This window comes from Arthrobacter sp. GW460-12-1-14-TSB2 (assembly GCF_059423525.1).
In genome coordinates this window covers 86048-142884 of record NZ_JBWKYC010000011.1, presented here as the reverse complement: position 1 = coordinate 142884, position 56837 = coordinate 86048, and the positions used below count along the sequence as shown (strand labels likewise).

At 67.2% G+C, this 56837-nt stretch carries 50 protein-coding genes (1 of these 50 cut by a window edge); 28 read left to right on the top strand and 22 right to left on the bottom strand.

The features are described 5' to 3' along the window. The 6 genes from AC07YR_RS14460 to AC07YR_RS14435 form a co-directional block, all read left to right on the top strand. A protein-coding gene (locus AC07YR_RS14460) for a glycosyltransferase family 2 protein (protein ID WP_436058685.1) crosses the window boundary here: on the top strand, positions 1–817 show its 3' portion. It extends 5 nt beyond the left edge of the window; the window shows 817 of its 822 coding nt (coding positions 6–822); its start codon lies beyond the left edge, outside the window; its stop codon occupies positions 815–817. A gap of 20 nt (positions 818–837) precedes the next feature. Then, a complete protein-coding gene (locus AC07YR_RS14455; protein ID WP_494734390.1) occupies positions 838–2097 on the top strand; it encodes a lipopolysaccharide biosynthesis protein in 1260 nt (419 codons plus the stop codon). Beyond that, positions 2094–3884 (top strand): glycosyltransferase, encoded by a 1791-nt coding sequence (locus AC07YR_RS14450; protein ID WP_494734389.1) that lies wholly within the window; start codon positions 2094–2096, stop codon positions 3882–3884. Before AC07YR_RS14455 ends, AC07YR_RS14450 begins: the two co-directional genes overlap by 4 nt. Continuing rightward, a complete protein-coding gene (locus tag AC07YR_RS14445) occupies positions 3881–4222 on the top strand; it encodes a hypothetical protein (RefSeq protein WP_436058682.1) in 342 nt (113 codons plus the stop codon). The genes AC07YR_RS14450 and AC07YR_RS14445 overlap by 4 nt, the downstream gene beginning before the upstream one ends. Further along, positions 4219–4422, top strand: coding sequence for a hypothetical protein (locus tag AC07YR_RS14440; RefSeq protein WP_436058681.1), 204 nt, complete (start codon positions 4219–4221; stop codon positions 4420–4422). The genes AC07YR_RS14445 and AC07YR_RS14440 overlap by 4 nt, the downstream gene beginning before the upstream one ends. Positions 4423–4499: 77 nt before the next feature. Next, positions 4500–5471 carry a metallophosphoesterase family protein gene (locus AC07YR_RS14435; RefSeq protein ID WP_494734388.1) on the top strand — a complete coding sequence of 324 codons (972 nt, stop codon included), beginning with the start codon at positions 4500–4502 and terminating at the stop codon, positions 5469–5471. A 134-nt stretch (positions 5472–5605) separates the two neighbouring features. Here AC07YR_RS14435 and AC07YR_RS14430 read toward each other — a convergent pair whose 3' ends face one another. The 9 genes from AC07YR_RS14430 to AC07YR_RS14390 form a co-directional block, all read right to left on the bottom strand. After that, positions 5606–7891, bottom strand: coding sequence for a CBM96 family carbohydrate-binding protein (locus AC07YR_RS14430; RefSeq protein ID WP_494734387.1), 2286 nt, complete (start codon positions 7889–7891; stop codon positions 5606–5608). A 228-nt stretch (positions 7892–8119) separates the two neighbouring features. Next, positions 8120–10294 carry a transglycosylase domain-containing protein gene (locus AC07YR_RS14425; protein WP_494734386.1) on the bottom strand — a complete coding sequence of 725 codons (2175 nt, stop codon included), beginning with the start codon at positions 10292–10294 and terminating at the stop codon, positions 8120–8122. A 153-nt stretch (positions 10295–10447) separates the two neighbouring features. Further along, positions 10448–11953: an NAD-dependent succinate-semialdehyde dehydrogenase gene (locus AC07YR_RS14420; protein WP_494734385.1), complete on the bottom strand. Its 1506-nt coding sequence runs from the start codon at positions 11951–11953 to the stop codon at positions 10448–10450. Positions 11954–11978: 25 nt separating this feature from the next. After that, positions 11979–12788 carry an aldolase/citrate lyase family protein gene (locus tag AC07YR_RS14415; RefSeq protein WP_494734384.1) on the bottom strand — a complete coding sequence of 270 codons (810 nt, stop codon included), beginning with the start codon at positions 12786–12788 and terminating at the stop codon, positions 11979–11981. After that, positions 12773–13558, bottom strand: a complete 786-nt coding sequence (gene hpaH / locus AC07YR_RS14410; protein ID WP_494734383.1) for a 2-oxo-hept-4-ene-1,7-dioate hydratase — start codon at positions 13556–13558, stop codon at positions 12773–12775. Before hpaH ends, AC07YR_RS14415 begins: the two co-directional genes overlap by 16 nt. Before the next feature lie 2 nt (positions 13559–13560). Beyond that, positions 13561–14646, bottom strand: coding sequence for a 3,4-dihydroxyphenylacetate 2,3-dioxygenase (gene hpaD, locus AC07YR_RS14405; RefSeq protein WP_436058674.1), 1086 nt, complete (start codon positions 14644–14646; stop codon positions 13561–13563). 50 nt (positions 14647–14696) lie between these two features. Beyond that, the gene (hpaE, locus tag AC07YR_RS14400) at positions 14697–16208 is read right to left on the bottom strand and encodes a 5-carboxymethyl-2-hydroxymuconate semialdehyde dehydrogenase (protein ID WP_494734382.1); all 1512 of its coding nucleotides are present in this window, start codon (positions 16206–16208) and stop codon (positions 14697–14699) included. A gap of 22 nt (positions 16209–16230) precedes the next feature. Next, positions 16231–16905 carry a GntR family transcriptional regulator gene (locus AC07YR_RS14395; protein ID WP_494734381.1) on the bottom strand — a complete coding sequence of 225 codons (675 nt, stop codon included), beginning with the start codon at positions 16903–16905 and terminating at the stop codon, positions 16231–16233. Then, positions 16898–18424, bottom strand: a complete 1527-nt coding sequence (locus AC07YR_RS14390) for a fumarylacetoacetate hydrolase family protein (RefSeq protein ID WP_494734380.1) — start codon at positions 18422–18424, stop codon at positions 16898–16900. Before AC07YR_RS14390 ends, AC07YR_RS14395 begins: the two co-directional genes overlap by 8 nt. Before the next feature lie 223 nt (positions 18425–18647). Between AC07YR_RS14390 and AC07YR_RS14385 the strand changes: the two genes are divergently transcribed. Beyond that, on the top strand, positions 18648–20549 hold the full coding sequence (locus AC07YR_RS14385; RefSeq protein ID WP_494734379.1) for an FAD-binding monooxygenase: 1902 nt from the start codon (positions 18648–18650) through the stop codon (positions 20547–20549). Between the two features lie 13 nt (positions 20550–20562). Here the strand turns inward: AC07YR_RS14385 and AC07YR_RS14380 are convergent, their stop codons facing one another. From AC07YR_RS14380 to AC07YR_RS14365, 4 genes are all read right to left on the bottom strand, one after another. Then, positions 20563–21420, bottom strand: coding sequence for a prephenate dehydratase (locus AC07YR_RS14380; RefSeq protein ID WP_494734378.1), 858 nt, complete (start codon positions 21418–21420; stop codon positions 20563–20565). Between the two features lie 117 nt (positions 21421–21537). Next, entirely contained in the window at positions 21538–22257 is a 720-nt protein-coding gene (locus AC07YR_RS14375; RefSeq protein WP_494734377.1) for a GntR family transcriptional regulator, read from the bottom strand. 4 nt (positions 22258–22261) lie between these two features. Next, the gene (locus AC07YR_RS14370; RefSeq protein WP_494734376.1) at positions 22262–22804 is read right to left on the bottom strand and encodes a PTS sugar transporter subunit IIA; all 543 of its coding nucleotides are present in this window, start codon (positions 22802–22804) and stop codon (positions 22262–22264) included. After that, positions 22801–23103, bottom strand: a complete 303-nt coding sequence (locus AC07YR_RS14365) for a PTS sugar transporter subunit IIB (protein WP_082507014.1) — start codon at positions 23101–23103, stop codon at positions 22801–22803. Before AC07YR_RS14365 ends, AC07YR_RS14370 begins: the two co-directional genes overlap by 4 nt. Positions 23104–23215: 112 nt before the next feature. Here AC07YR_RS14365 and AC07YR_RS14360 point away from each other — a divergent pair, with 112 nt between their 5' ends. Genes AC07YR_RS14360 through nagB form a run of 3 tightly spaced genes read left to right on the top strand, consistent with a single transcriptional unit; the run spans position 23216 to position 26577 of the window. Further along, a complete protein-coding gene (locus AC07YR_RS14360) occupies positions 23216–24490 on the top strand; it encodes a PTS transporter subunit EIIC (protein ID WP_200939445.1) in 1275 nt (424 codons plus the stop codon). Further along, positions 24480–25790 (top strand): N-acetylglucosamine-6-phosphate deacetylase, encoded by a 1311-nt coding sequence (locus AC07YR_RS14355; RefSeq protein WP_055807465.1) that lies wholly within the window; start codon positions 24480–24482, stop codon positions 25788–25790. The genes AC07YR_RS14360 and AC07YR_RS14355 overlap by 11 nt, the downstream gene beginning before the upstream one ends. After that, positions 25771–26577 carry a glucosamine-6-phosphate deaminase gene (nagB, locus tag AC07YR_RS14350; protein WP_055807462.1) on the top strand — a complete coding sequence of 269 codons (807 nt, stop codon included), beginning with the start codon at positions 25771–25773 and terminating at the stop codon, positions 26575–26577. The genes AC07YR_RS14355 and nagB overlap by 20 nt, the downstream gene beginning before the upstream one ends. Before the next feature lie 125 nt (positions 26578–26702). Here the strand turns inward: nagB and AC07YR_RS14345 are convergent, their stop codons facing one another. After that, the gene (locus tag AC07YR_RS14345) at positions 26703–27992 is read right to left on the bottom strand and encodes an ammonium transporter (RefSeq protein WP_494734375.1); all 1290 of its coding nucleotides are present in this window, start codon (positions 27990–27992) and stop codon (positions 26703–26705) included. Positions 27993–28241: 249 nt separating this feature from the next. Between AC07YR_RS14345 and glnT the strand changes: the two genes are divergently transcribed. The 7 genes from glnT to AC07YR_RS14310 all read left to right on the top strand — a co-directional run bounded on the left by glnT (position 28242) and on the right by AC07YR_RS14310 (position 35779). After that, positions 28242–29642, top strand: coding sequence for a type III glutamate--ammonia ligase (gene glnT, locus AC07YR_RS14340; protein ID WP_494734374.1), 1401 nt, complete (start codon positions 28242–28244; stop codon positions 29640–29642). Between the two features lie 29 nt (positions 29643–29671). Then, positions 29672–30580, top strand: a complete 909-nt coding sequence (locus tag AC07YR_RS14335) for a class II glutamine amidotransferase domain-containing protein (protein ID WP_494734373.1) — start codon at positions 29672–29674, stop codon at positions 30578–30580. Then, positions 30568–31314, top strand: coding sequence for a protein glxC (locus AC07YR_RS14330; RefSeq protein ID WP_494734372.1), 747 nt, complete (start codon positions 30568–30570; stop codon positions 31312–31314). The genes AC07YR_RS14335 and AC07YR_RS14330 overlap by 13 nt, the downstream gene beginning before the upstream one ends. A 10-nt stretch (positions 31315–31324) precedes the next feature. Beyond that, entirely contained in the window at positions 31325–32683 is a 1359-nt protein-coding gene (locus tag AC07YR_RS14325; RefSeq protein WP_055807448.1) for an FMN-binding glutamate synthase family protein, read from the top strand. Next, positions 32683–33843 (top strand): FAD-dependent oxidoreductase, encoded by a 1161-nt coding sequence (locus AC07YR_RS14320; protein ID WP_494734371.1) that lies wholly within the window; start codon positions 32683–32685, stop codon positions 33841–33843. The genes AC07YR_RS14325 and AC07YR_RS14320 overlap by 1 nt, the downstream gene beginning before the upstream one ends. Next, positions 33840–35096, top strand: a complete 1257-nt coding sequence (locus AC07YR_RS14315) for an allantoate amidohydrolase (RefSeq protein WP_494734370.1) — start codon at positions 33840–33842, stop codon at positions 35094–35096. The genes AC07YR_RS14320 and AC07YR_RS14315 overlap by 4 nt, the downstream gene beginning before the upstream one ends. A gap of 62 nt (positions 35097–35158) precedes the next feature. Continuing rightward, a complete protein-coding gene (locus AC07YR_RS14310; RefSeq protein ID WP_055807441.1) occupies positions 35159–35779 on the top strand; it encodes a helix-turn-helix domain-containing protein in 621 nt (206 codons plus the stop codon). 49 nt (positions 35780–35828) lie between these two features. Here the strand turns inward: AC07YR_RS14310 and AC07YR_RS14305 are convergent, their stop codons facing one another. Beyond that, positions 35829–37238 (bottom strand): aldehyde dehydrogenase family protein, encoded by a 1410-nt coding sequence (locus AC07YR_RS14305; RefSeq protein ID WP_494734369.1) that lies wholly within the window; start codon positions 37236–37238, stop codon positions 35829–35831. 336 nt (positions 37239–37574) lie between these two features. Here AC07YR_RS14305 and AC07YR_RS14300 point away from each other — a divergent pair, with 336 nt between their 5' ends. Further along, positions 37575–39050: an APC family permease gene (locus AC07YR_RS14300; protein WP_055807436.1), complete on the top strand. Its 1476-nt coding sequence runs from the start codon at positions 37575–37577 to the stop codon at positions 39048–39050. On the opposite strand, the gene AC07YR_RS14295 is transcribed toward AC07YR_RS14300, so the two are convergent. Beyond that, on the bottom strand, positions 39027–39752 hold the full coding sequence (locus tag AC07YR_RS14295; RefSeq protein ID WP_494734368.1) for an AmiS/UreI family transporter: 726 nt from the start codon (positions 39750–39752) through the stop codon (positions 39027–39029). The two genes, AC07YR_RS14300 and AC07YR_RS14295, sit on opposite strands and share 24 nt — an antisense overlap. Before the next feature lie 203 nt (positions 39753–39955). Between AC07YR_RS14295 and gdhA the strand changes: the two genes are divergently transcribed. After that, the gene (gene gdhA / locus AC07YR_RS14290) at positions 39956–41293 is read left to right on the top strand and encodes an NADP-specific glutamate dehydrogenase (RefSeq protein WP_436058654.1); all 1338 of its coding nucleotides are present in this window, start codon (positions 39956–39958) and stop codon (positions 41291–41293) included. 56 nt (positions 41294–41349) lie between these two features. Here the strand turns inward: gdhA and AC07YR_RS14285 are convergent, their stop codons facing one another. After that, complete coding sequence (locus AC07YR_RS14285) at positions 41350–42309, bottom strand: AraC-like ligand-binding domain-containing protein (protein ID WP_494734367.1); 960 nt, start codon at positions 42307–42309, stop codon at positions 41350–41352. Between the two features lie 128 nt (positions 42310–42437). Next, a complete protein-coding gene (locus tag AC07YR_RS14280; RefSeq protein ID WP_436058653.1) occupies positions 42438–43034 on the bottom strand; it encodes a TetR/AcrR family transcriptional regulator in 597 nt (198 codons plus the stop codon). A gap of 127 nt (positions 43035–43161) precedes the next feature. Here AC07YR_RS14280 and AC07YR_RS14275 point away from each other — a divergent pair, with 127 nt between their 5' ends. Both AC07YR_RS14275 and AC07YR_RS14270 read left to right on the top strand, forming a co-directional pair. Then, positions 43162–45087, top strand: coding sequence for a primary-amine oxidase (locus tag AC07YR_RS14275; protein WP_494734366.1), 1926 nt, complete (start codon positions 43162–43164; stop codon positions 45085–45087). A 9-nt stretch (positions 45088–45096) separates the two neighbouring features. Next, positions 45097–45546 carry a hypothetical protein gene (locus tag AC07YR_RS14270; protein ID WP_494734365.1) on the top strand — a complete coding sequence of 150 codons (450 nt, stop codon included), beginning with the start codon at positions 45097–45099 and terminating at the stop codon, positions 45544–45546. Between the two features lie 61 nt (positions 45547–45607). Here the strand turns inward: AC07YR_RS14270 and AC07YR_RS14265 are convergent, their stop codons facing one another. Continuing rightward, complete coding sequence (locus tag AC07YR_RS14265) at positions 45608–46936, bottom strand: MFS transporter (RefSeq protein ID WP_494734364.1); 1329 nt, start codon at positions 46934–46936, stop codon at positions 45608–45610. A 164-nt stretch (positions 46937–47100) separates the two neighbouring features. Between AC07YR_RS14265 and AC07YR_RS14260 the strand changes: the two genes are divergently transcribed. From AC07YR_RS14260 to AC07YR_RS14250, 3 genes are all read left to right on the top strand, one after another. Next, complete coding sequence (locus AC07YR_RS14260) at positions 47101–47937, top strand: shikimate dehydrogenase family protein (RefSeq protein ID WP_494734363.1); 837 nt, start codon at positions 47101–47103, stop codon at positions 47935–47937. A gap of 155 nt (positions 47938–48092) precedes the next feature. Next, the gene (locus AC07YR_RS14255) at positions 48093–48896 is read left to right on the top strand and encodes an IclR family transcriptional regulator domain-containing protein (RefSeq protein ID WP_055807411.1); all 804 of its coding nucleotides are present in this window, start codon (positions 48093–48095) and stop codon (positions 48894–48896) included. Further along, positions 48893–49825, top strand: coding sequence for a threonine/serine dehydratase (locus tag AC07YR_RS14250; RefSeq protein WP_494734362.1), 933 nt, complete (start codon positions 48893–48895; stop codon positions 49823–49825). Before AC07YR_RS14255 ends, AC07YR_RS14250 begins: the two co-directional genes overlap by 4 nt. Positions 49826–49836: 11 nt before the next feature. On the opposite strand, the gene AC07YR_RS14245 is transcribed toward AC07YR_RS14250, so the two are convergent. Next, entirely contained in the window at positions 49837–51153 is a 1317-nt protein-coding gene (locus tag AC07YR_RS14245) for an LssY C-terminal domain-containing protein (RefSeq protein ID WP_436058648.1), read from the bottom strand. Positions 51154–51243: 90 nt separating this feature from the next. Next, positions 51244–51717, bottom strand: coding sequence for a sensor histidine kinase (locus AC07YR_RS14240; RefSeq protein WP_055807403.1), 474 nt, complete (start codon positions 51715–51717; stop codon positions 51244–51246). A gap of 315 nt (positions 51718–52032) precedes the next feature. Between AC07YR_RS14240 and AC07YR_RS14235 the strand changes: the two genes are divergently transcribed. Genes AC07YR_RS14235 through AC07YR_RS14225 form a run of 3 tightly spaced genes read left to right on the top strand, consistent with a single transcriptional unit; the run spans position 52033 to position 55406 of the window. Next, positions 52033–52869: a response regulator transcription factor gene (locus AC07YR_RS14235; RefSeq protein WP_055807400.1), complete on the top strand. Its 837-nt coding sequence runs from the start codon at positions 52033–52035 to the stop codon at positions 52867–52869. A 42-nt stretch (positions 52870–52911) separates the two neighbouring features. Further along, positions 52912–54753 carry a sensor histidine kinase gene (locus AC07YR_RS14230; protein ID WP_494734361.1) on the top strand — a complete coding sequence of 614 codons (1842 nt, stop codon included), beginning with the start codon at positions 52912–52914 and terminating at the stop codon, positions 54751–54753. Next, positions 54750–55406 (top strand): response regulator transcription factor, encoded by a 657-nt coding sequence (locus tag AC07YR_RS14225; protein WP_055807394.1) that lies wholly within the window; start codon positions 54750–54752, stop codon positions 55404–55406. Before AC07YR_RS14230 ends, AC07YR_RS14225 begins: the two co-directional genes overlap by 4 nt. 74 nt (positions 55407–55480) lie before the next feature. On the opposite strand, the gene AC07YR_RS14220 is transcribed toward AC07YR_RS14225, so the two are convergent. Continuing rightward, complete coding sequence (locus AC07YR_RS14220; RefSeq protein ID WP_055807392.1) at positions 55481–55975, bottom strand: hypothetical protein; 495 nt, start codon at positions 55973–55975, stop codon at positions 55481–55483. A gap of 211 nt (positions 55976–56186) precedes the next feature. Between AC07YR_RS14220 and AC07YR_RS14215 the strand changes: the two genes are divergently transcribed. After that, positions 56187–56753, top strand: a complete 567-nt coding sequence (locus AC07YR_RS14215; protein ID WP_055807390.1) for a type 1 glutamine amidotransferase domain-containing protein — start codon at positions 56187–56189, stop codon at positions 56751–56753. Positions 56754–56837 lie beyond the last annotated feature (84 nt).

Below are 56837 nucleotides of genomic sequence, written 5' to 3'. Positions count from 1 at the left end.
CGCCGTGGACCACCGCCCTGCCGAAGTCACCGCCGTCGTTCCGGCCCGCAACGCGGAACACCTGCTCCCTCGCTGTTTGGAGGCCCTGCGTCAGTCCGGTGTGGCCGAGATCATCGTGGTGGACGGGTGCTCCACTGACCGCACCGTCGACCTCGCCCTCGCGGCCGGTGCCCGGGTCCTGAGTGACGAGGGGCGCGGCCTGCCCTGGGCTCGAACTCTCGGGGTGATGAGCAGCAGCACCCATTGGGTCCTGCTCGTCGACGCCGATGTCGTGTTCGGGCCCACGGGGGTCGCCGACCTGCTCACGGAGCTGGTCGCGGGCGGCTACGACGCCCTCCAAGCCGGTCTAGAGAGTGTCGCTGGACCAGGCTACTGGGGGCAGGCGCTGGCACATCACCATCGCACCGGCCGCAGCCGCAACTGGTTCGGGCTCGTGGCGACGATCGTCGACCGAGACCTGATGCTCAGCATGGGGTTCGACGACTCGTTCAAGTCGGGGGAGGACATCGAGCTGCGTTGGCGAATGCGGGAGTCAGGGCTGCGAACGGGTGTGTCACGCCGGGTCGTCGTCGAACATCGCTTCGCCGCAGACGACTTCGATTTCGCGCTCGACCAGTTCCTCATGGACGGAACGGGACTGGGACGGATGATCCGCAAGCACGGCTGGCGCGGTGCGAGGCTGGCGCTGCTGCCCGCCGCCGCGGCAGTCCGGGGCAGCGCCTTGAGCCTCGCTGCTGGCCAGCCTCGGTGGCTGCGGTACTACGTCGCCTTCTGCTGGTACAACTACGCGGGCCTGGTAAAGGGTTTCGCGTCGTGAGCGCTGAAGGGGGGACCGCTGTGACGGACGCATCGACCGTCCGGCACTCCCCGCTGCGCAGCTCGCTCGGCCTCGTCGTGGCCAAGGCCGCCCAAACGGGCACGGGTTTCGCCTTCTGGGTCGTGGCCGCGAATGCGACGTCCGACCGCGAGGTCGGGCTCACCACGGCCGCGGTCTCGGCGGTGATGATCTGCACTCAGCTCGCGGTGCTGGGCGCCGGTTCGGCCGTGATCGTCGCGGTGGGGCGAGGAGAGTCGCCCGCGCGGGTGCTGGACGCGGCGTTCGCCATCGTGGGGGTAGCCGGGACCGTGCTGGCCCTCGGCTACCTCGTGCTGCAGTCGGCCGCGACGCCGGACACGGCCTCGGTATCGGTTCTCTTCTGGCTGACGTTCCTCGTGGCTGCCGTCACCGGGACTCTGGGCATCGTGCTGGACCAGGCGCTTGTGGCGTTGGGACGCGGTGCCAGCGCGACCTCGAGGTACGCGTTGGGTGGCGGGATCTCACTCGGGGCCGCGGCGCTCGTGGCCTTGTGGGCGCACGGCGCCTCCGCCGACGTTCTGATGGCCTGCTGGACCCTAGGGACGGCCGTGACGTGCGTCGTCGGTGCCGTCCAGCTGCGAAGACTAATCGGCTACCGGCCGCGACCGTCCTTACGTCTGGCGCGCGGCCGTCCACTGCTGGCGCTGGGCATTCCGCACCAGCTCCTCACCCTCACGGAGCGCGCCCCCGGGCTGATGCTGCCACTCCTGCTCGCGCACATGGTAGCGCCAGAGGCCGCTGCCTACTGGTATCCCGCATGGATGATGGCCTGGGCCGCCTACACCGCTCCGATGCTGATGGGCATCGTCCAGTTCTCCGAGGGTGTCCGCGACCCGGACCGCCTAGTGTCGACCACCTTGGCTAGTCTCCGTTGGTCGCTCGCCGTAGGAGGCGTGGCTGCCGCCGTCCTTGTGCTCTTCGCTCACCCGCTGCTCAGTCTGCTGGGGGAGCGGTACGCCGACTCGTCCGCCGGCGCTCTACGGTTGTTGGCGGCCGGACTGGTGCCGTACGCGGTGCTGCAGGCCTACAACGCCGTGTGCCGGGCCCGCGGTCGCTACGCGGAGGCGATCGTGGTCGGCGTGGTGCTCGGAGTAGCCCTCTGCGCCTCAGCGCTGTTGGCCGCCTACAAGGGCCCCACCGCCATGGCCCTTGCATGGCTGGTGGTGCTGTCAATCGGGGCCGCGGCGGTCGGCCTCCGGCTGGTCGCCGTCCTTCGGCGTGTCACGCAGGACGCACGATGACCAGCGCGATGATCATCACGCCCGATACGACCAGCCCCACCCGGGGACGCTGGAAGCCCCGTGATGTGTGGTGCGCACTGGCGGGCGTCGTGTCGCTGGCGCTTGCCGCGGGGGCCGCCTCCACGGTGGCCGTGCCCGTGAACAGCGATTTGGGGTTCGTCGCAGTGCTGCCCTACCCGTTCTGGGCGGGGGTCCTGCTTCTGAACATCGCCTTCGTCGTGGCGCTGCGGGGGGATGCCGAGGGCCCGGCACGCCGCCCGGTCATGATCTGGCTCGTCGCGGTGCTCGTGCTCGTGCTCTTCGGGACCGCAGCCTTCGTGACGGACGTACCGCGGGGTGAGGTCGCGTTCCGTCATCTGGGCATCGCCGACGCCCTCTCGCGCACCCAGGGGATCGACCCGGACATCGACGCGTACTTCAACTGGCCTGGTTTCTTCGCCCTCCTGGCGACGGTGCTCCGGGCGACCGGTCTCGACCCTGTGGCCGTTGCCTTGTGGGCGCCGGTAGTCGACATGGGTCTGTGGCTCGCTGCCCTGGCCGTGCTGACGCGCTACCTGACGAGCGATCCGCGACGGCGCTGGCTCGTGCTCTGGGTCTTCTGCCTCGGCAACTGGCAGGACCAGGACTACTTGTCTCCCCAGGCCTTCGGCTTCTTCCTGTACCTCGTCGTCGTCGCGCTGGTCGTCGGCCCGTTGGCCGCGCGGCCCCCCGTGCTCCGCGGTTTCCGACGCGCCGACCTGGCGGCGTGGTGGCGAGGGCGGTCGGCCGCCGAGCCCCGGCCGGGGCACCGGGTGGGGGCCCTCGCGGTGACCCTCTTGCTCGTCGCGGTCATCTGCGCGAGCCATCAGCTGACGCCGTTTATGGTGCTCATCGCCATCACCGCTCTCACCCTGAGCGGACGTGTCTGGCCCAGCCGGCTGCCCCTGATCACCGGGGTCGTGCTGGCGCTCTGGCTCGTCTACCCCGCGAGTGCATACCTCATCGGGCATCCACCCTTGGCGGACGCAGGACTGCAGGCCGCGACCGCGGCGAACGTCGTCGACCGCATGAGCGGGACCGATGGGCACATGCTCGTGGTGCAGCTTCGGGTCGTTCTCACCCTCGTGCTGTGGGCGCTCGCCGCGGCGGGGGCGGTGCGCGACTGGCGCAGAGGGCGTCTCGACATCCGGGTGGTTCTCCTCGCCGTTACCCCACTGCTGCTCTTCCCCGCGCAGTCGTACGGCGGGGAGATGCTCATCCGCGTCTCGCTGTTCGCGCTGCCCTTCGTGGCCATGCAGGCGTGCTCGGTCCTGCTTCCCACGGATAGCAGCAGACGCCCCTCCTCCCGCGCCGCCGTATGCCTTGCGCTTACTTGCTTCCTGCTGGCCGTGCTGACCGTGACGGGCCGGTTCGGAAACGCCCGGTATGACGTCTTCACCGACGGTGAGATCGCCGCTGTCGCCGCCGTGCAGCGTCTCGCGCCCCCCGGCTCGGCGATCATCTCGGCTGCGCACCCGACACCGTGGCGCAGCGAGGCCTACCTCGAACACCGGTACCGGACCATCGACGAGCTGTGCCCGTCCGACTTGTCGGCGGCGACGTGCGGCCCACTCGTTTATGGCTACGCCCGGCACAATTCCGCCGGTGCCCTCGTGCTGCTCACGCGTTCGTCGGAGGCGAGTCTCATACTCCAGGGCGCCAGCAGCGCGCGCGGCTTCGCCGAACTGGAGGAGTGGCTGAGCGCTCAGGACGGCGTGGAGCTCGCGTTCAGCAACGTCGACGCACGCGTGTACCGGGTGGCGCCATGAGCGGCGGCGGCGTCAGCCGGCCCACCGTGGCGCTCGGTGTCGCGGCCGTCGCGCTGGCGCTGGTGACGCTCGTCGGGCTGCCGACACCGCTGCAGGCGGTCGCCGCGACAGCCGTCCTCGTGCTGCTCCCGGGGCAGGCACTGGCCCGACTCACGCAGGTGGATGACCTCGCGCTCGGCGCGCTGCTCGTCCTGGCGCTCGGCCTCGCCGCGCTCACGGCGGTGTCTACGGCGATGTTCTACCTCGCTGTGTGGTCGTGGCAGGCGTGCGTCGTCACGATGGGCATCATCACCGTCCTCGCGTGCATGGCACGCGCACGGCAGGAGTCGGCGTCATGATCGATCTGGCGGGACTACTCGCGACTGCCGCCCTGCTCGTCACCCTCGTCGCGCTCGAGGTCCGACGCGCCGGACCGGACACCGCCCGGCCCACACGCCCGAAGCTCCTCGGCCGAACGGTGAGCCCCAAGGTCGTCGCCGTCATGTGGACGATGTACCTGCTCCTCTTCCTTCCACGCGTGCTGGGACTGCTCACGTGAGCCGGACGGCGCGGTGGTGGCTCCTCAGCGACCTCCACCTGGGCGTGGCGGACGACGACCCCCGGTGCCCTGGCAGAATGCTGCCCGAGTTCCTGCGCCGAGACGTGCTCGCAGCCTCCGGTCCGCAGCAGCACGTCGTCTTCATCGGAGACACGTTCGAGCTGGTCGGGTACGCCGAGGACGAGAGCGTGGCACGGCTCGAGTCGATCCTCGCCCGCCACCCCGACACGTTCCGGGCGCTGGAGGCGTGTGCGGCGCGCGGCGTGCAGCTCCACTTCGTGTGCGGTAACCACGACGTGGAGCTGGCCCGGCCCGCCGTTGCCGCCCGCCTGTCGGCGCTGCTGTCACCCCTCGAGCCCGCGCGGGTCCGCGTTCACCCGTGGTTCCTGCACGTGCCCCGTGTGCTCGTGGCCGAGCACGGGCACCAGCACCACGCGCTGCACCGGATACCCGAGCTGCTCCGCACGGCGGTCAATGGCACCGACGAGCTGGACCTACCACCGCTCGCCGCCTGGAACGCCCATCCGTCGAGGTCGCGCCTGACCCGTGCGGGGGCGGTTGCCCGGGCCTGCCTGGCGTCCGAGCGGGCGGAACGCCGCGTCCGGGAGCGCGCGTATGACGAGCTGTTGCAGAACGAGTCGCTACGCCTCGCGCTCGACGAGGCGGCCGTTCGGGAACTGGCGCGCCTGTCCCGGTTTCGGACGGTGTCGGCGCTCCCGCGCACCGCGATCCGCATGGTGCTCGCGGCCGCCGGGCGCAGCATCGCCGGTGACGAGGCTCCTGCTGCAGCGGGCCGGTTCGCGCGTACCCTCGAGGTGCACCGTTCCGGAGTGGCCTGGTACATCTCTGGCCACACGCACAGGGCCCTCGAATCGGAGCTCGAGGCCTGCCCCACCCGGTACGTCAACACCGGCACATGGTGTTCGGACGTCCGCGGTCGCGGACCTGACCAGTCGGACCGTCGGGCGTTCCCGTACGCCGTGGTCGATGTCGCCCGCGACGGCGCCACCAGTGGCGGGCTAAGGTACTGGCGTCCGGACGGTGGCTGAGCCGGACCCGTGTCAGCGCACCGCCCGGCTGCCTCGCCGCCCGGGCTTGCCGACGGCAGGTGTAAAAAGGCAGTGCCGGGACCGCCTCCTCACGGATGACGTCCCGGCACTTGGCGTCTGATGCCAGCCGCGACCTAGTTCAGCGTTAGCACCAGCTTGGGTGCGAGCATGCTGCCGGCCTCCTTGGAGTTGATGTCCACGGCGTCGGTGCTGCTGGAGTCCAAACCAAGTGAGAGCTGTTGGCCGAGCCCACCGGTCAGGGCGCTGACCGTCAGCGGAACGCTGTAGCTGGTGTTGGTCGTTGTCGGGCCGAGCGTGCCGACGATGGTGCCGAGTGCCGGACGGTTGTTGTAAGTGATCCCGCCCTCCGTCCAGCTGTCATCAGCGACCAGCTTGACGTTCTGCTTACCCGTTGACCCGTTCCCGGCGATACGCAGCTCCAAAGTCGCACTCTCCAGGGTCCTGCCCGCATACGCCGACAGGTCGAACTTCACGTACGTGACCTCCACCGGGCTGTTGTCCACACCCAACGTGGTACTCGTCCCATAGTTCGTCCCCGTCGCCACGCTCAAGACATAACTGTCAGCGGTGGCCGTGAGCGTGACTGTCTCGGACGTGCCGCCGCCCCCGGAAGCCGTGGTGAAGTTCCACGTCTCGTCCGACGCCACCGCGTTACCGGCAACATCCTTGACCCCACCGGTGCCGCCCCGGATCGTGGCCGTGTACGTCGTACCCGGCGCCAGGTCCGCATCCGGGTTCAACGTCGCAACCTTGTCCGTGCTGTTGTACGTCACAGCGGCCGGCACCGTCGTCGCCCCAGCCTTCAACGTGAACGTGTCCGATGTGAGCGTCGACGCATCCATCGCCTCCGAGAACGAGCCGGCCGCATTTGCCGTCACCGCCACGCCAGTCGCGCTAGCAACTGGAGACATACCGGTCACGGTCGGAGCGGTCGTATCACTACCCCCACCACCGACGCTCGGGTCGTAAAAGTGCCAGTACCGGCTCGTGGCGTTCACATCGGCCAGCACGAGCACACCGCTATTGGCAGTGCCCCGCGACGCACTGTTGAGGTTCTGCTTCGTTGACGTCACGTTGTGGACATACTGGTCGGCGTCCACGATACGGGCCGTCTTCGCGGTGGTGAAGTTGATGTTGTCCAGCGGCGTGGACTTCTCGTAGGTCGCACCCCCCGAGCTAGTGCAGACACCAGCGTTCGTCGTGCCACCCGGCTTCGGATAGGAAGCGAAAGTACGCAGCATCTGCGTACTTTCATCAATCAAGACGATCACCCGGTTGGGGCACTCCGACACTGCCGCGATCGGGTAGGCCGACCACGTCGTGCCAGTCAATGACAGCAGCTGGATCAGCGGCTGAGGAGCCGACGTGAACGACGTCTTGACGGCGGCGAAAACCCGACCACCTGAGGAGTCCAGCCACTTCAGATTCATGTGGTCATCGCCGCTCTGCTGCCCCGACACCGCCGCCACAGGAGTGGTCCAGTTGGTGTTCGGCGTTCCATCGACGTGGTAGCTCCAGTACATGCCGTCGGTGGAGTCACCGACCTGCCGGCTCCACATCACACCCATATTGCCGGGTCCGAACGCGATCACAGCCGACGTGTCGTCCACAGACACGTTGCTCAACGACGCGGGATGCGGGAATGGCGTCCCCCAGGTCTTGCCATCCGTGCCAGTGACGTTCAGAAAGATTTTGTTCCCCTGCTGCCACGTGGCCCACACCCGACCAGTCGAGTCCTTATCGATGGTCAGGGTCTCAACGCGGTAGTTGTTGATGTTTGTGGAACTCAGCAGCGAGTACGTCTTGCTACTCGAGTCGTAGCTGAAACGCCGCATCGTCGTCGGAAAGTTCGCCTCAGCCGGCAGGCCGTCGTTGATGAACCGATAACTCGCCACATACAGCGTCGTCCCGTCCCACAACACGTCATGATGAGTGTCCGCCCGCGGCTCCGTCGCCACACCCGTATCGACCCACGCGCTCGTCGCGGCATTGAACCGGAAGATATGAAAATCCGAGCTGGCAGTGTCCCACAGGTTCCCCCACCAGACCCCGTCGTTGAACCACAGGGAACTCGTCGCCCGCTTCGTACCCGTCGGTGTCCCCGTCCCCGAATGCGACGGACCTTGAACTCCCACATCACCCTCAGCAGCCGACGCCGCAATCGGCACCACCATGAGACCCACCGCAAGAAGCAGTGCTGTCAGCAGTGCATGGAGTCGCAGATTCCTCGACCCGCCTGGGCGAAGACCAGTCGAGCGGCCACGTCCCCGCCGCATGCTGAGCCGCCGCATGCTGAGCCGGGAAGTCGGAGACGGTTCGAGGACATCAATCGGACGGTGCAAGTGCAGTGGATCCTTATGCGCGGGGATCACACTAGCTAGTCCCGATGCCTCATTCATGATTCGATCCTTCGTTCAGGTGGAGGAGAATCCGCCGCAGGATGCGATGAGGAGCCAGTCTATCGGCGCCGAGAGTTCGAGCTCTACAGGGGTGACTACCTGTTATTAGCGACTTGACTACTTGCTAAACGCCTCCGCGGTGGCGGCTCGCGTCCAGCCGCCGCGCCGGGCTGCACCAGATCCTCGATGAGGTGCGCATCGCGATGCGGCTGCCCCGGCGGCTGCGGGCTAGCGGGAAGGGGCCGGCGTCGGTTGCTGCGGGACATACATGGACGGCGGCGGGGCCGGGAAGGGCTCTGCCGGGTACAGCCCGGCAACCTCCATCATGTAGTTGGCCCACTGCGGCCCGGCAAGCATGTAGCCGTCGATTGACTTGTAGAAGTTGCCGTTGATGGTGACGTTCTGGCCTGCCCGCTGTTGGCCCTCCAGTGTGTCTCCAAAGAACGACGCCGTGGCCAGGCCGGAGGTGTAGCCCGTCACCCAGGTGGCGCCGTTGTTGTTCGACGTCCCCGTCTTGGCCGCCACCGGCACCTTGCTCTGGACCTTCGGGTTGATGTACACGCCGGAACCCATCTTCAGGACGTCCTGGAGCACCGCGTTGACGCCGCGGGCCACCTCGGGCTTGACGGCGGCGCGGCACTGGGAAGACTCGGCCGGATGATGCCGCCCTGCAGGGTCACTGACGTCCGCGATGGCGATGGGGGTGCAGTACCGGCCGTCATTGGCGAACGTGGCAAAGGCGTTGGCCAGGTGCAGGGGAGCCACGCCGATGGCGCCCAGCAGGTTGCCGAGCTGGTGCATGTTGACCTGGGCTCCGTCCAGGCCGCTGTGGAGGCCCACGGTATCCACCATCTTCTGGATGCCGCAGAAGTCCAGCTGTGCGGCTTCAGCGAAGGTCGCCGTGTTGATGGAGTTATACAGGCCGTAGTTGACGGGCATCGGCCGGTAGTAGCCCGGATCGTTGTTCTGGAGATCGTCAGCTGCGCCCTCATTCCGCTGGGCGGTGTTGTAGGCGCCCAGCACCTTTCCGCAACTGGAGCGCCACGGAAAGTCGAGCGGATAGGTCCGCCGGGAAGCGTCGATCACGGCGTTGATGGGTTTGCCCTCGTTCAGCCATTCCGCGAACGTGAAGGGCTTCATGGTGGAGCCTGGCTGGAATCCGCCCGCGCCGTTGAGGTCGTTGCCGTTGGCGTCCTTGGAATCAACGTTGAAGTTCAGCTGGGTGTCGAACTTCCCTTCCGCCGGAAGGAATACCGTGTTCTGCGCCATGGCCAGGATCCTGCCGGAACCGGGCTGGATGGTTACCAGCGAGGCACCCCATTTGTCCGGATTCGCTCCTGCGGTGGCGTCCACCTGGGCCTGGGCGGCGGCCTGCAGCCTGCTGTCCAGCGTGGTGACAATTGTCAGGCCGCCGCGGTACAGCAGCCTCTCCCGGTCGTTGAGGTCCGCTCCGTAGGCCGGATTGTTGAGGATCAGGTGGGACACGTAGTCGCAGAAGTACGGTGCGATGACGGCGGCTGCGCAGCCCTGCCGCCCGGGGGTGATCTTCAGCTCCACCCCCGTGGCCGCGGCGGCGTCGTGCTCGGCCCGGGTGATTTTCCGCTGCTCCAGCATGTTGCCCAGGACCTGGTTGCGGCGTTGCAGGGAGTTCTCCGGGTGCACGGCAGGGTCGTAGAAGGTGGGGCTGTTGACCAGCCCGGCCAGCAGCGCCGCCTGGGGCAGGGTGAGGTCCTTGGCGGAAGAGCTGAAGAAGTGCCGTGCGGCGGCCTCGATCCCGTAGGCGTCCCGGTTGAAGAACACGATGTTCAGGTAGCCTTCGAGGATCTGGTCCTTGGTGAATTTCTTCTCCAGCTCGATGGCGAGCTTCATCTCCCGAACCTTGTCGCCGACGCTCTTCTGGCCGCTGAGAACGACCTGCTGGCCTTGATCCGCGGAAAGATACGACTCATTGATGATGTTCGTGACGTACTGCTGGGTCAGCGTGGACGCGCCCTGGCGGCCGCCCTGGGTGAAGTTGAACGTCAGCGCCCGGAGGATGCCCTGCGGGTCAACCCCGCCATGTTCGTAGAAGCGGCTGTCCTCGATCGCGACTATCGCGTCCTTGATGAACGGCGACATCTGGTCGAGGGTGACGCGCACCCGGTTTTCCGCGTAGAAGGTGGCGATGGGCTGGCCGTCTGCGGTCACCATTTTGGTGGCCTGCGACGGGGGATCGACCGTGAGGTCACCGGGCAGGCTGTTGAAGAACGTGATCGAAGTGCTGACCGTCATGCCGGCCGCAGCGACGCTGGGTGCCACCAGGCTGGCGGCCAGGACCCCGCAGATGGCGCTCACGGCAACAAATCCGACCAGCCTCCACAAGGCTGCGGCCAGACGAGAACCCCATCGCTTCTTCGGCGCCATTATGTCCAGCTATCACGCGTGCCAGTGCCTCAAGGCTACGCCCGGCGGCCGCCCGCCGACCAGAGTCCTAATGCCCACACGCCGGGGGCACGCCGGTGGTCGAGCCTGTCGAGATCGGTTTCGACGAGCTCAACCACCGGCGGGGGCGGTCCGTCAGCTCGCGTAGGGGTCGGCGATGCCTATGTACTGCGTGGTGGTGTATTCGGCGATGCCTTCGGAGCCCCCTTCGCGGCCCAGGCCGGAGTGCTTGACGCCGCCGAAGGGGGCGGCGGCGTTGGAGATGACGCCGGCGTTGAACCCCACCATGCCGAATTCGATCTGTTCGGCCACGCGCAGCAGCCGGTTGAAGTCGCGGCTGTAGAGGTAGGAGGCCAGGCCGTACTCGCTGGCGTTGGCGAGCCGGATGGCGTCCTCCTCCGTGCTGAACGTGGTCACCGGGGCGACGGGGCCGAAGATTTCCTGGCGCAGGATCGCGGCGTCGTTCGGGACGTTCCCCAGCACGGTGGGCAGGTAGAAGTGCCCGGCGCCTTCTGCCGGGGACCCGCCGGTGAGTGCTGTTGCTCCGGCGTCGACGGCGGCGCTCACCAGGGCGTGCACGTCATCGCGGGCGCCGGCATCGATGAGCGGGCCCACCTGGGTGGCCGGTTCGGTGCCGCGGCCGGTGGTGAGGGCGCCCATGGCGGCGGCGAACTTGTCCGTGAATTCGGCGGCCACGGATTCCTGGACCAGGAACCGGTTGGCGGCTGTGCAGGCCTCGCCCATGTTCCGCATCTTGGCGGCCATGGCACCTTCGACGGCTTTGTCCACGTCGGCGTCCCCGAACACGATGAACGGGGCGTTGCCGCCCAGCTCCATGGACGTGCGGAGGACATTGCCGGCGGCGTCGGCCATGAGCCGCTTGCCCACCGGAGTGGAGCCGGTGAAGGAGACCTTGCGCAGCCGCGGATCGGCCAGCAGCGGGCCGGAAATCCCGGACGCGCTGGCGGAGGCCACCACGTTCAGGACCCCCGCGGGCAGGCCGGCGTCGAGCATGGTCTGGGCGAAGTACTGGGCGGTCAGCGGGGTGAGCTTGGCGGGCTTGAGCACCATGGTGCAGCCGGCGGCGACGGCGGGGCCAACCTTGCGGGTGGCCATCGCCAGCGGGAAGTTCCACGGCGTAATCAGCAGGCACGGGCCTACCGGCTTCTTCTGGACCAGGATCTTGTTTTTGCCCTCCGGGGTGGTGAGATAGCGGCCGTAATCCCGGACCGTCTCTTCGGAGAACCAACGGAGGAACTCGGCACCGTACGTGACTTCCCCGCGGGCTTCGGCCAGTGGCTTGCCCATCTCCAGGGTCATCAGCAGGGCAAAGTCATCGGCCCGTTCGGTCACCAGGTCGAAGGCGCGGCGCAGGATTTCGGCGCGCTCACGGGGTGCCGTCCTGGCCCAGGAAGCCTGCACCTTCTCGGCCGCGTCAAGGGCGGCCAGAGCGTCCGCGCTGGTGGCGGACGCCAGGGTGGCGAGTACCTCCCCGGTGGCGGGATCGTGCACGTCGAACGTGCCGCCGTCGGACGCCTCCGACCACTGCCCGCCGATCAGCAGGCCGGTGGGGACGGAAGCGAGGAGTGCGGCTTCCCGCTCAGGGGTGACGGCAGGGGAAAGTGCAGGGGAAAGAGTCACGGAAAGTCCTTAAGCTTGGTGGCTGTTAGTAGCTGGCGGGGGTTTCGCCGGCACCAGCCGGGACGAATTCGGCAGCGAGTGCCTCGGAGCCGCGGGCCAGGAGCGCCACGTCGGCGCCCACCAGCACAAACGTGGCGCCGGCTGCCAGGTAGCTGCGGGCTACGTCCTTGTTGAAGGCGTTGACACCCGCTGGCTTCCCCGCCGCTGTGGCGGCGGCGAGGCAGCGTTCGACGGCGGCGCGCACCTCCCGGTGTTCCTGCTGTCCCAGTACGCCCATGGAGGCGGCGAGGTCGGACGGTCCAAGGAAGATGCCGTCCACGCCGTCCACCGCAAGGATCTCCTGCACCGCTGCGACGGCGGCTTCGGACTCGATCTGGACGGTGAGGCTGACGGTGTCGGAAGCGCGGGCGAGGTAGTCCGGGATGCGGTTCCACCTCGACGCCCGGGCAAGGGCGGAGCCCACGCCGCGGACACCGCGGGGAGGGTACCGGGTGGCGGCCACCGCGGCTTCGGCCTCGGCGGCGGAGTTCACCATGGGCACCAGCAGGTTCTGGACGCCGAGGTCCAGGTACTGCTTGATCACCACGGTGTCGTTGACCGGCGGCCGGACCAGGGTGTGGACCGGGTAGCCGCGGACGGCCTGCAGCTGGGACAGGATGGATTCCAGGCCGTTGGGGCTGTGCTCGGCGTCAATCAGCAGCCAGTCCAGCCCGGCCCCGGCGCACAACTCGGCCACCAGCGGGCTGCCGGAACAGACCCACATCCCGGCCAGGGGGCGGTCCGCAGCGGCTAGGGCGTCCCGGAACGTGGCGTCCGGGTCTACTCGAAGCGGCATGTGACAACTCCCAGGGGGCCGTAGTCGGCGTGCACGGTGTCGCCCTGGTAGACCCAGAGCGGGCGGGTGAAGGAACCGGCCAGGATGATGTCCCCGGCCTTCATCCCGTCACCGTGGGCGGCGATCTTGTTGGCCAGCCAGTGCACACCGTTGGCGGGGTGGTCCAGGACCCCCGCCGCCACGCCGGTCTCCTCCACGGTCTGGTTCTTGTAGAGGATGGCCGAGACCCAGCGGAGGTCGACGGCGTCGGGCTTGACCGGACGGCCGCCCACCACCATGGCCCCCATCGCGGCGTTGTCCGCGATGGTGTCCACGATGGTCCGGCCCTCCATCTCGATCCTGGAGTCCAGGATCTCGAGGGCCGGGACCACGTAGTCGGTGGCGTTCAGGACGTCGAAGATGGTGCAGCCCGGGCCCTTGAGTGCGTCTTTCAGCACAAACGCCAGTTCCACCTCCACCCGCGGATGCGTGTAGCGGTCCCATTGCACGGAACAGCCGGTTTCGAGGACCATGTCATCGAAGATGGCGCCGTAGTCCGGTTCGGTGATGCCCGTGGCGGCCTGCATGGCCTTGGACGTGAGGCCGATCTTGCGGCCCACGAGCTTCCGGCCGGCATCCTCGTTCCGGTTCCGCCACAGCTGCTGCACGGCGTAGGAATCCTCCACCGTCATGTCCGGGTAGCGGGACGTCAGCCGGGGCACCGGCTTGCGGTTCCGGCCGGCCTCGAGCAGCTCGTCCGCGATGGCCTGGATCGTCTTGGCATCCAGCATGGCTACAGCTGCGCCCCGAGCTTGAAGCCCGTCCGGTCACCGTCGGGGGATCCGTCCTTGCGGGTGTAGGAAAAGCCGTCGGCGCCCACGGTCACTGCCATCTCAGAGGCGTCGGTGCGCTGGATGACGGGCTGCGGGTTGCCGTCGAGGTCCAGGACCAGGGAGGCCTCGGTGTACCAGGACGGGACCACGGGGTTGCCCCACCAGTCGCGGCGCTGGTTGTCGTGGACGTCCCAGGTGATGGTGGGGTTGTCCGGGTCGCCGGTGTAGTAGTCCTGGGTGTAGATCTCGATGCGGTGGCCGTCCGGGTCCAGGATGTAGAGGTAGAACGCGTTGGACACGCCGTGCCGGCCGGGGCCGCGTTCGATCCGGTCGCTGATGCGCAGGGCGCCCATCTTGTCGCAGATCTGGATGATGTTGTGCTTCTCGTGCGTGGCGAAGGCGACGTGGTGCATGCGCGGGCCGTTGCCGCCGGTGAGCGCGGTGTCGTGGACGGTCTGCTTGCGGTGCATCCAGACGGCGTAGGAGACGCCGTCGGAATCCTGGATGTCTTCGGAAACGCGGAAGCCGAGGTCCTCGAGGTACTTGCGGCCGCGGGGCACATCCGGGGTGACCTGGTTGAAGTGGTCCAGCCGGACCAGTTCGCCGGCGGAGTAGAGGTCGTAGCGCTGGGTGAGGCGTTCCACGTGCTCCACGTCGTAGAAGAATTCGTACGGGAAGCCGAGCGGATCCTCCACGCGGACGGAGTCGCCGATGCCCTTGGTGAAGCCTTCCTTGCGGCGTTCGGTGCGGCAGCCCAGTTCCTTGTAGTAGGCCTCGGCGGCGTCCACTTCGGCGGGGGACTTCACCCGGTAGGCAAAAGCGGCGACGGCGGCGATGGGACCCTTGCGCAGCACCAGGTTGTGGTGGATGAACTCCTCGAGGGAGCGCAGGTAGATGTTGTTCTCGTCTTCTTCGGTGACGTGCAGGCCCAGGAGGTCAACATAGAACTCGCGGGACTTGGCGAGGTCCGTGACCACGATCTCCATGTAGGCGCAGCGGACGATGTCCGGAGCGGGGACGGAGGGCTTCGGGATGACGTTGTTCATGGTGTTCTCTCTTCTTTGAAAGGGGCCGTGTTGGTCTGTGGGTGCCGGTACTAGGCGCCGAATTTGGGGGTGTGGACGGAACCGAGCGTGATGTGCACGGCCTGCTGGTCGGTGTAGAAATCGATGGAGCGGTAGCCGCCCTCGTGGCCCAGGCCGGAGGCCTTGACGCCGCCGAACGGGGTGCGGAGGTCGCGGACGTTGTGGCTGTTGAGCCACACCATGCCGGCCTCCACATTCTGGGAGAAGTTGTGCGCCCGGGTGAGGTTCTGGGTCCAGATGTAGGCCGCCAGGCCGTACTTGGTGTTGTTGGCCAGGGCGAGGGCTTCGTCGTCGTTCTCGAAGGGGGTGATCGCGACCACCGGGCCGAAGATTTCCTCCTGGAAGATCCGTGCGTCGGGGGCGACGTCGGCGAACACGGTGGGGGCGATGTAGTTACCTTCCGGGAGGTGATCCGGGCGGCCGCCGCCGGCCAGCAGCCGGCCTTCGGACTTGCCGATCTCCACGTAGGAGGCCACCTTCGCGAAGTGCTCCGGGTGGACCAGGGCACCTACCTGCGTCTTGGGATCATGCGGATCGCCGACGACGATGTTCTTGGCGCGGGCGGCGTACTTTTCGCAGAACTCGTCGTAGACGGCCCGCTCCACCAGGATGCGCGAGCCGGCGGTGCAGCGCTCGCCGTTGAGCGAGAAGACGCCGAAGAGCGCGGAGTCGATCGCGGCGTCGAGGTCGGCGTCGGCGAACACCACGCACGGGGACTTGCCGCCGAGTTCCATGGAGAGGCCCTTGAGGTTGGCTGCCGCGTTCCGGAAAATGGTTTGGCCCGTGGTGGTCTCGCCGGTGAAGGAGATCAGCGGAACGTCCGGATGCTTGACCAGGGCGTCTCCCGCTTCCTCGCCGAGCCCGTTGACCAGGTTGAACACGCCGTTCGGCAGGCCTGCGTCCTTGAAGATGGTGGCCCAGAGCGAGGCGGAGAGCGGAGTGAACTCGGCCGGCTTGAGGACCACGGTGTTGCCGGTGGCCAGGGCCGGTGCGAGCTTCCAGGACTCCAGCATGAACGGGGTGTTCCAAGGAGTGATGAGGCCGGCGACGCCGATCGGCTTGCGGTTCACGTAGTTGATCTGCGATCCGGGGACCTTCATGGCATCGTCGAACTGGGCGACGATCAGGTCCGCGAAGAAGCGGAAGTTCTCTGCGGCCCGGAGTGCCTGGCCCTTGGCCTGGGTAATGGGCAGGCCGGTGTCGAAGGTCTCGAGTTCGGCCAGGCGCTCCTCCTGGGCTTCGACGGCGTCCGCGATCTTGTTCAGGATGCGGGCGCGTTCGCGCGGCTTCATCTTCGGCCAGGGCCCGTTCTTGAAGGCTTCGCGGGCCGCGGCGACGGCGAGGTCGATGTCCGCTTTCTGCCCGGCGGCGGCGGTGGCGTAGTTGGTGTTGGACACCGGATCCAGGACGTCGAAGGTCTTGCCGCCCACGGAGTCAACGAATTCACCGTTGATGTAGTGCTGGATGTGGGTGGGAAGGTCCTGCGGGACGTAGTGGGCTGTGGTTTCTGCGGCAGTCGTCATCATTGAGTCCTAACGGTGGTCATTACTGCTTGGTTTGTGCGAGGTAGGCGTCCAGGGTGGCGCTGCGGTGGAGCCGTGCTGCTTTTTCGATGGTGTCGGCGTCGGCGCCGGTTTCGATGAGCTTCAGGAGGGCCTCGTGCTCGTCAACCGAGTCGTGCGCCCTGCCGGGCACGAACCGGAACGTGGAGGACCGAAGGGACGCGAGCCGGTTCCAGCCGCGGTGGACGAGGTCCAGGATGTGCGGGTTGGGACAGTGCTCAAACAGGACACTGTGGAAGTCCTGGTTCAGCCGGGTGAAACGGACGGGGTCGAAGTGCTGCAGGCAGTCGCGCATTTCCTCGTTCACGGCCCGGGCCCGGGCCACGTCCGCCGCCCCGATCAGCGGCGCTGACAGGGCCGTGGCCGCACCCTCCACGATGCTCAGGGTCTGCATCGTATAGAGGTATTCGGTGGGGTCAATCCCGGAGACCGTGGCGCCGATGTTCCGCTCGAATTTCACCAGGCCTTCGGCTTCGAGGCGGCGGATGGCTTCGCGGACCGGCACGACGCTAACGCCCAGGTCCTCGGCGATCTTGGCCAGCACCAGCCGGTAGCCGGGGGAGTAGGTGCCGTCCACGATCCGTGCCTTGACTGCCTTGTAGGCCTGCTCGGACTTGCTGCCTGCCAGCCCGGTTCCGGCGGTGGCCGTCTCAGTCATTGGCTTTGCCTGCTTCCCACTGCTCGTACTTGCCGCGCCACTCAGCATTCAGCGGGTAGAGGCCGTCCACGCTGTGGCCCTGCTGCACCATTTCGGCGATGAAGACCTCCTCGCGTTCCTGCGCGATGGAATCGTCAGCAAGCTCTTCGGCGAGTGCCGGCGGGATCACCAGGATGCCGTCCGAATCGGCCACGATGATGTCCCCGGGCTGCACGGTGGTGCCGCCGCAGGCGATGGTGATGTCGGTGTCCCAGGGGATGTGCCGGCGGCCCAGCACCGCGGGGTGGGGGTTGGCGTAGTACGTGGGCATGTCCATGGCCGCCACCGCGGAGAAGTCCCGAACGCCGCCGTCGGTGATGATGGCGGCGGCGCCGCGGACCTGGGCGCGGAGGGCCAGGATGTCGCCGATGGTACCGGTGCCCTTTTCCCCGCGGGCCTCCATCACCAGGATCTCGCCCTCGTTGACCGAATCGATGGCCTTCTTCTGGGCGTTGAATCCGCCGCCGTGGGTCTTGAAGAGGTCCTCGCGGTTGGGTACGTAGCGCAGGGTCCGGGCCAGGCCCACGATCCGCTTCTCCGGCCGGGTGGAGGTCAGGCCGTCGATGCTTACATTGTTCAGTCCGCGTTTGCGCAGCTGGGAGGACAGGGTGGCGGTGCAGACACTTTCCAGCTTGGCCTTCAGCCCGGGGGAGAGGACGGGCCCGACGGCGGCAGCCGTCGCCTCTGCTGGCTGCGCTGAGAGGCCGGCCGCTTCGCGGGAACCGTACGCTTCCTCCCGCTGGAGATCATCGGTCCTGGGCCGCGCGCCGAAGTCCGCGAACGGCGTCGTGCCTTCCTCCACCCGGGTGACCAGGCGGCCGGTGGTGAGGCCGGTGGCAGCGCCGCCCGCCGTCGTCGTACTGGTGCTGACTTCAACCTCGACGACGTCGCCCGGCTTGGCCACGGAGGCGCCGGCCGGGGTGCCGGTGAGGATGATGTCGCCCTCTTCGAGGGTGAGCAGCTGGGAGAGGTCCGCGACGAGCCGCGCGAACGGGAAGAGCAGGTCTTCGGTGGTGTCGTCCTGGACCAGGCTGCCGTTGTGCCACGTGCGGACGCGGAGTTTGGCGGGGTCGACGGCGTCTGCCGCGATCAGGCCCGGGCCCACCGGCGTGAAGCCGTCGCCGCCCTTGGAGCGGAGGTTGGATCCCTTGTCCGCGTAGCGGAGGTCGTAGACGCCGAGGTCGTTGCTGGCGGTGACCCACTCGACGTGGCTCCAGGCGTCCGCAATACCCACGCGGCGGGCCGGCTTGCCGATGATCAGGGCGATCTCGCCTTCGAAACCGAGGAGTTCGCAGCCGGCGGGCCGTTCCACCGTTGAGGGGGCTTCCGCCGAGCCGATTGCCAGCGAGGACGACGGCTTCAGGAAGTAGGAGGGCTGCTCCGGGGTGCGGCCGCGCTGGGCTGCCCGGCTGGGGTAGTTGATGTGCACCGCGATGACCTTGCGGGCCGCGGCCAGGATGTGGTCGGTGACCTGTTCCAAGTGTTACTCCTCATCGAGTACGAAATCGTATACGATAACTATCACCTAGGAGCCCCCTGGCGTCAACCCCTGATTTCCGGGGGTCTTTACGGGCACTTGTAACGCAGGTCATATCTGCGTACAGTTTCGAATGAGCAGTAGATTTCTATTATCGAACTAGTAGTTCTGATATCGAACACATATGACGGCAAAAGACAGCCACACAACGAAGTGAGGAATCCCCGTGCATTTCCACCACCACGGCTACGTATCCGGTGACCCGCGAGTCCAGCCGGCCGCCGGCGTCGGCGTCAACCGGCCCGAGCAGCTTCCCGACGAAGTGGACGTTCTCATTGTGGGTACCGGGCCCGCGGGCATGCTTACCGCCGCGCAGCTGTCCCAGTTCCCCGGCATCACCACCCGCATCGTGGAGCGCCGCCCCGGACGCCTCGAGATCGGCCAGGCCGACGGCATCCAGGCGCGAAGCGTCGAAACCTTCCAGGCCTTCGGCTTTGCCGAGCGGATTATTGCCGAGGCCTACCGGATCACTGAAATGGCGTTCTGGAAGCCGGACCCGCAGAATCCGGCGAACATCGTCCGCGCGGCCCGCACCCTGGACGATCCGCACGGGATCAGTGAGTTCCCGCACCTGATCGTCAACCAGGCCCGTGTTCTCGACTACTTCGCCGAAGTCATGGCGAAAGCCCCCACCCGCATGACGCCGGACTACGGATACGAGTTCCGCGCACTCCAGGTCGGCGAGGGGGAGTACCCCGTTGCTGTGACGCTGGTCCACACCTCCGGCGCCGACGAAGGCCGGGAACGTGTCGTCCGGGCCAAATACGTGGTGGGCGCGGACGGCGCGCGGAGCAAGGTGCGGGACTCGATCGGCTGCACCATGGCCGGCGACCAGGCCAACCACGCCTGGGGCGTTATGGACGTACTCGCCAACACCGACTTCCCGGACATCCGCCTGAAGTGCGCCATCCAGTCCCACGACGGCGGCAGCATCCTGCTTATCCCGCGCGAGGGCGGCCATCTCTTCCGCATGTACGTGGACCTCGGCGAGGTGGCCGCGGACGACCGGGGGGCCGTCCGCAAGACCTCCATTGAACAGATCATCGCCAAGGCCAACGCGATCGTCCACCCGTACAAGGTCGACGTGCGCAACGTGGCATGGCACAGCGTCTACGAGGTGGGCCACCGTCTCACCGACAGGTTCGACGACGTCCGCCCGGAGGAACTCGGCACCCGGACGCCCCGGGTGTTCATCACTGGCGACGCCTGCCACACGCACAGTGCCAAGGCGGGCCAGGGCATGAACGTCTCCATGCAGGACGGCTTCAACATCGGCTGGAAGCTGGGCCACGTGTTGGAGGGCCGCAGTCCGGAAACCCTGCTGTCCACCTACTCCGCCGAACGCCAGGTCATCGCGAAGAACCTCATCGACTTCGACAAAGAGTGGTCCACGCTCATGGCGAAGAAGCCCGAAGAATTCGCGTCCCCCTCGGAGCTCGAGGATTTCTACGTGAGCACTGCCGAATTCCCGGCCGGCTTCATGACACAGTACGTTCCTTCGATGCTGATCGGCGAGCCCGCGCACCAGGAACTGGCCGCCGGATTCACCATCGGCAAACGCTTCAAGTCTGCGCCGGCGGTGCGGGTGTGCGACACGAACCCGCTGCAACTCGGCCACCAGGCCTCGGCGGACGGCCGCTGGCGAATCTACGTCTTCGCTGACGCGGCCGCGCCCGGGCAACAGTCGCCCACCGCCGACCTTGCCGAATGGTTGGCCAACGCGCCAGACTCCCCGCTGGCCGCAACCCCGTCGGGAGCCGACCCGGACGCCTGGTTCGATGTGAAGGTGATCTACCAGCAGGACCACACGAACATCGACATCAACACGGTGCCGGCCGTCTTCAAGCCCCAGGTGGGGCCGTTCAAGCTCACGTACCTGGAGAAGGTCTACGGCACCATTCCGGCGTCGGACATTTTCGAACTGCGCGGCATTGATCGCGGCGGCGTGATGGTGGTGGTCCGGCCGGACCAGTACGTGGCGAACGTCCTGCCGCTGACGGCAACAGCCGAGCTGGCCGCGTTCTTCGCGCCGATCCTGGCGGCAGGCAAGCCCGTCCCCGCCACATAGGCGTGGCCCGCTTTCAGGCGGCGGTGGCCTGAGTCGTCCGGTAGTCTGCGGCTGCGTAGACGCCCAGGATGCGCACCTCGGTGGTGAAGAAGTCCAGTTCCTCCAGGGCGAGCTTGAGCGGCAGGTCCTCCGGGTGGCCCTCGACGTCGGCCATGAACATGGTGGCGGCGAACTCGTTGCCCACCATGTAGCTTTCCAGCCGCGTCATGTTCACGCCGTTGGTGGCGAACCCGCCCAGCGCCTTGAAGAGGGCGGACGGAACATTGCGGACCCGGAACAGGAAGCTGGTCACAGCCGGTCCGGGCAGTTCCTCCCTGGTCGGCAGTTCCTTTTCAGGTGCCAGGACTACGAAGCGCGTGGTGTTGGAGGGGTCATCCTCAACCCGGGAGGCCAGCACCTCGAGGCCGTAAATGCTGGCTGCGAGCGGGGGAGCGAGGGACAGCTTGGCGGGGTCATTCCACTCCCGGACTTCCCGGGCGGAACCTGCGGTGTCTCCGGCAATCACGGGGCGCAGCCCGGCTTCGCGGATGAGCCGCCGGCACTGTCCCAGGGCATGGATGTGGCTGTGGACCTCGGTGGCCGCTTCGATAGTGCTGCCGGGGATGCCCAGCAGGTCGAAGTGAATGGGCAGGAAGAACTCGCCCACGATCTGCAGGCGGGACTGCGGCAGCAGGATGTGGATGTCCGCCACCCGGCCGGCGATCGAGTTCTCGATCGGGATCATGGCGAAATCGGCGGCTCCCGTGGACACCAGTTCGAAGGCATCTTCAAAGCTGGCGCACGGAACGCTTTCCACCTCGGGGAACATCTGCATGCACGCGATATTTGAGTTGGCGCCGGGCTCGCCCTGGTACGCAATTTTCTGGGTCACGATCCGTATGGTTTCACGACCTGCCCCCGCGCGCCCAAGTAACTCGCATTTAACGTCGCCATTCCGGGGTTTCACGACGTTAAATGCGAGTCAGTTGGGGACTGGGCCGGTCCTGGGTCAGCCGAGCGCCAGCCGCATCGAGACCTGGTACCGGTCCGAGCGGTACGTCGAGATGGAGTACTCGATGGGTGTGCCGGGGTCTTCCTGGCCGGTAAACGAACGGCGCCTGAAGAGGAGCACCGGTGCCCCGGGCTCGATGTCCAACAGGGCCGCCGTGTCCTCCGGGGCTGCGGCGGCCTCCACGGTCTGTTCCACATGCTGCACCGGATGGCCGGACGCGGCGAGGACGCGGTACAGCGACCCCGTCAGGTCCTCCGAGAGCAGGTCCGGCAGGAGCCGGGGCGGCAGCCAGGATTCGTCCACGCTGACGGGCGCCCCGTTTGCCAGCCGCAGCCTACGGACCTGGTAGGCCTCCTGCCCCGGCGGCAGTCCCAGGTGCTCGGCCGCCGCCGCCGGCGGCTCCGCGGTGGAGGCAGTAATGACGCGGGTGCTGGGTTCGAAGCCGGCCGCCCGCATGTCCTCATTGAAGGAGGCCAGGTGCAGGGTTGAGCGGACCAGTCCGTGCGAGACGAAGGTCCCCTTGCCCTTGATCCGGACCAGGGCTCCGTCCTGGACGAGGTCCGAGATGGCCCGGCGCACCGTGATGCGCGAGACCCCGAACTGCTCCTCCAGTTGGCGTTCGCCCAGCAGGGCGTCCCCGGGCCGCAACGTGGTGGCCACCAGATCCTGGAGCTGCCTGCGCACCCAGACGTGTTTGAGTTCCCCTGCCGTATCCATGTCCCTATTTTTCCGGAATTTTCCCGGGCAGACTGAACAGGTGCCCGCCGGCTTCCACCCGGCTGCCTGAAGCCGGAGGTTCAATGGCGTCCGGTGCGCTGTCCAGGATCACCACAGGACTGCACATGCTGAGGTTTTTCGAGCGGACAAGCGCGACGTCAACGCTGATCATGGGGTCGCCGGCGCGCACCTGGTCGCCCTTCTGCGCCAGCACGCTGAAGCCCTCGCCCTTCAGCCCGACCGTATCGATGCCCACGTGGACCAGCACTGCCGGCCCCGAGGCGTGCTGGACGATGTAGGCGTGCGGCATGACCTTGATGACCTTGCCGTCCAGGGGCGCGACGGCGGTGAGCACCCCGGCGTCGTCGTCCGGAATGACCGCGGCGCCTCCGCCGACAAGCCCCTTGGCGAACACCGGGTCCGGCACTTCGCTGAGCGGGATGAGCCGGCCGGGCAGGGGCGAGGCCACACTGATGGCCCCCTTCTGCGTGGCCCCGGCGGGTGCGGCCCCGCTTACCTCAGCTGTGCTTACCTCAGGCGTGCTCACATCAGGTCCTGGATGTCTTCTGCCAGGCTTTCCGCCTCGGGCCCCACCACAACCTGGACCACCGTGCCGGACATCATCACGCCGTGGGCGCCCGCGGCTTTGAGGGCTGCCTCGTCAACCTTTCCGGCATCCACCACTTCGGTGCGCAGGCGGGTGATGCACCCTTCGATCTCTTCAACGTTCTCTGCCCCGCCCAGGGCGGCGAGGATGATTTCTGCTTTGGACATGTCCACTCCTGTTGGTCGTTTCGCGGTGAGTCCGGCCGGCTCTGAAGCTTTTTTCCTGCCTGAGGTTGACAACTAAGCCCGGTGCACTTCACAGTGATGATTGTCACTGGTTATAACCAGTTAGCAAAACTCTACTGAATCCCGCATCCCCGCACAAGCACCGCCTTTTCGAAACGAGGAACCCATGTCCACGGAAAACCCGTCCGCTTCCGCCGGGGCAGGCCCGCTGGCCGCACCGGCCCCGGGCAAGGCCAAGGGCAGCGGCAAAGCGCTGCAGAACCTCCAGCGCTTCGGCCGCAGCCTCATGCTCCCCATCGCCGCCCTTCCCGCCGCAGCGCTCCTCCTGCGCCTGGGCCAGGACGACCTGCTGGGCAGGTTCGAAGGCCTGACCACCGTTGCCCAGGTGATCGGCGCCGCCGGCGGCGCCCTGTTTGAGAACCTTCCGCTGCTCTTCGCCGTCGGCATTTCCTTCGGCTTCGCCAAGAAGGGCGACGGATCAACGGCGCTGGCCGCCGTCGTCGGCTTCCTGGTCCTGACCAACGTCTTCAAAGTCATGGCGCCGCTGGTGCTGGGCGCCGCCCCGGAGGGCGGCAAGGATCCGGTCATCAACTACGGCGTGCTCGCCGGCATCGTGATGGGCCTGACCACGGCGTGGCTGTGGCAGAAGTTCCACCGGACCACCCTGCCGGACTGGCTTGGATTCTTCGCCGGCCGCCGCCTGGTGCCCATCCTGACCTCGTTTGCCGCCATCATCATCGGCGTGGTCATGGCCCTCATCTACCCCTTGTTCAACTCCGGACTGACAGCCGTGGGCAACACGGTGGCGGACAACACGGTGGTGGGCAGCGGCATTTACGGCACGCTCAACCGGTTGCTCATCCCGCTGGGACTGCACCACATCCTGAACTCGATCGTCTGGTTCATCATCGGCGACTACAACGGCGCCCACGGCGACCTGAACCGGTTCTTCGCCGGTGATCCCTCCGCTGGCGTCTTCATGACCGGGTTCTTCCCCATCATGATGTTCGCCCTGCCCGCGGCCGCGCTCGCCATCTGGCACGAAGCCAAGCCCTCCCAGAAGAAGATCGTGGGCGGCGTGATGCTCTCCACCGGCCTCACCGCCTTCCTCACCGGCATCACCGAACCGCTGGAATTCTCCTTCATGTTCGTGGCCTGGCCGCTCTACATCGTCCACGCCGTCCTGACCGGAACGTCCATGATGCTGGTCAACTTCCTGGGGATCCACCACGGGTTCGGCTTCTCCGCCGGTGCTATCGACTACGTCCTCAACTTCGGGATCGCGCAGAATCCGCTCTGGCTGGTGCCCATCGGCCTGGGCTACGCGGCCGTGTACTACGTGGTGTTCCGCTTCGTGATCAGGCGCTGGAACCTCCGCACCATGGGGCGCGAAGATGAAACCGACGAGAACGGTTCGATGGCCAAAGCCGATGCAAGCTGACCCCGCTGTGGGGCCGGATCAGCCCACGCAAGAGAGCGGCGGCGGGCTGGGGCTGCGTGGCCGCCTCGTCACCGGCCGGGCCGGGGACGGTGTGATCGAAGACGGCACCGTGGTGATCGCCGGGGGGAGCGTCGCGTGGTGCGGCCCGACGGCGGAGCTGCCCGCCGGCGTCGACGTCGAAACAACGCAGGTTCCGGTCATCCTGCCGGGGCTGGTGGACGTGCACTGCCACGGCGCCGTGGGCCACACCTTCTCCGCGGATGCCGACGGCGCCCGCCGGGCGGCGGGTTACCTCGCCGGGCAGGGTACGACGTCGGTGCTCGCCTCGCTCGTTTCGGCGCCGTCGGATGTGCTGCTCGAGCAGATCACGGCGCTGCGCGAGCTGGTGCAGGACGGCACCCTGGCCGGCCTGCACCTGGAAGGACCGTTCATCACCAAGAGCATGTGCGGAGCGCAGGACCCGGCGGCCATCATCGACGGCGACCCGGTGCTCCTGCAGGAGTGGCTCGAAGCGGGGCACGGTACGGTGCGGTCCATCACGCTGGCACCGGAAACACCGCACTTTGCCGAACTCGTGGCCCTGTGCCGGGACTACCGCGTGGTTCCGTCGCTCGGCCACACCGGTGCCACGGCGGCGCGGACCCGGGAAGCCCTGGGCGGCGCCCTAGACAACGACGGCGCCGGCCCGGTGACCCGAGACGACGGTCCCTGGTCCGCCACACACCTGTTCAACCGGATGCCCGCACTGGGCCACCGGACACCCGGACCCATTCCCGTCCTGCTGCAGGCCGCACGGCAGTCACCGGGCCGGATGGTCCTGGAACTGGTAGCCGACGGCGTGCACCTGGACCCGGAGATCGTCCGTATGGTCTTCGGCCTGGTGGGCCCGGGCTCGATCGCGCTGATTACGGATGCCATGGCAGCGGCGGGAATGTCCGACGGCCACTACACACTCGGCAGCCTGGACGTGCTGGTCCGGGACCGGGTGGCGCGCCTGGTCCCCGCGGAGGGTGATGCCCGGCCCGGTGCGATCGCCGGGGCAACGAGCCTGCTGCTGGAAAATGTGCGCCGCTGCGTCGAATGGGGCGTGCCCCTGGCCGACGCCGTGACGGCGGCCTCGGCCACACCTGCCCGCCTAATGGGCTTGGACCGGCCGGAATCCGCGCAGATTGGTTCCCTCACCACGGGGTACCGCGCCGACATCCTGGTGACCACCGAAAAACTCGAACTGCTGCAGGTCTACCGGGCCGGCACACCACTGACGCAGGAAAGGAAAACGCGTGCAGATTATTCTGTGTGAGTCCGCGGACCACGTAGGGGGCCGGGCCGCTGACATCATCGAAGCCCGGGTCCGCCAGGGCCCGGCCGTCCTCGGGCTCGCCACGGGCGGTTCGCCGAAGTCCACGTACCAGGAGCTGATCCGCCGGCACCGTGAAGAGCAGCTGGGCTTCAGCCAGGTCACAGCCTTCACACTGGACGAATACGCCGGGCTGCCGCCGGAGCACGAACAGAGCTACTACTCCACCATCCGGCGGGAATTCGTCGACCACGTGGACCTGCCGCTGGGGAAACTCATGACCCCGCACGGGGATGCTCCGGACCTCGTCGCGGAAGCCGACCGCTATGACGCAGCCATCACGGCCGCCGGCGGGGTGGACATCCAGATCCTGGGCATCGGCGCGAACGGCCATATCGGGTTCAACGAGCCCACCTCGTCACTGGTCTCGCGCACCAGGGTGAAGACGCTTGCCGGTGCCACCCGCGCCGACAACGCGCGGTTCTTCCCGGCCGGCGACGTTCCCCGGCTCTGCCTGACCCAGGGGCTGGGGACCATCCGCGAGGCCCGGCTGGCGGTGCTCGTGGCCATGGGGGAGAACAAGGCTGATGCCGTCCAGGCCATGGTGGAAGGACCGGTCAGCGCACACTGCCCGGCTTCGGTGCTGCAACTGCACCGCCGGGCAGTGGTCATCCTGGATCCGGCGGCCGCCTCCCGCCTGAGCCTGCTGGACTACTACCGCGAGGCCCAGGAGTTCAACGACCAGCTGGGCCAAACGCCCACCCGGCCCTGGCTGCGGCAGCCGGCCTAGGACAACACAAAGAATCCGAGGATTGTCCGCGGTCACCTACCTTGACGGAAGGGCGCGGCGGACAAGCCTCGGATTCTTGACGGGAGCAGCGGCTAACTTCTTTTCCCGCGCCCTGCCCGGGGACCTTAGGCGCGGTGGGGCGAACCGAGTTCCACGGGCTCTTCGTCGCTGAGGTAGGCGGCCTCGGAGTGCGCGGCGATGTCGATGCCGCGCAGTTCATCGGCCTCGTGGATGCGCAGGCCCATGGTCATGTTGAGGACCTTGGCGATGATCCACGTAACCACGAAGGAGTAGGCGAGTACGGCCAGCGTGGCGACCGTCTGGATCCCGAGGAGCTCAAAGCCGCCGCCGTAGAACAGGCCGTTCGCCTTGTTGGGGGCGGCCTCGGTGGCGAAGAAGCCGATCAGGAGGGTTCCCAGGATGCCGCCCACCAGGTGGACGCCCACCACGTCGAGTGAATCGTCGAAGCCGAGCCGGAACTTCAGCTCAATGGCCAGCGAGCAGACTGCGCCGGCGATGAGGCCGATGGCCAGGGCGCCCAGGGGGCTGACGGCGCCGCAGGCAGGAGTGATGGCGACGAGGGCCGAGATCAGGCCGGAGGCGGCGCCCATGCTGCTGGCGCTGCCCAGGCGGATGCGTTCCACGAGCGTCCAGGCGAGCAGGCCGGCACACGCGGCGACGGCGGTGTTGAGGAATACCACGGATGCGGACTGGCCAGCGGTGAGTGCAGACCCCGCGTTGAAGCCGAACCATCCAGCCCAGAGGAGCCCGGCGCCCACCAGCACGAGCGGGCGGCTGTGGGGTTTGGTGTGTTCGCTCTTGGGCCAGCCGGCGCTGCGTCCGAGGACCAGGGCGAGGGCGAGGGCGGCGACTCCGGCGTTCATGTGGACAGCGGTACCGCCGGCAAAGTCGATTGCCTTGAGGCTGTTGACGATCCAGCCGCCGGTCACCGAGCCGTCCGCCGAGCTGAAGGCGAAGACCCAGTGGGCGACGGGAAAGTAGACCAGGGTGGCCCAGAGGGCGGCGAAGGTCATCCATGCGCCGAACTTCATTCGTCCGGCGGCAGCTCCGGCGATGATTGCCGTGGTGATGCCGGCAAAGAACAGCTGGAAGGCTGCGAACAGGGCCGTGGGGATGGGCGCGTTCGGGTCCTCGGCCAGCAATTTCTCCATGCCGAAGTACTCGGTGACATCACCGAGGAGTCCGGCGCCACCAATGGAATTGCCGAAGACCATGGAGTAGCCGAACACGGCCCACAGGACGGCCACGATGCTCATTCCGCCGAAGCACATCATCATCATGTTCAGGATCCTGCGGGACCCGACCATACCTCCGTAGAACAGGGCAAGGCCGGGGATCATGATGCACAACAGTGCGCCCGCGGCGAGGATCCAGGCGACGTCTCCAGAATTCATGGAACTCCAATCAGAAAAGGGGTATCCGCCAGGGGGAACGGCGGCACAAAAAAGTAACCGTGGGATGAAACCATGATTCGTGACAGTGAACGATCGTGGGTTTCGCGGGCGTAAATTTCCGGTTGCGATCGCGATTGGGCACGTCACCCCGATTTAACAAGCGGGGCGCACGCCTGTAACATCCTTTTGACTACTGTGGTTCAACAACGTTTCCCAGCAGGTAACACCAAATTGAACAGGACAGTTCCGATGACCAGTGTCGCAACCCCTGAAGTACCAAGCGCCTCAGCCCTATCAACTGCCGCGTTGCCGGCCGAGACTGACCACATCTCCCTCGCGGACATCGCCAGGGCCCATGATGTGCGGTTCCTCCTGGCCACGTTCGTCGACATGACGGGCAAGCCGTGCGCCAAGCTCGTTCCGGTCGAAGCCGCAGAGCAGCTTGAGGCCGGCGCCATGGGCTTTGCCGGCTACGCAGCAGGGCTGATCGGGCAGAAGCCGCAGGATTCGGACCTCATCGCCATTCCTGATCTGGCGTCCTTCACACCCGTGCCGTTCATCAAGGAAGGGCTCGCGGTCATCCACTGCGACCCGCACGTGGACGGCAAGCCCTGGCCCTACGCCCCGCGCGTCATCCTCAAAAACACGCTCGCCCGCCTCGCCGGTCAGGGAATGCAGGCGAAGGTGGGTGCGGAAGTGGAGTACTTCCTCGTCAACAAGAACCCCGACGGTTCCCTGAGCACGGCCGACCCCCGCGATGACTCGCCCCGCCCCTGCTACGACGCGCGCGGCGTCACCCGCATGTATGAGCACCTCACCTCCATCTCGGAGGCAATGAACGGCCTGGGCTGGGGCAACTACGCCAACGACCATGAGGACGCCGCCGGGCAGTTCGAGCAGAACTTCAACTACGCCGACGCCCTCACCACGGCCGACCGCGTGGTCACCCTGCGCTACATCCTGAACGTCCTCGCCGAACAGCGCGGCATGACCGCCACCTTCATGCCCAAGCCCTTCACCGACCGCACGGGCACAGGCCTCCACTTCCATCTGTCGCTGTGGTCCGGCGCCGAGGCGCTGTTCCCGGTTGACAGCGGAGCGGACGACGGCGGCAGGGGACTTGGGCTTTCGGCCCTCGCCTACTCCTTCATCGGCGGCATTTTGGACCACGCGCCGGCACTGCAGGCATTCCTGGCCCCCACCGTCAATTCGTACAAGCGCTCGGGCGCCACCACCAGCTCGTCCGGTGCCACCTGGTCTCCCCGGAAGGCCTCGTTCGGGGGCAACGACCGCACGCACATGATCCGCGTCCCGGACAACAAACGGATCGAACTTCGCTCGGGTGACGGTTCAGCCAACCCCTACCTCGCCATTGCCACGGCCATCTCGGCAGGCCTGGACGGCGTGGAAAAGTCCGCGGATCCGGGGCACCCGTCGGGCCCGGGCGAGTCGAAACCCGACGCCCACCTGCTGCCGGCCACCCTGCTGCACGCCGTGGAGGCCCTGCGCCGGGACCCGGTGATCCTGGCCAGCCTCAGCGGCGACGCGGAGATCGGCAAGTACTACGCGGACGCCAAGGAAGAGGAGTTCCTCAGCTGGCACAACCAGGTCAGCGACTGGGAAGTCCGCACGTACCTCACCTCGATTTAGCAACCTCCACTAAGCAAAGGAATCCCACCATGTGCGGAATCGCCGCGCTGCAGCTGCGCAACCCCCTGCTGCACCCCCAGATGGGCAGCCTGCTGTCCTCCATGATGTGCCAGATCGTGGACCGCGGACCGGATTCAGCCGGCCTCGCCGTCTACAACACCCCCGGCCTGGTCTCGGCCGGAACCTCCACCCTCAGCCTGCTGGGCAAGGACCAGGGCATTGCCCTCCCGGAGGTCAAGGCCTCCCTTGACGCGATGCTTCCGGCCGATGCCGCCGCCGCAGTACGCGTGGTGGGTGACACCACCCTGGTGAGCGCCGCCGTCGGAACCGGTCTCCTGGTGAAAGCGGTCAGCGAAACCCTTCCGGGCTCCACCGTCATTGGCCGCGGCGAGCACGTGGCCGTGATGAAGAGCGTGGGCCACCCGATGGACATCGCCGCCGAGCACGGGCTCGAGGCCATGTCAGGCAGCCAGGGCCTGTCCCACACCCGGATGGCCACCGAGTCCGCCGTGACCGCCGGCGGCTCCCACCCGTTCTCCGTGGCCGACGACCTGTGCCTGGTCCACAACGGCTCCTTCTCCAACCACGCCACCGTCCGCCGCGACCTCAAACGCGAGGGCGTGGTGTTCGATTCCGAAAACGACACTGAGGTGGGCGCCCGCTACGTCGCCTCCCGCCTGCAGCAGGGTGACACCCTCGAAGAGGCGCTCGTGAACCTGGGCAAGGTCCTGGACGGTTTCTACACACTGGTGGTCACCACCGCGGACAGCATGGCCGTGGTCCGGGACCCCATCGCCTGCAAGCCGGCCATCATCGCCGAAACGGACGACTACGTGGCTATGGCCTCCGAATACCGTGCCCTGGCAGCCCTGCCCGGCATCGAAAACGCCCGCATCTTTGAACCGGAACCCGGAAAGGTCTACACATGGTCACTCTGACAGCCCCCGAAACCAGCACGATGAACGCCGAAGCAACCCGGCCCGCCGTCAGCACTGATTCCTTCAGCGTGGATCTGGCCGGCAGCCCCGTCCGCGAACTCAACCAGGCCCTCCACAACGCTGTGGACGGGCAGTCCTGGACCGTCGTCAACCCCGAAGGCAAGCACAGCCTGGCCGTGGGCATCAACACGGACGTCACGGTCACCATCAACGGCCACGCCGGCTACTACGCGGCCGGGATGCACCAAAAAGGCGACGTGACCATCAACGGCAATGCCGGCGTCGGACTGGCCGAGAACATCATGTCCGGCCGCGTCCATGTCAAGGGCGACGCCTCCCAGTCGGCCGCCGCCACCGGGCATGGCGGGCTCGTGGTCATCGACGGCAACGCCAGCGCCCGCTGCGGCATCTCGATGAAGGGCGTGGACATCGTGGTGGGCGGCAACATCGGCCACATGTCCGCGTTTATGGCGCAGGCCGGACGCCTGGTGGTCTGCGGTGACGCGGGCGAAGCGCTGGGCGACTCCATCTACGAAGCCCGGATCTACGTCAAGGGCACCGTGGCCTCGCTCGGCGCTGACTGCATCGAAAAGCCCCTGAAGGACGAGCACCTGGCTGAACTCGGCGAACTGCTGGCCGCGGCCGGCCGCACCGACAACCCTGCGGACTTCAGGCGTTACGGATCGGCACGGAACCTCTACCACTTCAGCGTCCACAACTCGACGTCGTACTAAGGACAACCCCATGACCATCACCTCACTGCCCGCCCCCGCACAGGCACCCGCCCAGGACATCGATGCGCTCGGCCTGCGCGAATCGGCAACGTTCGACCGCGCCACCATCGCGGACATCCAGCGCGCGGCCGCAACCGGCGTGTACGACATCCGCGGCTGGGGTGCCAAGCGCAAGGTCCCGCACTTCGATGACCTGCTGTTCCTCGGCGCCTCCATGTCCCGCTACCCGCTGGAGGGCTACCGCGAAAAGTGCGATACCGACGTCGTCCTCGGCGACCGGCACGCGAGCCGGCCGCTGCACCTGCAGACCCCGGTGACCATCGCCGGCATGAGCTTCGGTGCGCTCTCGGCCAACGCCAAGGAAGCGCTGGGACGCGGCGCCAGCGAGGTGGGCACCTCCACAACAACGGGCGACGGCGGCATGACGCCTGAGGAGCGAGGCCAGTCCAAGCACCTCGTGTACCAGTACCTGCCCTCCCGCTACGGCATGAACCCTGACGACCTGCGCAAGGCGGACGCCATCGAGATCGTGCTCGGCCAGGGCGCCAAGCCGGGCGGCGGCGGCATGCTGCTGGGCCAGAAAATCACCGAACGCGTCGCCGGCATGCGCACCCTGCCGGTCGGCATCGACCAGCGCTCCGCCAGCCGCCACCCGGACTGGACCGGCCCGGACGACCTGGAAATCAAGATCGGCGAACTGCGCGAAATCACCGACTGGAAGACCCCGATCTACGTCAAGATCGGCGCGTCCCGCCCGTACTACGACACCGCCCTGGCCGTGAAGGCCGGAGCCGACGTCGTCGTCGTCGACGGCATGCAGGGCGGCACCGCCGCCACGCAGCAGGTCTTCATCGAAAACGTGGGGATCCCCACCCTGGCCGCCATCCCGCAGGCAGTCCAGGCGCTCCAGGAGCTGGGTGTGCACCGGAAGGTCCAGCTCATCGTTTCCGGCGGCATCCGCACGGGAGCCGACGTCGCCAAGGCCATGGCCCTCGGTGCCGATGCGGTGGCCATTGGCACCGCGGCGCTGATCGCCCTGGGCGACAACGATCCCCGCTACGCCGCCGAATACGCCGCCCTGGGCTCGGCCGCCGGCTACTACGACGACTTCCAGGACGGCCGCGACCCCGCCGGCATCACCACCCAGGACCCGGAACTCTCCTCCCGCCTGGACCCGGTCGAGGGCGGCCGCCGGCTCGCCAACTACCTGCGCGTCCTGACCATGGAAGCCCAGACCATCGCCCGGGCATGCGGCAAGTCCCACTTGCACAACCTCGAACCCGAGGACCTCGTGGCACTGACCATCGAAGCGTCCGCCATGGCACGCGTTCCCCTCGCCGGAACCAGCTGGATCCCGGGAGCACAGTGATGACTGACGCTTTTCCTGACTCGTCAGACTTTGTGGTGGTGGGCGCTGGCCTGGCCGGCGCCGCCACCGCCTGGCAGCTCGCCCTGCAGGGCCACGACGTGACCATCGTGGAGCGCTCAGTCCCGGCAGCGCATGACGGCAGCTCCCACGGCTCGGCCCGGATCTTCCGCTACGCCTACCCGGACGAGTTCTACACGCGGGCGGTCCAGGAGTCCAAGGTTCTCTGGGACGACCTGGACCGGGCCAGCGGACTGCATCTGATCACCCCCTTCGGCGCCGTGGACTACGGCCCGGAGAGGCAGCCCGAGCATCTCGCCCGGGTCCTCGCCGGCGCCGGCGTGGAGCACGAACTCCTCAGCGCGGCTGAGGCTCGGGAGCGGTGGCCGCAGTTCTCCTTCGACACCCCGGTGCTCTGGCACCCGGGCGCCGGGGTGATCGACGCCGAGAGCTCGGTCAACGCCATGATCAACCAGGCGATGAAGCAGGGAGCCAGGCTGCTGACCGGCTGGAACGTCGCCCGCGTGGAACGGAGGGGCACCGGCTACCGTGTGCACTCGGCAGCAGGAGAAGCGATTGACGCCGGGAACGTCGTTGTGAGCGCCGGCGGCTGGCTGCCTTCACTGCTGGGACAGCTGGATCTCCCGGCAGGGTTCCTTGCCGGACTGCCGGAGATCACCGTCCGGCAGGAGCAGGCCTTCCACTTCCGCTACCGCGACCCGGACGGCGCCGCCTGGCCCACGTTCATCCACAAGAGTGCCGCCATCCAGACCTATGGACTGCCCGGCGGGCGGGATGCCGGCTTTGCCGGGCAGAAGGTGGCCGAGTACAACGGCGGCGGCCTGATCCCGTCTGCCGCCGAGCAAACCGGCCTGGTGGACCCGGACAACCGGCGACGGGTGGTGGACTACGTGCAGAAGTACCTCCCCGGTCTTGACCCGGAACCGTATGCCGAGACCACATGCCTGTTCACCAACACGCCTCATGAGGACTTCCTCGTCGACCGGGCGGACGGAATCACCATTCTGTCCCCGTGCTCGGGGCACGGTGCGAAGTTCGCGCCGCTGATCGGGCAGTGGGCGGCAGGCCTGGCCACCGGCGCCGCCGACGTTCCGGCCCGCTTCCGCCCGGCAACCACACTCCTAGAACGGACCAGCCCGTGACCTCTCCTGCGACCAAACCTGCAACTGACACCGTCGCCGGCCTGATGCGGGACATCTCCGGCGTCGGCACAGACTCGCGCCGCGGCGGATACTCCCGCCCGGTCTTCTCGAACGCCGAAACCGACCTGCGGAGCTGGTTCATCGAGCAGGCCGGGCGGCGCGGGCTGGACGTCACCACCGACAACAACGGGATCATCTGGGCCTGGTGGGACACTGCCACCGGCACGCGCAGGGACGCCGTCGTCACCGGAAGCCACCTCGATTCCGTCCCCGGCGGCGGCGAGTACGACGGCCCCCTGGGTGTGGCGTCGGCGCTGGTCGCCGTCGACATCCTGAAGAACCGGGGCCTCCGCCCCCGGAAGCCCCTGGCAATCGCCGTCTTCCCCGAAGAGGAAGGCTCCCGCTTCGGCGTCGCCTGCCTGGGCTCCCGGCTGCTCACCGGCGCCTTGGACCCGAACAAGGCGCGCAACCTCAAAGACGCGGACGGCAACACCTACGCCGACGTGGCCGCGGCCAACGGGCAGGACCCCCGGTTCATCGGCGCTGACCACAAAACCCTCCAGCAGCTGGGCATGTTCGTGGAACTCCACGTCGAACAGGGGAGGGGCCTCATCGACCTTCGCCAGCCGGTGGCCATCGGCTCCTCCATCCTGGGCCACGGCCGGTGGAAGCTCTCGGTGGCCGGCCAGGGCAACCACGCCGGAACTACGCTCATGAAGGACCGGAGGGATCCGATGATTGCCGCAGCCAAAATCATGATCGGCATCCGGGACACCGCCAGGAACTACAAGGACGCTCGGGCCACCGTCGGCCGGATGCAGCCTGTGCCCGGCGGAACCAATGTGATCGCCTCCCGGGTGGATATGTGGATCGACGTCCGGCACCCGCGGGACGAAGTGACAGCAGCCCTGGTGGAATCCATCCACCTCAACGCCCAGGTCATAGCCGCCGAGGAAGGGTGCACGGTGAGCTTCGGCGTCGAATCACTGAGCCCCACCGTGCACTTCGACACCGGCCTGCGGGACCAGCTCCGGACCCAGCTCCCGGATGCGCCGGTCCTGGACACCGGGGCAGGCCACGACGCCGGTGTGCTGGCCGGCCACATCCCCACCGCGATGCTGTTCGTCCGGAACCCCACCGGCATTTCACATTCGCCCGAGGAGCTGGTGGAGGATGCCGACGCGGAAGCAGGAGCCCGGGCCCTGGCCGACACCCTGGCAGGCCTGGTGGGTGAAGCCCGGAGGCTCGGGTAGGAACCGTGCTCGGGTAGGAACCGTGCTCGGGTAGGAACCGGACAGCCACCTAAGATGGCAGGATGACGAACCAGACTGGCGACGAAAGAGCCGCAGCCGACCGGTCCGCGGCTGACGAGGGGCCCGGCAAACTTGAGCGGGTCATCGCCGGGCAGGTCCGCCACTACCGGACCACGAACGGGCTCTCGTCCGCCGAACTCGCCGTCAGGACCGGACTGTCCAAGGCGATGATCTCCAAAATCGAATCCGCCAGCACGTCCTGTTCGCTGACCACTTTGCAGCGGCTGGCAGATGGGCTGAAGATACCCGTCACCGCGCTCTTCAGGGGCGCCGACACGGACCGTGATGCCACCTTCACCAAGAACGGCCAGGGCAGCCTGACCGTCCGGAGCGGTACACAGCACGGCCACGAGTACCGTGTGCTGGGCACCCTGAAAGGCCGCACCGACGCCCTCGAACCGACCCTGGTAACGCTGACGGACGCCTCCGACGTCTTCCCGCTGTTCCAACACCCCGGCACCGAATTCATCTACATGCTCTCCGGCAGGATGGTCTACGGCCACGGCGCGTACGAATACACCATGGAGGCCGGAGACTCCCTGCTTCTCGACGGCGAAGGCCCCCACGGCCCGCTGGAACTGCTGGACCTGCCCATCAGGTTCTTGGCCATCGCCGCGAAGTGAAAACGGTGCCCCGCCTCTGAAGGCGGGACACCGTTTCCAAGCACGCAACTCAGCCGTTGATCACCTGCGGCACGCCCAGGGCCTTGAGGCCTTCGACGCCGAATTCCAGGCCGTAGCCGGACTGCTTGGCGCCGCCGAACGGGATGCGCGGGTCCACGGCGCCGTGCTTGTTGATCCACACCGTGCCGGCCTCGAGGCGGACGGCCACCTCGCGTGCCCTGGCGGGGTCTGAGGACCAGACGGAGGCTCCCAGCCCGACGTCGAGCGCGTTCGCCATGGTGACAGCCTCGTCCACGGTGCCGTAGCGGATGATCGGCAGGGCCGGGCCGAACTGCTCCTCGGCCACCAGCGGGTTGCCGTTGTCGATGTCCGCCACGAGGGTGGCGGGGTAGAAGTGTCCGGGCTGGTCCGTGTCCGGGTTGCCGCCGAGCAGGATGCGGGCGCCGGAGTCGCGGGCGGCCTCGACGAGCCGGGCCACGATGTCGTACTGCTGCCGGTTCTGCAGCGGGCCCAGGACGTTGTTCTCGTCCAGGCCGTTGCCCATGGGCATCGCGGCGGCCACCTTGGTGAGCTCCTCGCACACGGCTTCATACAGAGAATCGTGGACGTAGAGGCGTTTGAGGGCGGCGCAGGTTTGGCCCGTGTTGATGAAGGCGCCCCAGAAGAGGCCTTCGGCGATGGCTTTGGGATCGGCGTCGGGCAGCACGATGCCGGCGTCATTCCCGCCGAGCTCCAGGGTGAGGCGCTTGACGGTGTCCGCGGAGGATTTGATGATCGCCCTGCCGGTGGCGGTGGAGCCGGTGAACATGACCTTGCCGATCGCGGGGTGTTCGGCCAGCCGGGCTCCGACGTCGCGCCCGCCGGAGACCACGGTCAGGAGGCCTTCCGGCAGTTCCTCGTTGAGGACCTTAGCCAGCGCCAGGACGGAGAGCGGCGTGTATTCGGAAGGCTTGACCACCACGGCGTTTCCCATCCGCAGGGCGGGGGCGATCTGCCAGACGGTGATCATCATGGGCCAGTTCCACGGGCCGATCGCGCCCACGACGCCGATGGGCCGGTAGTGCAGCTCGGCGCGCGTTTCGCCGTCGTCCACCACGGTTTCCGGGTCCAGTGGCGTGCCGGCGGCGACGCGCAGCCACGCGGCGCAGGCGCCCACTTCGAAGCGGGCGTTGGGACCGTTCAGCGGTTTGCCCTGCTCGCGGGAGAGCAACCGGGCGAGTTCTTCGGCGGAACGTTCGACGGCGTCGGCGGCTTTGAAGAGCGCGGCGCTCCGGGCGTCGTGGCCCAGGGCTGCCCACGCGGGCTGGGCGGCTGCCGCGGCGGCGATGGCCGCCTCGAGGTCCTGGACGCTGTGGACCGGCGCCTCGCCCACGGGTTCCCCGGTGGCAGGGTCCAGGATGGTACGGGTTTCGCCGGTATCCGGGGTGATCGAGGCCAGCAGGGCATCGTAGGTTTCCATGGGGTACTCCACTTCGAGTAGGTCAGAGAACGCGGCCGGAACGGCCTAACAGCGCTGCTTTAAGCGTGCTCCGCCAGGCGCCGCGGGTCTTGTGTATCCGCGTACGACACTTGACCGGTGGCGAACAGTACGTGCTGCTCGCAACCACACTGCCCTGAACCACACTGCGCTCAGGAACAACAACTGATCGCTGCACGACAAGCCGGGTCCGGCGGCGACTGCCATGCTGGATTTCACGGTGCAGCTCACGGGCACCTTTGCCCGGGCCCGGCAACCGGGCCACGAATTTCCCGCCAGCTCTTTTCCCCAGCACTCATGACCGTTAAGAAGGATCCAATGAGTATTTCGAATCCCGAACCCCGGACCGCAGAACCCGGTTCCCGCCAGGAACACTCCACCGCCCTGCGCGCAGGAAGCATCGGAGTCCTTGGCATCCTGTTCTTTGTCCTCTCCGCCCAGGCCCCGCTGACCGGCATCGTGGGAGCCGCGCCGCTCGCGGCCGCGCTCGGCAACGGCGCCGGCGCACCGGGTGCCTACCTTGTGGTCGGCATCGTCATTGTCATCTTCGCCGTCGGCTTCGTGGCCATGAGCCGGAAAGTGCAGACCAACGGCGCCTTTTACGCCTACGTGACCGCGGCGTTCGGACGCAAGACCGGTGCTGGAGCGGCCTGGCTTGCCCTGCTGGCCTACAGCACCGTGCAGGCGGCCATGTACGGGCTGTACGGAGCGGCGTTCTCCGGCCTGCTGGCATCCGCTGGAATGACTGTTCCGTGGTGGCTGCTCGCCGTAATCACCATGGCGGGCGTCCAGGTCCTGGGATCCAAGAACATCGAGCTCGGTGCCCGTGTCCTGGCTGTCCTGGTGGGCCTGGAAGTGGCGATCCTGCTGATGTTCGGATTCTCCGTGCTGTTCCACGGCGGCGGCCCCGAAGGGCTCGACTTCGCCGCGTCGTTCGCTCCCGAAGCCATCGCCAGCGGAGCCCCCGGCGTCGCCATCATGTTCGCGGTGGCCTCCATGTTCGGTTTCGAATCCACGGCCATCTACTCCGCGGAAGCCAAGGACCCGCACAGGACGGTTGCACGGGCCACCTATCTGTCCGTGGGCATCATCGCTGTCTTCTTCTCCTTCATCACCTGGATGCTGGTCAGTTTCTACGGGCCGTCCCACGTGGTGGATGCTGCGGGTGCAGCCTTGGAATCGGGTGACGCCACATCGTTCGTGATCGGCCCCATCGTTGAAATGTTCGGACCCTGGGCAGGGATCACCGCCGGAATCCTGCTGGTGACCTCGCTTCTGGCAGGCATCATTGCCTTCCACAACGGCATCAACCGCTACCTGCACTCGCTGGCCCTGCGCGGCTCCATGCCGGCAGTCATTGCCCGGACCAACAAGCACCGCGCCCCGGCTGCGGCGGCCTGGATCCAGACAGTGGTGGCTGTCCTGCTGGTGGCACCGTTCGCGCTGCTGGGGCTGGACCCGGTGCTGACCCTCTTCTCCTGGTTCAGCGGCCTCGCCGTCGCGGCGCTGCTGGTGCTGTACATGCTGTCCTCCCTTGCCGTCGTCGCCTATTTCCGCCGGGAAAAGGTGACAGGTCAGCAATGGCAGACGTTCATCGCCCCGGTGCTGGCTTCCGTGTTGCTGGCGTGGGTGCTGTACCTGGTGGTCAGCAACTTCACGTCCCTCATCGGAGGCAGCACGGAAACGGCCGTGGGCCTGCTGGCGGCCGTCCCCGCATTGTTCCTGGCCGGAGTCCTGGTGGAGATCCGGGTGGAGAAGCAGATCCGGGCGTCAGAGCTTGAGTTCGCCGGGTAGCAGTCTGTCTGGGACATCAGAACAGAGAACGGAAGAGCCGACGGCGGCGGGATCCGGAACGGCGCGGGCGGCGGTTTGCCGCCCGCGCCTGCGCGCGGAGGCCGGGCGGGCCCGCCACGCGAGGCAGCAGGCCAGCAGCAGGAGCACGGCCAGCGCGGCTGCGGCGCCCGCCGCCGTCGTCGCTGTCGTCTCGGGATCATTGGGCCAGCGCCCCGTGACGCCCAGGAGCGCCGGGACCGTGGCCGATGCCTGGCTCGTGAGGACCAGGGACCAGCCAATGAGCGGCGTGAGTCGCTGGAACCCCAGGGCCAGTTGCAGGAAGAACAGCAGCCACAGGTACGTCCAGCAGAGCCAGAGTACGGCCAGGAGCGGGTCCTCCCCGGACCAGGCAGCGGCGAGCAGGAGGCCGCACGCGCCCACCATCCCGCAGAACCAGCCAAGGCCCCGGGACCCGAGTTCCAGCAGGAAATCCAACCCGACGTAGACGTAGGTCAGCCCGAACAGGAACATCCCGGATGCCACGAGCAACAGGTGCTGGACCCCGTCGCCGGTAATCCTCAGGTACGCAACGGCGAGGACCAACTGGGTGCTGCCGATGACCAGGCTGAACACGGCCGCATCCCGGCGGGGGAGGAGATCCAACGCGGCGAGGCCGTTGAGCAGGAGCGCGGCCCCCGAGAGAAGCAGGCAGATGTGGGCCATCAGACGTCCCCCGCCGGACCCCGACCCAAGGCCATAATTTTCGTTTGATGGAAATTAAATGTCACAATACGGAGGTTAGTGGAAGGCCGATTGGCCATGCGCGGCCCGTGCAGTCACAATTGGCTAGTTGAAGTTTCAATAAAAGGGTGCCGGCGCGGCCTATGCCGGAGACTTCCGCGCCCGGTTCGAGGTTAGGAATCATCATGGATGCACGGCTCGAGGCCATCAGGGACACCGTCCTGGCCAGGAACCCGGGAGAAGCGGAGTTCCATCAGGCGGTGGTCGAGGTCTTCGAAAGCCTGGGCCCCGTCCACGACAGGCACCCCGAATTCCTCGAAGCGGCCATCCTGGAACGGCTCTGCGAACCCGAACGCCAGATCATCTTCCGGGTGCCGTGGACCGATGACCAGGGACGCGTGCAGATCAACCGCGGCTTCCGGGTGGAGTTCAACTCGGCACTCGGCCCCTACAAGGGCGGCCTGCGGTTCCACCCGTCCGTCTATCTGGGCATCGTAAAGTTCCTCGGCTTCGAGCAGATCTTCAAGAACGCCCTCACCGGCATGCCCATCGGCGGCGGCAAGGGTGGTTCGGACTTCGACCCCCGCGGCCGCAGCGATGCCGAAGTCATGCGGTTCTGCCAGTCCTTCATGACCGAGCTGTACCGCCACATCGGCGAATACACCGACGTGCCGGCCGGCGACATCGGCGTCGGCGGACGCGAAATCGGCTACCTCTTCGGCCAGTACAAGCGGATCACGAACCGCTACGAATCCGGCGTCCTGACCGGCAAGGGCATCTCCTGGGGAGGCTCGCTGGTCCGGCCCGAGGCCACCGGGTTCGGAACAGTGATCTTCACCGAGGAAATGCTGAAGACCCGCGGAACGTCCTTCGACGGGCAGCGCGTGGTGGTTTCCGGGTCCGGGAACGTGGCCATCAACGCCGTCGCCAAGGCCCAGTCGCTCGGTGCCACAGTGGTGGCCTGCTCCGACTCTTCCGGCTACATCGTGGACGAGGCGGGCATCGACGTCGGGCTTCTCCGCCAGGTCAAGGAAGTGGAGCGCGGGCGCCTGAAGGATTATGCGCTGCGCCGTTCCGGCGTCGCCTATGTGGAAGCCGGTTCGGTCTGGGACGTCGACGCGACGGTGGCGCTCCCGTGCGCCACGCAGAACGAGCTCGACGGCGATGCTGCCGCGAGGCTGGTCCGCAACGGCCTGATCGCCATCGGCGAAGGCGCCAACATGCCGTCCACCCGCGAAGCCGTAGCGGTCTTCCAGGAAGCCGGCGTGCTGTTCGGCCCGGGCAAGGCTGCCAACGCGGGCGGTGTGGCGACGTCCGCGCTGGAGATGCAGCAGAACGCGAGCCGTGACTCCTGGTCCTTCGAGCACACGGAACAGCGGCTCACGGACATCATGGTGGGGATCCACCACCGCTGCGCCTCGACGGCCGACGAATACGGGGAGCCTGGCAACTACGTTCTGGGCGCCAATATCGGCGGTTTCGTCAAGGTGGCCGACGCCATGCTTGCGCAGGGGCTGATCTAGGGGCTGACGCCCTGGCGTGCGCCCCGGCTGGACCCGGCCGCTGAGCCCTGGACAGACTAGGCGCCGCGGCGCCAGTCGCTGGGGGATTCGCCGTAGGCATCCCGGAACGTGCGGCTGAAATGCGCCGCGTCAAGGAACCCCCAGCGGGCGGCGACCGCCCCCACCGAAGTGCTGTGGTGCAGCGGATCCCTCAGGTCGCGGCGGATCCGTTCCAGCCGCTGGCTACGGATCCAGCTGGCAACAGTGGCTCCGGATTCGTGGAAGATGTTGTGCAGGTGCCGGGTGGAGATGAAGTGTGCCGCCGCAATGCCGGCGGGCGAGAGCTGGGGGTCTGCGAGGTTGGCCTCGATGTATTCGCGCACGGACGATGCCAGCAGCACCTGCGGCTTCATGCTGTCCCGCGCCATGTCCAGTTCCGAGTGCAGCATGGTGGACACGAGGTCCAGGGCGTTGGCGGCCAGCCGTGATCCGCTGGGGCCGCTGAGGGCTTCAAGGTTCTCCGCCAACTGGGCGATAAACGGGCCCACGATGCCGGTCAGGCCGTGCCCGCCTGCCAGTCGGACGGCCGCGAGCTGCCCGACATAATCCGGCGGCAGGGACAGGGAGTCGTGCGGAAACATGACCACCATGACCCGCGCCTGCTCTTCGAAGGCCAGCGTGTAGGGACGGTTGGTGTCGTAAATGGCGAGGTCGCCGGGGCGCAGCACTGCCTCGCGGTTGTCCTGGATGAGGAGTCCGGTGCCCTCCAGCTGGAGATTGAGTTTGAAATAGCGCTGGCCGGGCCGGGCCACCAGGGCCGGTGTGCGGTGGACATTGTGGCCCGTGGCAGTGACCTCCACGATGCACAGCCGGTCCAGCACCCTGGAGCGCATCCGGCCGCGGAAGGTGTCGGGATGATCCGTGTCGGCGGCCAGCGGCACGAACGACTCCGCCACAAGGTGCCGCCAGTGCTCAAATGAGGTGGCCACGCTGGAGATGAGTTCCTGGCCCGCCGGGCGGGCTGTAGTTGCAGACATGGATGTTCCTGACGCCGGATAGCCATCTGAAAGTTGGTCCCCCAGGCTGTGTCCTGCGACACAGTTATTTCAGGTTAGCGGTGATGCCGGGCGTTGTCATCTTTTTTCGCCCAGCGTCGAAAAAAGAATTACGAGCCCGCCTGAAGCAAGGTCAGGAATGCTTCCAGCTGGTCGCCCAGGCGCAGGTCCGTCTCGTTGTCCGGGGCAAGGGCGGCTGCTATCTGCGCTCCCAGCAGCATGTTCAGCAGGTGGCCGGCAACGGCTGAATCGTCGACGGCGGCACCCACGTCCCCCTGCGCCCTGGCCTCGGCCAGGTACCCGAGGATCGCAGCGTGCCACTGGTCCATGGACTCGCGGTGGATGGCGGCTTTTTCCGGATCGTTGATGGCCTTCTGCCAGAACGGGACCACGATCCGCGCTTCATTGACCCGCTCGGAGTCCAGCGGCAGCACCTCGACGCAAAAAGCCCGGAGCGCCGGAATCCCGGCCTTGCCCGCCGTGACCTCCCGGATGCGCTCGTTGGTCCTGTTGAAGACGTGCCGGAAGGCAAACGTCAGCAGCGTGTCCTTGGTGGGGAAGTAGGGCTTCAGTGCGCCGTTGGCGAAGCCGGCCTCGAGGGCGATCTCCCGCATCGTGGCGCCTTCGATGCCCAGCCTGGCGATGATCCGCCAGGTCGCATCCACCAGCTCCAGGCGCCGTTCATCATGGTCAACAATCTTTGGCACTCTGGTGATCCCCCGGAACTTTTTTGTATCGAACCCTTGTGATCCATCTTACGGACCCCTTATTCTCTACAACTATAGAAAATAAAAAATCCCGACCCCAACACGGTCCCGGACAAAGGCAGCGCTCATGACACTCGCACCAACTGACACAGCCGCCCCGTACCGCCTGGCAGCGGCCGCTGAGATCACTGAAGTCCAGGGCATCCTGCGCGCCGGGGGACTCCTCGGCCCGGAAAAGCGGATTGCCTACCTGGGCCTGCTGGACCCGGCCCGGGACAGTTCCAGGGACTCCGAGGACCGGCGCTTCCGCGTGTTCATCCACGACGTGTCCGGGGGCCGTCCCCTCGATGTGACGGTCTCCGCCACCCGCGGCGAGGTGACCTCCGCCGTCGAACTGGACACCGCCGTCGCCGGCGAACTGCCCGTGCTGGAAGAGGAGTTTGAGGTGGTCGAGGAACTCCTGGCCTCCGACGAACGGTGGCTGAAGGCCCTGGCGGACCGGAACCTGGACGTCAGCAAAGTCCGCGTTGCTCCGCTGTCCGCCGGCGTCTTCGAATACCCGGAGGAGAAAGGCCGCCGCATCCTCCGCGGGCTGGCCTTCGTGCAGGACTTCCCGGAGGACAGCGCCTGGGCGCATCCGGTTGACGGGCTGGTGGCGTACGTCGACGTCGTCAGCAAGGAAGTCACGCAGGTCCTGGATACCGGCGTCGTCCCGATTCCTGCCGAGCACGGCAACTACACTGACCCCGAGCTCACCGGCGCGCTCCGCACCACGCAGAAGCCGCTCCACATCACCCAGCCCGAGGGCCCCAGCTTCACAGTCACCGGCGGTAACCACGTCGAGTGGGAAAAGTGGAGCGTGGACGTCGGCTTCGACGTCCGTGAGGGCGTGGTGCTGCACAACCTGGCCTTCCAGGACGGCGACCGCCTGCGGCCCATCATCAACCGCGCGTCCATCGCCGAGATGGTGGTTCCCTACGGCGACCCGTCGCCCATCCGGTCCTGGCAGAACTACTTCGACACCGGCGAATACCTGGTGGGCCAATACGCCAACTCGCTCGAACTGGGCTGCGACTGCCTCGGCGAGATCACCTACCTCAGCCCCGTGATCAGCGACGCGTTCGGCAATCCCCGCGAAATCCGCAACGGCATCTGCATGCACGAGGAGGACTGGGGCATCCTGGCCAAGCACTCCGACCTCTGGACGGGCATCAACTACACCCGCCGCAACCGCCGCCTGGTCATCTCCTTCTTCACCACCATCGGCAACTACGACTACGGCTTCTACTGGTACCTGTACCTCGACGGCACCATCGAATTCGAGGCCAAGGCCACCGGCGTCGTCTTCACCAGCGCGTTCCCCGAAGGCGGCTCGGCCAACATCTCCCAGCTGGCCCCCGGGCTAGGCGCGCCGTTCCACCAGCACCTCTTCAGCGCCCGCCTGGACATGGCGATCGACGGCTTCACCAACCGGGTTGAGGAGGAGGACGTGGTCCGGCAGCCCATGGGTGAGGGCAACGAACGCGGCAACGCATTCTCCCGGAAGCGGACCGTCCTGGCCCGGGAGTCCGAAGCCGTCCGGGAAGCCGACGCGCGCAGCGGCCGGACCTGGATTATCTCCAACCCGGAATCACGCAACCGCCTGGGCGAACCGGTCGGCTACAAGCTGCATGCCCAGGGCCAGCCGACGCTCCTGGCCGATCCGGATTCCTCCATTGCCCGCCGGGCGGCGTTCGCCACCAAGGACCTGTGGGTCACCCGGTTCGCGGAGGACGAGCGTTACCCTACCGGCGACTTCGTGAACCAGCATTCCGGGGGAGCGGGCCTGCCGGCCTACATCGCCCAGGACCGCGAGATCGACGGCCAGGACATCGTGGTGTGGCACACCTTCGGGCTGACCCACTTCCCCCGGATCGAGGACTGGCCCATCATGCCGGTGGACACGGTCGGCTTCAAGCTCCGGCCCGAAGGGTTCTTTGACCGCAGCCCCGTGCTGGATGTGCCAGCCAACCCGAACACCAAGCCCGCCGCCGGCGGGCACTGCCACGGCTAGGCAGGCGCCATGACCGCCCTGCGAGGATGGGGCCGGACCGCCGGCCCCGTCCTCCACCCCCGCCCCGTTGTACACCTGCGCATCGTGGCCGTGGCGACCGCCGCCTCAAGCCTGGTGCACCTTGGGCTCGTGACGGGAAACCAGCACGGCCTGTGGCTGAACCTGCTGATGCTGGCCATGGTGGGGGTCTGCCTGCCGTGCGCCGTGCACATCTGGCGCGAGGGCAGGGTTGGGGCACTGCGCCAGGTCATGGCGTGCGCGCTGGCCATGACGGCGCTGCACGCTTACCTGTTGCTGGGGACAGCGTCCGGTGGCGGCTCGCACGCCCACAGCCACGGGTTTTCCGGGCTGCCGGCCGAGGCTGGCACCGGCGCCGGCAGGCTGCTCGCCGTCGTCGCCCTGGAAATCACGACGGCGCTGCTCGCCGCGACGCTGCTGGCCCGCCTCCGTCGCCGGTAGTGCCCCTGTGGTTGAGCCTGGGCCATGCGGTTTCGACAGGCTCAACCGCCGGGGCGATTCGTCAGCGGACCGGGTTGCCCAGTTCGCGCAGCGGGGTCTTGCTGGTCTCGCGGGCCCAGTAAGCACCGGCCACGGCCAGGAGCGAGGATGCAGCCACGATCCAGGCGGCGGGGCCCCAGTTCGCCTTGTCCGCGCCGACGAGGGCGGTGCCGAGCAGCGGGGTGAAGCCGGCGCACAGGATGCCGACCTGCAGGCCGATGGCCATGCCGGAGTAGCGGACCTTGACGTTGAACAGCTCCGAGAACCAGGCGGGGTAGATGGCGTTGGACATGGCGTAGGTGCCTGCCGTGATGAGGGTGCTGGTCAGGAAGATCATGGGGATGTTGCCCGTGGAAATCACGGAGAAGTACACGAAGATCATCAGGCCTGAACCCAGGACGCCGGTGATGAAGATCGGACGGCGGCCGTACCTGTCAGAGAGCCAGGCCATGAACGGCTGGGAGATGACGGCGATGATGTTGCCCGTGATGCTGACCCAGAGCATGGTGGAGGCCGGCACCCCCACGGAGACGGCGTAGGCCAGGCCGAAGGACTGCATAAACGTGTTCGTGACGGTTTCAAAGGACATCAGGGCCACCTGGAAGAACTGTGCCGGGTGGGTCTTGAACATCTTGGCGAAGGGCAGCTTTACCAGTTCGCCGTGATCATGCTTCTCCTCGAAGACCTCCGGTTCCTCCAGCGAGCGGCGGACAAGGTAGGCGACGATCAGAACCAGCAGCGACAGCCAGAACGGAATGCGCCAGCCCCAGGCCAGGCGGTCCGCTTCGCTCATGGCCGCCACGGGGAGGAACGCCAGGGAGGCCAGGACAATGCCGGCGGAGATGCCGCTCATGGCGAAGCTGGCGAAGAAGCCGCGGCGTCCTTCGGGGGCTTCTTCGGTGGACAGTGCCGAGGCGCCCGCCGTCTCGGCCCCGGCGGAGAGGCCCTGCATGAGGCGCAGGAGCACCAGCAGGGCCGGGGCCCAATAGCCGGCGGTGTTGAAGTCGGGCAGCACGCCGATGAGGAACGTGGCCGAACCCATCAGGACGAGCGTCAGCACCAGCGTGTTCTTGCGGCCGATCTTGTCACCCAGGTGCCCGAAGACCACTGCGCCGAAAGGCCGAGCCACGTACGCCACGCCGAAGGTGGCGAAGGAGGCGATCAGGGCGACCGTGGGGTCCCCCGGCGGGAAGAAGATCTTGGAAAAGACCAGCGACGCCGCAGTGGCGTAGATGAAGAAGTCGTAGTACTCAAGGGCGCCGCCGAGGAACGCGGCCAGGGCTGCTTTCTTGGCCCTCTTGAGCTGGCGCTGCTCGGCTCCGATGCCGGCGCCCGTGGCTGTGTTGGTCATGATGCTGGTCCCTCCGCGTTGAAAGACTGTCTGAATTTTTCATTTGTGCGCATTCCGAACAGCTGTGCGGTATGCGATTATGGAATAGAGTACCGCAGGGTGAGGTGCCTCACAACACTTTCCTGGCCGGGCAACCGACTGCGTCTTCACATGAGAGGGTCATTATGGAGAACCGAACGCCCGCACACCGTTTGTTCCTTATCGGCTCGGCTGCTTCAAGCGCCATGTCGCCCGGGCTGTGGGGCCCGGTCTTCGAAGAGCTCGGGAGTAGTTGGACGTACGAAGCCTGGGACGTGCCTGCCGGCCAGGACATGTCCGGCGTACGTGCTGCGATGCTGGAGGCCGACGTCGTGGCTGCAAACGTGACGATGCCCCACAAGCAGTGGGCCGCGGGAACGGCTGACACCGTCACCGAACCGGTCCGGCTCAGCGGAGCCTCCAACCTCCTGGTCCGGGACGGCCGGAGGCTGAATGCGCACAACACGGACATCACCGCCGTCGTCGAACTCCTGGGCGGCCGGCACCAGCGGCACGCCCTGATGCTCGGGGCGGGCGGCGCCGCACGCGCAACCCTCGTGGCACTGGCGGGGCTGGCAGACCGGGTCACGATAACGGACAAGGATCTGCTGGCGTCGCAGCAGCTGGTGGACCTTGCTGCCAGCCTGGGCATGGAGGCCGCCGCCGTGTCCTGGGCCGAATCCCGGGACCACGCGCCCGGCGCATCCCTGATCGTCAATGCGACACCCCTCGGCAAGGGCATTGATGATGAACCGGCGTGGGGGCAGTCGCAGCTCTCGCCGGATGCCTTCGTCTATGACTTCGTCTATGCCGGCCACACCACCGCAACCATCGCCAGCGCCAAGGCGCAGGGGCTGGCGTACGCCGACGGCTGGGACCACCTTAGGGCGCAGGCGGCGGCCATGATCCCCATTCTTGGCCTGGCGCCGGAGACGGGAACGCTCCTGGGGCGGACGCTGACGCATATCCGGGCAGATGGCTGACCGGATGCGGCGGGGAACTGGCCGGAACTGACCGGAGCTGGACCCTGCGGGTTGCGCGGTCGTGCGGCGGATAGGGGCCGGATATGATCGAAACAAGCCGGCGGCCACGCGTCCGCGGGCGCCGGATGTGAGCTTCAGGAAGGGCAAGCGATTCCATGGCGGAACAACCCGCATACTTCGTGAAGTCGGTGGAGAAGGCCTTTGACGTACTGCGCGCCTTCGCTCCGGACGAACCCCGCCTGACGGTGTCCCAGGTTGCCGCGAAATCTGACATGACCAGGGCCTCAGCCCGGAGGTTCCTGATGACGTTGACCGACCTTGGCTACCTGCGGGCCGAAGGTTCACATTTCGAACTGACCCCCCGCTCGCTGGACATCGGGCAGTCCTTCCTGGCAAACCTTGCGCTCCCCAGAATCGCCGAGCGGCACCTCAAGTCCCTGGCCGCGGAGCTGAACGAGACAACGTCGTTGTGCATCCTTGACGGCACCGACGTCGTGTACGTCGCGTGCGTTCCGTCGCCCCGCCTCCTCAGCGTTTCCATCAGTGTGGGTACCAGGTTCCCGGCCTGGGCGACGTCCATGGGACGCGTCCTGCTGGGTGCGTTGTCCGAGGCCCAGCTGAAAACGTACTACGACTCCGTCCAGCTGCAGCGGTTCACCGAGCGGTCGATCGGCACCCTCGAACAGCTGCAGGCCGAAGTGGAACAAGCCAGGACCAGGGGGTGGTCCATGGTCTCGCAGGAACTGGAGGAAGGCCTCCGCGGTGTGGCCGTCCCGGTCTGGCGCGGCCACGAGGTCGTTGCCGCGGTCAACGTGTCCCTGCAGACCCACCGGGCTCCGGCGGAAGCCATCGAAAAGACGGTGGTCCCGTTCCTGCTGGACGCCGCACGCCAGATCGGCCATGACTACGGCGGGCGCGCCACGGCACCAGCCGGCACGGCGGCCGGGGGAGTGCGGTGATTACCCGGTCCGACGTCGACGAAGCTGCCGCCAGGATTGCCGGGCTGGTGCGCCGCACGCCAGTGATCGAAGCGGACCCGGAGAGCTTTCCCGGGTCGGTGTGGCTGAAGTGCGAGTTCATGCAGCACACCGGCACGTTCAAGGCCCGGGGCGCATTCAACCGCGTGCTTTCCTGCCGCGAGCGTGGTGAGCTCAAGGAGGACGTCGGCATAGTGGTCGCTTCCGGCGGCAACGCCGGCCTGGCCAACGCCTACGCCGCCGCGCAGGCGGGAGTACCCGCCACCGTCTTTGTCCCGGAGACAGCCCCCGCCATGAAGGTCAAGAAACTCAGGGAATCCGGGGCCACGGTGATCCAGCGCGGCGCCGAATATGCCGTGGCCTACGACGCCGCCACCGCCTACGCGGCCGAGACCGGAGCCGTGTACTGCCACGCCTACGACCAGCCCGAAATTGCCGCCGGTGCCGGCACAGTCGGTTCGGAGCTCCTGGAACAGCTGGGCGGAGTGGACACCGTGCTGGTGGCGGTGGGCGGCGGAGGCCTGATGGCCGGGATCGCCGCGGCCGTCGAAGGCCTGGCCAGGGTGGTGGGAGTGGAGCCCGCAACCGCCCCCACCCTGCACGCCGCGCTGAAGGCGGGCGAACCGGTGGATGTGGCGGTTTCCGGGATTGCCGCGGACTCGCTGGGAGCGCGCCGGATCGGCCGGATCGGCTTTGACGTCGCGGTGCGGACCGGCGTGGCGGGCGTGCTGGTGTCCGACGATGAGATTGTCGCCGCGCGCTCGCGGCTGTGGGCCGACTACCGGATGGTGGTGGAGCACGGCGCGGCGGCGGCGTTTGCCGCCCTGACCTCCGGGGCCTACGTCCCGGCGGAAGGCGAACGCGTGGCCGTGATCCTGTGCGGCGCGAACACGGACCCGTCCACGCTCTGACGGTCTGGCGGTCAGATCGCTGCGCGGCCGCCGGGCCGTGCGGCGATCCGTTTTGGCTCCTTGCGGTCGCGGCGGGCGTAGACGCGGGACCGCTCGCTGGACAGCGCGAGGATCAGCAGGATGTCCAGGGTGAGGCCGGGGAGGTTGGTCTGCAGCGTGATTCCGGGACCGCCGTGAGCGACGTCAATGACCTGCAGGCCGATCGCGGCGGTGCTCAAGGCCATGGCGAGCGTGCGCGCCCAGTTCCGTCCCAGGAAGACGAACCAGGCGAGCAGCAGTTCCGCGAGGGCAGAGAGAACCAGTACTGCCACCCCGGCGTAGAGCACCAGCTGCGATTGGCCTTCGCTTAAGTGCCCGGCGGGAAAGAGCAGGACGGACAGGGCCAGTGCCGCCGCGGCGAGTGCACGGCCGGCCACGAGGGCGGCTCCGATGATGGTGGGCGCAGGGCGCCTGTTCCTGCTGTCGCTCGCGAGCCGCGGAACGGCAACGCCGGGCACCATCGTTGCCCGCAGGTTAATGATGGGAAGGTCGCCGTCGGTGGCAATTTCATCGCCGCCGCCGTTGCGGGTGTGATACCCGGTGGAGAAGTCCCGGATCACCCGGACGTCGGCCGAGGGTTCGGCGGCGGAAATGGACGCGACGATGTGGTCCCGCTCATCGTCCGTGTGCTCGTCGATCTTGTGCGTGATCTGGAGGGTGAACAGGGAGAAGCCGACGCTGCGGTCGTACGTGCCCGCGGCCAGCCAGTCCGCGGCCACGCCGCCGGGAAGCAGCCAGCCGGGCGGGCACCGCCAGAAGCGGACGTGGTGGCGCTTGCCCGGGGTTCCGTCCACTTCCTGCTGGTACGCGAAGTCCTGCTGCCGGCCGAAGAGGAAGAGCGGGCTGACCGGCGCCTCAAGGTAGCTGCGGCGCAGCAGGGTGGAGGTGATGATCCTCCGGCTGCTGGCCAGGGTGACGTCGTCGGCGATGGTCCAGCCGGCCCGGCGCATCACGTGGTGGAGCTGGGCTTCGGAGCTGAGCAGGGCCACATTCACCGGATCGCCGAGCAGGCCGTCGCTGGTGCGGGCGCGCCCGATGAAATAGTCGGGCACATAGACGCGGGTCAGGATCGAGTGGAGCCTGGGCAGGACGAGGTAGGCGAGCATGGCCCAGAAGACGAACGTGAACCAGAGCTGGCCCCAGCCCCACTGGAAGCTGAGCTCAAGGAGAAGATAGGTCAACCACGCGGCGGCGACACCACCGACCATAAAAAAGATCCGGTCCCAGACGGTATCGAGTGCAGTGCGGGCCACGTCCGCGATAGGAGCCCTCACCGCAGGCCTGGTCATGGGCAAAATAATACTGGAGACGGTTGCTGGTTCCGTGGGCACAACGGCCCGGGCTGATATGCATGGTAATCCCCCCGTAAAAGCGTGTGGTCAGTCCAGCGGAAGCGTGACCGTGACGCGGGTACCCTCGCCGGGCGCACTGTCAATGGTTGCGGTGCCGCCGGCGTCATGGACTGCGATGGACATCAGGAACAGTCCGAATCCCTGCGGGCGGTTGCCCGTGCGGTCATTGCCGTCGAAGCCTGCACCGTTGTCGGCCACCGTCAGCCGGATGCCGTGATGTACTGCCGCGAGCCGGACGGTCAGTTCGGTGGCACCGGCGAATTTGAGCGCATTGCTCAGGGCCTCCTGTGCGGCGTGGTAGAGCAGCCCTGCAGTGCCGGACGGTATCTCGACGCCGTGGTGCGGCGTCTCCCACCGGACCGTGGTTCCCTGCTCCCGCAGCGGGGCGGCGAGCCGGTCGATGCAGCCGGCGAGCCCCAGGGCGTGAAAATCCAACGGTGCCTGGTCGGTGATGACGCCGTGGATCGCGGCGACCTCATTGGCAGCTTGAGCCTTTTTCATGGCCGGTCCTGCTTCCTTGCAGCCTGTGATGCTTCCTTCTCACGGGTGCTGGGTTCCCGCCTGGATGTATGACTCAAGGGTGGACCGGCGGAATCATGAATGACGCGACTTTGACGCAATTTTGGCTCAAGTTCCCGGGGATACCTGGGGCGAACTCAAGAGATGCACAAGATTTGATTCGACGGCAATGTCCGCTGTCCCGCCGTGTGTAGGCTCATCATCAACCTCATATGTCCAGTTAGTGGAGATACCCATCCGCGGGCTCCCTGCCGACGAATATGAAGGGGTGACTGGCCGAAGACTATGGGGGCATAGATGGAAGAACGCGGCATTGCCGTTGTGGTAGAGGACGACGACGACGTCAGGAATTCCCTGCGGGAGGTGCTGCTGCAGTCAGGTTTCGCCGTCCACGCGACCGCCTCCGGGCTCGAAGGTGTTGAGGCGGTCCGCCGGTACAACCCGGTGGTGGTCACCATGGACCTCGGGCTTCCGGACTTTGACGGACTGGAAGCGTCCCGCCGCATCCGCACGTTTAGCGACGCCTATCTTGTCATTGTGACCGGCCGGGTGGACGAAGCCGACGCGATCATGGGCTTCGAAGCAGGGGCCGATGACTTCCTGACCAAGCCTTTCCGTCCCCGCGAGCTGCGGGCGAGGATCGCCGCCATGCTGCGACGGCCAAGGCGGGCTGGCCACAGGCTGGCGGGACCGGCCGGTGATGCACGGGGAGCGCTCAACACTCCGGACGATGCCGCACTGTCGTCCGTCCCGGCCGTGGCGGCACTCCGGCAGGGTGAGCCTGCCGATCCCGAACTCGCCGATTTCGAGCACAACGGCCTCACGCTCAGCGAGGGAACCAGGACCGCCGAATTCGAGGGGCTACGGATTGAGCTGACCCGGACCCAGTTCGACCTTCTCCTGGTGCTCCTGGAGAACGGCCGCCTGGTTCAGACCAAGGCCGACCTGGTCCGCCGCCTGAGGAACGAACCCTACGACACCGGCTCCTATGTCAGCACGGCAGAGGAGCGCACCGTCGAAGTCCACATGGGAAACCTGCGGAAACGGCTGGGAGACGACTCGCGCGCGCCCAGGTGGGTCGAAACCGTGCGGGGAATTGGCTACCGGCTGGCGCCGCAGATGGCTGCCGAATAGCCTGACGGGCGCCTATTCTTAAGCTTGGCGGAGGGAAGCACCGTGACTCCCAAGCAACTGGTATTCGTAGTGGCTGCCACCGTGGGCGTCTTGGCCCTGGTGCTGATCTCGATCGACTGGCAGCCGGCCGCCCTGCAGGATCCCGCCCGGACGCTGGGTGTCCTCAACGCCCAGGGTGTCATCCGCTGGGGCGAGAACCCGGCCCGGGCACCTTTCTCAGTCTTTGAACTCTCCCTGTTCGTCGCCGTCGGGCTTGCCTTCGTCCTGGCCGGCGTGACCGCGTGGCAGACCCGGCCCAACCGGAATCCCGGCCTGCTGCTGGTGGTGGCCGGGCTGCTGTGGCTGGCGGCCGGCGTGCGGCGGTCCAGTGATCCGGTCCTCTTTACGGTGGGGGTGGGGCTGACCCTGATGTACCAGCCTCCGCTGCTGCAGCTGGCCCTCAGCTTCCCGTCCGGAGTCCTGCGCTCGCGTGCGGAACGGGCGGCTGTGGTTTTCTTCTTCGCCGCCTGGGCGGTGATTGCCGTGGCGAGCTGGGCGTTCTTCGACCCCCGGCTGCACATCGCCGCAGGGGAGTCCACGTCCCGGAACCTGTTCCTGCTGTGGGACAGCCCGCAGCTCACCAGCGCTATCGGCGACGTTGCCCGCATTCTCCAGGTGGGCATCGGGTTGGCAATTGTGGCCGTGCTCGTGGCCCGCTGGCAGTCCGGCTCAGCCGCCTACCGGGCGGCCTTCCTGCCGTTGTGGCTGGCAGTGATCATCAAGACCGCCTCCACCGTCTGGGTGTCACTTGCCGTGGTCCAGCTGACCGGCACACTGTCCAATGAGGCACTGCTGTGGCAATACCCGGCGACGGCGATCGTCCCGCTCGCCGTGCTGCTGGGGCTCTGGCGCTACCGGTTCGCCCGCGGCGCGCTGAGCGAGCTGCTGGTGGAGATCGGTGCGGCGCCGGTCAGTGACCGGCTGATCCGCGCCTTGCGCAGGTCGGTCCGGGACCCCACCCTCAGCCTGTGGCGGTGGTCGCCAGCGCTGTCCGGATTCGTGGACGACGACGGCGTGCCCCGCGCCGTCCCGGAGGACGGATCCGGGCGGGCGGCCATGGTTCTGGAGCGTAACGGCACGCCCGTCGGGGCCCTGGTTTTCGACGAAGCACTCCGGGACCAGCCCCAGCTGCTGGCGGCAGTGCAGAGCGCCACGTCCCTGGCCCTGGACAACCAGAACATGGAGCAGCAGCTGCGGGACCAGCTGGTCGAGGTCCGCCGCTCCCGGGAACGGATAGTCACCGCCGGGGACGCCCGGCGTCGTGAACTCGAACGGGACCTCCACGACGGTGCGCAGCAGCGTCTGGTGGGCGTGTCCATGGACCTGGCGAGGGCACGGCGTGCCGCGAGCCCCGAGGAGATGAAAGTCCTTGTGGCGCAGGCCAGCGACGAGCTCGCCGTTGCGCTGGCGGAACTGCGTGAACTGGCCCGGGGCGTCTACCCGCCGTCGCTGCGCGAAAGAGGCCTGGGCGGCTCGCTCACGGCGCTCGCGGAGCGGTCCGCGCTGCCCATCGAGCTGGACGTTGACCTGCAGCAAAGGCCTCCGCCGCCGGTGGAACTCGCAGCGTATTTCATCTGCGCCGAGGCCGTGACCAACGCCGCCAAGCACGCCCGGGCCTCGAACCTGCAGATCGGCGTCAAAGGCACGGAAGACGGACTCAGCCTGCACGTGACGGATAACGGGATCGGCGGGGCGAGTCCCGGCGCCGACGGCGGCCTGCTGGGGCTGGCCGACCGGGCGGCGGCCCTAGGCGGCTCCCTTACGGTCACCAGCCCGGCCGGCCGCGGAACAACCGTGGCCGCAACCCTGCCCTTCTCGGCCGACCCGATGGAGGACCTGCCATGACACTGCGCGTCGCCATCGCGGACGACTCGGCGCTGCTCCGCCGCGGCCTTGCCGCGCTGCTCAGTTCCGAAGGGCTGGAGGTGGTGTGCGAGGCCGCGGACGCCCAGGAGCTACTGGGATGTATCGCAGCGCAGCAGCCTGATGTTGCCATCGTCGACATCCGCATGCCGCCCACCTTCACCACCGAAGGCATCCAGGCCGCCACCGCGATCCGCCGCGACCAGCCCGGGACGGGGGTTCTGCTGCTGTCCCAATATGTGGAGACGGAGAACGCCATGCAGCTCCTGGGGAACGGAGCGAAAGGGCTCGGCTACCTCCTGAAGGAACGCGTGTCCGACATCGACGACTTCATCGACGCCCTGTACCGGGTGGCGGCCGGCGGGACCGCCGTCGATCCTGAACTGGTGGCCCGGATGGTGGCCCGGCCGCACAACGGACACCAGGGGGAGGACGAGCTCAGCAGCCGCGAGCGGGACGTCCTGGAACTGATGGCCCAGGGGCGCACCAACCAGGCGATCGGCAAGACCCTGTTCCTGGGGGAGCGGACGGTGGAGGCGCACATCCGGAGCATCTTCCTGAAGCTGGGGCTGCGACCCGAACCCGAGGACCACCGCCGGGTCCTCGCCGTGCTCACCTACCTGCGCCGGCACTAGCAAAACGGCGGCTGCCCCCGTGGGGACAGCCGCCGGATTGCCTGCTGGTTGGTCGGACTCAGTTGGATACGGAACTAGTTGGACATGGACGTGGTGCCGCTGCCGGTCCAGCCGGTGAACGGCGACCAGACGCCACCCACGCCTTCCTGATGCCGGACCTTCTGGTAGACCTCCTCGTTGCCGATCTCGGTGTTGGTCAGGGTGCGGACGTTGTGGATGGTGTACCAGCCGTTGGCGGGGCCGAGGTAGCGGCTGAACGAGGAGTTGCCGAGGTGGTCGTCACCGTTGGGCCAGTCGTCGCTTTCCCAGCGCTGCTGCTCGATGTTGACGTAGCGGTTGGCACCGCAGTAGACGTTGATCCGGTAGTCCACAAGTTTGGTGCCGGACGAGTTGAAGCCCGCGAAGATGGGCTTCAGGGGCACCACGGTGCAGGCGTAGTTGGTGGCGGCGGCCTGGGCTGGTGCGGCCAAGGCGACGCCGCCCGCAGCAAGTCCCAGCGTCATTGCTGAGACGAGTGCGATCTTGGCGCGGGACGGGCGGGACTTCTTTGTTCCGGCGGTCATGGACATTTTTTTGCTCCTGTTGCGGTGATTGTGGTTTCGGCCAGGAATCCTTTCCTGATGCCGTGTTTCCATGGTCCGCTCGAGGCCTTGTCCCTGACTTCCGTGCTAGCACTGTTTGTCCGGGGCAGATTGTCCCTGACAAACCAATTGTCAGCTTGCTTATTATTTCCGGCGTTCCTAGTGTTAAAGCCGTAAGGCATCCGGCGAAGGAGGACATATGTCAGCGCACAATATTGCAGGCAAGAAGGTTGCGTTCCTGCTGACCGACGGCGTGGAGCAGGTGGAGCTCACCAGCCCCTGGAACGCAGTGAAGGAGGCAGGCGGCGAGCCCACCCTCGTGGCGCCCAAGGCCGGAAAACTGCAGGGCTTCCACGGCACCGAAAAAGGCGAGAAGTTCGACGTCGACATCACGGCGGCCGAGGCCCGCGCTGCTGATTTCGATGCGCTGGTGATCCCGGGCGGAGTGGTCAATGCGGACCACCTCCGCGTGGACAGGGATGCGCAGGCCTTTGCCCGCAGCTTCTTCGAACAGCACAAGCCGGTGGCGTCCATCTGCCACGGCCCCTGGCTGCTCATCGACGCAGGCGTGGTCCGCGGGCGCAAGCTGACCTCGTACCACACGCTCCAGACCGACCTGAAGAACGCGGGCGCTCTCTGGAGCGATGAGGAGGTTGTGGTGGACCAGGGATTCGTCACCAGCAGGCACCCCGGGGACCTCAAGGCCTTCAACGACAAATTGCTGGAAGAGATCGAAGAGGGCGAGCACGCAGGCCAGACTGCCTGACCGGCACAACGCAGTCAGCAACCTAGTCAGGAAAAGCATAAAGAGGAGGAGTGGGGGGGGGGGGGGGGGGGGGGGGGGGGGGGG

Excerpts from the sequence above, each read along its gene's own strand:
- AC07YR_RS14430 (WP_494734387.1), bottom strand. The coding sequence starts at position 7,891 with ATGAATGAGGCATCGGGACTAGCTAGTGTGATCCCCGCGCATAAGGAT.
- AC07YR_RS14415 (WP_494734384.1), bottom strand. The coding sequence starts at position 12,788 with ATGCCGCTTCGAGTAGACCCGGACGCCACGTTCCGGGACGCCCTAGCC.
- AC07YR_RS14425 (WP_494734386.1), bottom strand. The coding sequence starts at position 10,294 with ATGGCGCCGAAGAAGCGATGGGGTTCTCGTCTGGCCGCAGCCTTGTGG.
- AC07YR_RS14270 (WP_494734365.1), top strand. The coding sequence starts at position 45,097 with ATGACCGCCCTGCGAGGATGGGGCCGGACCGCCGGCCCCGTCCTCCAC.
- AC07YR_RS14320 (WP_494734371.1), top strand. The coding sequence starts at position 32,683 with ATGACTGACGCTTTTCCTGACTCGTCAGACTTTGTGGTGGTGGGCGCT.
- AC07YR_RS14255 (WP_055807411.1), top strand. The coding sequence starts at position 48,093 with ATGGCGGAACAACCCGCATACTTCGTGAAGTCGGTGGAGAAGGCCTTT.
- AC07YR_RS14395 (WP_494734381.1), bottom strand. The coding sequence starts at position 16,905 with ATGACTGAGACGGCCACCGCCGGAACCGGGCTGGCAGGCAGCAAGTCC.
- hpaH (WP_494734383.1), bottom strand. The coding sequence starts at position 13,558 with ATGCTGGATGCCAAGACGATCCAGGCCATCGCGGACGAGCTGCTCGAG.
- AC07YR_RS14260 (WP_494734363.1), top strand. The coding sequence starts at position 47,101 with ATGGAGAACCGAACGCCCGCACACCGTTTGTTCCTTATCGGCTCGGCT.
- AC07YR_RS14225 (WP_055807394.1), top strand. The coding sequence starts at position 54,750 with ATGACACTGCGCGTCGCCATCGCGGACGACTCGGCGCTGCTCCGCCGC.
- AC07YR_RS14360 (WP_200939445.1), top strand. The coding sequence starts at position 23,216 with ATGTCCACGGAAAACCCGTCCGCTTCCGCCGGGGCAGGCCCGCTGGCC.
- AC07YR_RS14435 (WP_494734388.1), top strand. The coding sequence starts at position 4,500 with ATGCTGCCCGAGTTCCTGCGCCGAGACGTGCTCGCAGCCTCCGGTCCG.
- AC07YR_RS14375 (WP_494734377.1), bottom strand. The coding sequence starts at position 22,257 with ATGGATACGGCAGGGGAACTCAAACACGTCTGGGTGCGCAGGCAGCTC.
- AC07YR_RS14215 (WP_055807390.1), top strand. The coding sequence starts at position 56,187 with ATGTCAGCGCACAATATTGCAGGCAAGAAGGTTGCGTTCCTGCTGACC.
- hpaE (WP_494734382.1), bottom strand. The coding sequence starts at position 16,208 with ATGACGACTGCCGCAGAAACCACAGCCCACTACGTCCCGCAGGACCTT.
- AC07YR_RS14325 (WP_055807448.1), top strand. The coding sequence starts at position 31,325 with ATGACCATCACCTCACTGCCCGCCCCCGCACAGGCACCCGCCCAGGAC.
- AC07YR_RS14335 (WP_494734373.1), top strand. The coding sequence starts at position 29,672 with ATGTGCGGAATCGCCGCGCTGCAGCTGCGCAACCCCCTGCTGCACCCC.
- hpaD (WP_436058674.1), bottom strand. The coding sequence starts at position 14,646 with ATGAACAACGTCATCCCGAAGCCCTCCGTCCCCGCTCCGGACATCGTC.
- AC07YR_RS14450 (WP_494734389.1), top strand. The coding sequence starts at position 2,094 with ATGACCAGCGCGATGATCATCACGCCCGATACGACCAGCCCCACCCGG.
- AC07YR_RS14330 (WP_494734372.1), top strand. The coding sequence starts at position 30,568 with ATGGTCACTCTGACAGCCCCCGAAACCAGCACGATGAACGCCGAAGCA.
- AC07YR_RS14345 (WP_494734375.1), bottom strand. The coding sequence starts at position 27,992 with ATGAATTCTGGAGACGTCGCCTGGATCCTCGCCGCGGGCGCACTGTTG.
- AC07YR_RS14245 (WP_436058648.1), bottom strand. The coding sequence starts at position 51,153 with ATGACCAGGCCTGCGGTGAGGGCTCCTATCGCGGACGTGGCCCGCACT.
- AC07YR_RS14355 (WP_055807465.1), top strand. The coding sequence starts at position 24,480 with ATGCAAGCTGACCCCGCTGTGGGGCCGGATCAGCCCACGCAAGAGAGC.
- AC07YR_RS14240 (WP_055807403.1), bottom strand. The coding sequence starts at position 51,717 with ATGAAAAAGGCTCAAGCTGCCAATGAGGTCGCCGCGATCCACGGCGTC.
- AC07YR_RS14275 (WP_494734366.1), top strand. The coding sequence starts at position 43,162 with ATGACACTCGCACCAACTGACACAGCCGCCCCGTACCGCCTGGCAGCG.
- gdhA (WP_436058654.1), top strand. The coding sequence starts at position 39,956 with ATGGATGCACGGCTCGAGGCCATCAGGGACACCGTCCTGGCCAGGAAC.
- AC07YR_RS14305 (WP_494734369.1), bottom strand. The coding sequence starts at position 37,238 with ATGGAAACCTACGATGCCCTGCTGGCCTCGATCACCCCGGATACCGGC.
- AC07YR_RS14295 (WP_494734368.1), bottom strand. The coding sequence starts at position 39,752 with ATGGCCCACATCTGCCTGCTTCTCTCGGGGGCCGCGCTCCTGCTCAAC.
- AC07YR_RS14285 (WP_494734367.1), bottom strand. The coding sequence starts at position 42,309 with ATGTCTGCAACTACAGCCCGCCCGGCGGGCCAGGAACTCATCTCCAGC.
- AC07YR_RS14445 (WP_436058682.1), top strand. The coding sequence starts at position 3,881 with ATGAGCGGCGGCGGCGTCAGCCGGCCCACCGTGGCGCTCGGTGTCGCG.
- AC07YR_RS14235 (WP_055807400.1), top strand. The coding sequence starts at position 52,033 with ATGGAAGAACGCGGCATTGCCGTTGTGGTAGAGGACGACGACGACGTC.
- AC07YR_RS14265 (WP_494734364.1), bottom strand. The coding sequence starts at position 46,936 with ATGACCAACACAGCCACGGGCGCCGGCATCGGAGCCGAGCAGCGCCAG.
- glnT (WP_494734374.1), top strand. The coding sequence starts at position 28,242 with ATGACCAGTGTCGCAACCCCTGAAGTACCAAGCGCCTCAGCCCTATCA.
- AC07YR_RS14310 (WP_055807441.1), top strand. The coding sequence starts at position 35,159 with ATGACGAACCAGACTGGCGACGAAAGAGCCGCAGCCGACCGGTCCGCG.
- AC07YR_RS14300 (WP_055807436.1), top strand. The coding sequence starts at position 37,575 with ATGAGTATTTCGAATCCCGAACCCCGGACCGCAGAACCCGGTTCCCGC.
- AC07YR_RS14440 (WP_436058681.1), top strand. The coding sequence starts at position 4,219 with ATGATCGATCTGGCGGGACTACTCGCGACTGCCGCCCTGCTCGTCACC.
- AC07YR_RS14220 (WP_055807392.1), bottom strand. The coding sequence starts at position 55,975 with ATGTCCATGACCGCCGGAACAAAGAAGTCCCGCCCGTCCCGCGCCAAG.